Source organism: Streptomyces sp. WAC00040, assembly GCF_056835925.1.
The window spans coordinates 461373-519043 of record NZ_JAKQZE010000005.1 but is presented as its reverse complement, the minus strand read 5'-3'; the positions used below and the strand labels follow the sequence as shown (position 1 = coordinate 519043).

Genomic DNA, 57671 nt, shown 5'->3' with positions numbered 1-57671 from the left:
GTCGCTGGGCCGCGATCCGTGGATGTGTCAGAGACCGAGTTCCCGCATGTCCTGCCGGTCCGTAGCGCGCTCGCGGTGACGCTGGGCGAGTTCTTCAACGCCTTCCTGGCTGATGTGGGCCGGGTGGACCGGTACTTGGCGCCGGGCACGGAGCTGGCGGAGGTCGGGGGGTCCACGTACGAGTCGGTTCGGCTGGACGAGGTCGCTGCAGCTGCCGGGGTCGCTGACGGTGCGGTGCCTGCTGACGGCACGAGGGTGCGTGTCCAGGCGCGGGTGACTGCGCACGGACCGGATCAGGCGCGGATGCCGTTGCGGTACACCGTCGTGGTGGCCGCGCGGTCGGGCCGGTGGGAAGTGTCGTCCCTTGAGGCTGGTGCTCAGGCCGCGCCGATGCGCACGGCGCCGAGTGCGCAGGGGGGTGCGCAGTGATGCGCAGTGTCCAGTTGGCGGGAGCGCTGGAGGACTTCGGCGACGGTCTGATCGATACGGCGGGGTCATGGGGCGATCGGATCCTCCCGGTCGCGCTGATCATCCTTGTCGTCATCACGATCTTCCGCAGGATGTCGTTCAAGGCCGGCATCGGTGCGCTTATCGCCATGGTTCTGGCCCTGGGTATCTACAACTCGCGCGACAGCCTGTCGGAGATGGTCGAGGACGAGGTCAACAACCCGGCGGGTTCGACCGGTGTCGAGCAGGCCCCGGGCGGGGCGGGGAGTAAGCCGTGAGCGGGCAGCGGCCGAGGGTCGCTCGTGTATACACAGCGGCGCGGCGTCATCCGTGGGTCCTGGGCAAGCTTGGTGACTGGGTGATCTGGTTCGGTCCCTACACCCCGGCGCAGTTGGTGGTCATGGGTGGCGGTGCCCTCGTGCTCATCTACACCTTCTCCTGGTGGGCCTGGCTAGGACCGGTGCCGATTGCGGCGTGGGGGGTGGCGATCTGGGCTGTTCGAGGGGCGCAGATCGGTGGGCGCTCTCCCGCCCCTGCATTCCTCGGCTGGGTGACGTTGCTGGCGCAGCATCCAGCCGGCCGGATCGGCGGCCGCGTGGCCCGGGACCGTCGCGCTGTCAGCCTCACCGGTTCGGTCGTCATTGAGGAGGCACTGGCACCGATCTCTGGTGGAAAGGCGATACCGCCACGCCGCGGTCCGGTGGCGGCGACGTCGCCGGTGGGTCCGGCCAGTGGGCTGGCGCGGCTGCTCGCCGAGGCCGGCGAGCGCGTGACGGTGGGGAGGTCATGATGCGAGTTCCCTTCCGGCACATCGCCGGGAACCTGGTGTGGTCGACGAGCGGTGTCTGGGCGGTGTGGCGGGTGGATGCCACCGGCGGCCGCTACGTCCCCGCCCGGGTCCGGGATGAATTGCTGGATCGTGTGACGGGTCTGGTGCGGTCCCTGTCCGGTGCGCCAAGGCTGTATGGCCTGGCCGCTCGGGTTGATCCGGGTGAGAATGCCGAGCAGATGGTCGACGGAGTCGACTGGGAGAGTCGTCCGGCGTGGGCGGAGACCACGGCTGCGTGCCTGGACATGCTCACTGGGCAGGAGATGCATCAGCGCACGCTCTGGCTGGCTGTTCCGCTCGACGCCGATCAGGGTGGGCTCGGGGTCGCGGTGGGGGCCGCCCGCGCTGAGTTCGAGGATCTGTTGGGGCTCGATCCGAAGCCGGTGTCTGCGTCGGCCGTAGCGGACATGGCTGAGCGCGCCCGGCGCGTGGAGGCCGAGATCGGCGGCGGGATGGCCATGCGGGCCGCCCGTCCGGCGGAGATCGTTTGGATGGTTCAGCACTCGATTCACCGGGGGTTGGAGGAGCCCCTGCTGTCAGATGCCGAGGACTCATCCCTGTTCGAGAGCCGGGTGGCGGCCGGCACGCTACGGTCTCCGTCGTACGCGGAGCTCGGCCAGGTCCGGCTGCTGGAGGGTGGTCAGTCCCCTGCGCCGGGAGAGCTCGATGACCAGGACGCCGCGCGGGCGAAGCAGCGGGACCGGCCGAAGGCGCTGCGCTCTTGGTGGCGTGGGAGCGGGACGTCACCTCTGGGCAGGCGGTGGCTCCAGGTCGAGTGCGAGGCAGGAATCGGATACCAGGCGCACCTTCCTCTCGCCGAGATGCCAGCTGCGCGGACGGTGGAGTCCTCAGATCTGCTTGCCCAGTTGGAGGCTCTCGACTTTCCGGTCGACTTCACGGTCGATCTTCACCTGATTCCGGCGAGCCGGGCCAAGGAGCAGGTGCAGCGGAAGAAGAAGGATCTGCTCGACCAGGCCGACCAGTACGGGGCGCAGCCGACGGGCATGCCGCATTCGCTGCCCGAGGCCGCTGGCGCCCTGGCGGAGGAGGACGAGCGGCTGTCGCAGACGAGTGTCGAGGTCGAGGTGCAGTCGGTGACCGTCTTGTCGGTGTGGGGGCCGACCGCGGAAGTGTGCGATGCCCGGGCCCGGGCGTTGTCGTCGCTGCTGTCCGGTGGGGACTATCGGGCGGTGCGTCCGCACGGGATGCAGGAGCACCTGTTCGTGCTGGGGCTGCCGGGTGCTGCACGGCCTCCGGCGGTGCGGGAGTTCGTGCAACATCAGCTGTCGGAGGACTGGGCTGCGTCCGGAGCGTTCACAAACACGCGGGTGGGCGATCCGACCGGAATGATGGTGGGCACCGACCTGGACTGCGGCACCGCGCGGCCGGTGCTGCTGAACATCGCGGACGCGCCGCAGCGTAATGCTTCCGCTTCCGTGGGCATCGTCGGTGATCTCGGCGCGGGCAAGAGTGTGCTGGCCAAGCTGCTGACCGCTGCCGTCGTTGACCGAGGCGGGCGGGCCATCGTCATCGACCGCACGCCCATCCGGGAGTGGGCCTCGTTCGCGACGTCGGCCGCTGGAGATCGGTGCCAGGTGATCGACGCAGCGCAGGCAGCGTTGTCGATCGATCCGCTGCGGGTGTTCCGCGGGCCTGTCGGGGCGCACTACGCGCTGTCCTATCTCACGCTGCAGCTCGGCGTGGGGCCCATGTCGGCCTCAGGAGCCGTGCTTCACCATGCCGTGGAGGAGGCAGCGGCCGGGGCCACGCCGTCGATGGCGACGGTATTGGACATCCTTCGCGAGCTCGCCAATGCGGGCAGCGGGCCGGCGACACGTCGGGATGCGGCGGCGACCGTGGCCGACCTTCTCGAGATCGTTGCCTCCAACCCGCTCGCCGCCATGGTTTTCGACTCGGGGCTGCCGCCGGTGACGCTGGAAGGCGATCTCGGCGCGGACATGGTGGTGGTGACCACCGCCGGCCTGACGCTGCCGCCGCGCGAGGCCTTCGCGAACATCGAGGTCCTGCGGCAGCAGCCGCTGGAAGCCCTGATCGGCCGGGCAGTGCTGTATCTGATCGCGGCGATCGCCAGGCAGGCCGCCTTCAGCGACCCGTCCCGGTTCTGCACCGTGGCCATGGACGAGGTCTACTGGCTCACCTCCTCGGCGGAGGGCAGCGCGCTCGTGCACGAGATCTTGCACGACGGCCGCAAGCACGGTGCCGGGTGCCTTCTCAGTGCGCACGACACCAGCGAGTTGGGCAAGGACGCGGGGCTTCTCGCGTACAAGGTCCTCGCGCGGACCAGCGACACCGCGCGTGCCCGCAAGGGACTGGAGTTCCTCGGGCTGGACAGCTCGTCGGAGGACCTCGTCCGGCTGGTCACCACGGGCTTGTCGCCGGTCGGCCAGAAGGGACGCGTCGGCGAGATGCTGCTACGCGACCCGCGGATGCAGGTCGGCCGGATCCGGGTGCACGTACCGCCCGTCCCGCGCATTCAGCAGGCGATCTTCACCACTCCTGACGCGACGGGCCGGCGCGGAGCGAAGAACGCGGCGGGCGGGCGCCCGGTGAAGGCCCGCACCGCGGGAGACGTGCAGTGAGGGGCGGGCGGGGAGCGGCGCCCATCAGGTCCTGGTGGCTGTGGCTGACCGGACTGACGTTGCTCGGGTGCCTGAGCGCGTCGTGGTGGCTGCCCTGCCCGCCCGCGCAGTCGGGGAAGCAAGGGCCGGACGGGGCCGGTCAGCATGCGAAGCCGTGCGACGACTTGGCGGGCTGTGGCGGTGTGGGCCGTGTTGGCGGGGTCGTTGGTTCGCGGGAGCAGCGCCTGTGGCTGCTCGGCTTCTCCAGTGCCGCCCTGGCGTCGGGTGCAGGACTGATCGTCACAGCGAGGCGGGGGAAGCCATGATGCGTATCGACAGGGGGCGGGCACGGTCTGCCGCTTGGGTGGCGATGCTGACGGTCGTGTTCCTGACGGTCAACAGCAGCGTCGCGCATGCTGCGGCCGGCGGTGGCGAGACGGGTGACTTCCTCGCACCGCTGAACGTGACCACCAGCGAAGGTGCGCCGATCAACGAATATGAGCTCGCCGCCTCAGGCGGGTCGCTGCTCAACATTGAAGGACAGAGCCTGACGTTCGTCCTCGGTGGCCTCTTCACGATCGTGCAGTTGCTCGTCGGGCTCGCCTGCTGGGCGATCGAGTTCGCCTTCAGCTTCCCGCTGTTCGGCATGCTGGCCGGTCCGGCGCAGCAGGTCTCCGACGCCTACGAGCGCGTCGTCGTCGACAGTCTGGGGCTGAAGGGCCTGCTGCTGTCGTGGGCGTTCGTTTTCGGTCTCGTCACCATGGTGCGCGGCCGTGTTGGTCGCGGGGTCGGGGAGATCCTGCTCACGCTGGTGATCGCGGCGCTGTCGGCGTCGGTACTGGTCCGTCCCGACTACCTGCTTTCCGACCAGGGGCCGCTGGTGCGCACCCAGCAGGCTGCGGCGGAAGTCGCGACGACGACAGTCAATTCCTACGACTGGGGCGGCAAGATCGCGTCGGGCGGGCCGTGCGACAACACGAGCGGAGGCGCGGAGCGGGCCTGCTACCAGCGTGAAGCGAGCACGGTGACGGCGGAGCAGGTGACCCGGCCCCTGCAGGACTCGGTGACCAACTCCTTGGTGGTGAAGCCGTACATGCTGCTGCAGTACGGGCGGATCCTCGATCCGGGTAAGGAGTCCGACCGGGCCGCGTACCAGGTGCATCTGAAGTGGGTCAGTGGCCGCTACCTGCCCGCCAGCAGCGAGGCCGACGACAAAGAGGACCAGGAGCGTGGCTGCGGTCTCCTCAGGGGCCCGGCAAAGGAGTACTGCCTCGACGAGGACAGCGGGCCGGCGGGCGAAGTGCCGGAGCTGACCCCTGGCGGCGAACTTCTGGAGGCCAGGACCCCTCTGGTCTCTGACGAGGACCGGCAGTTCGCAGCCTTCCTGAAGGATCTGGAGGCCGCCGGGCCCGTCGGCAAAGAATGCGCCGCGTACGCCAAAACCCCGACCTGGTGGCGCGTGGGTGGCGCCGCCCTGCTCCTGGTCGCCGCTCTGCTGATCTGCGCCCTGCTGCTGTCATCGGCCATGGTGCTGTTGGGGACGCAGGCAGCGAACGTAGGCGCCGCCACGGTCGGAGTCGTCACATTCGTGTGGGGCATGCTGCCCGGCCCGAGCCGCCAGGTGGTGTGGAAGTGGCTGGGGCTGTTCTGCATCAGCGTCATGGCCCTGTTCGTCATCTCCATGGGCATCCCGGCCCTGGCCATCGCCATGGACGTGATTCTCACTGACGGGCCCGAGCTGATGGTCGAGCGGCTTCTGCTGCTGAACGCCCTGGCCATCGTCGGCCTCGTCTTCCATCGGCGCCTGCTCGCCGGTGTCTCCACGTTCGGCCAGCGCCTCACCATGCAGATGCGCTACGCCAAGGTCGGCGGCACGCACATGCTGGGCGACAGCTCGGAGATCGGCGCTGCGCTCGCGATGCACGGGTCCGGCGGTAGCCGGGGCGGTCTTCAGGTCGGCCCGTCCCGTGCGCTCAACGCGTTCGGATTCCGTCACCAGATGCTCGGCAGCCTCGCTGCGATGGCCGACGGCGGCGGCACCCCCGGCGATCCGAGCCGGCTGCTCGGCGACGCCCGGACAGAGGCCCGTCGCGGGCTGGCTCCACTCACTCTCGGCCTGCGCGGCGGCCGCCTGGCACTCCGCGGAGCGCACGCGGCGCTCATCGGACCCAAGCCCCCGCAGGAAGACCCGTCGCTGCAGTTGCTGCGCGCCATCGCCGAAGGCGACGGGAGCCGTCGGGGCCAGGGACACGGTGACGACCCGGGTGGCCTGACCGTCAACCACCGCACTGGCGAGGTTCTGCACGACCCTGAGACCGATCGTCCGCTGCTCGGCGGGCGCATCCATCAGCGCGCGTCACGGTTCCGGGGCTACCGAGTGGCCGCTCGAGCGGCGCAACTCGGGTACGGAGCAACGCTGGGGCTGCCACGGAACGTGCGCACCGCCCGGATCGGGGCAACGCAGTTCACGCAGGACGCGCGGACACAGTTGCGGGTGGCGGCCAATCAGGTCCGCAACGACGCCGACCGTTGGCAAGGCATCGCCAGGAACGCGGCGAGCCGAGTCGACTCTGTCTCCCAGCGGGCCGCAGTCGCCTGGCGCCTGTCCGACCCCGCGGGCCGCGCGCGGGACCTGGTCCGTGACGCGGCGGTCGGCGCCGCTCTGTACGCCTCGACACACGAGGGAACAGGCGGCGGAGCACAGACGACAGCAGCTGTGCGCCTGGAGGACCGTTCGGTCGATGCTCGCGACCGTGTGCTCGATGCCCTCAACCACACCCGGGGCGTCAGGCCCAGCAACCCGTCGGGGGGAGCCAGCCGTGACGAGGACGAGTTCGACTGGGATGCCTGGGAGGGCGGTGAGTCATGAGGGCCTGGCGGAAGGCCGGGTGCCTCGGTGTGCTGCTGATCATGTGCGCCGCCGGATGCGCTGTGCCGGTGCTGGGCGCCATGTCCGCGGTGCGCGGCGGGTCGCTGGCTCTCGGCGGGGAGGCGACTGCCGATCTGGGAGGCGGTGCTCCAGGAATACCCGAGCGGATGCTCAAGGCCTACAAGAACGCTGTGCCGCAGATCAGCTCCGCGGTAAAGGGCTGTAAGGGGATGCGGTGGCCTGTGTTGGCCGGCATCGCACGGATCGAGTCGAATCACGCCGCCGGCAGGGCGGTGACCGGCTCGGGGGACATCCGGCCGCCGATCCTCGGGCCCGTGCTCGACGGTTCGGGGGTCGGTGGAAACGTCACCGCGTTCCCGGACACCGACGGCGGGCGGTGGGACCAGGACGGGCGGTTCGAGAGGGCGGTCGGCCCATTCCAGTTCCTGCCCGAAACGTTCAAGGCGTTCGGGCGGGACGGAAACAAGGACGGCACGGTCGATCCGCACAACGCCGACGATGCTGCTGTGTCCGCCGGGGTGTACCTGTGCGGTGAGGGGCGAGACCTGGGCAAGCGCGATCAGCTGAGGAAGGCCTTGTTCGCGTACAACCATTCGGACGCCTACGTGGCTGACGTCCTTGGCTGGATCGACCAGTACACCGCTGCCGCCCAGTCCGTCCCGGGACTTGGCAGTGTGACGGGCACGGTGAAGACGGTGCTGGAGGCCGCGCTTGGGCAACAGGGGGTGCCCTATTCCTGGGGCGGCGGCAATGCCCAAGGTCCTTCCAGGGGAATCTGCTGCTCCCCGGGCGGACAGAACGGCGCGGCCGTCGTCGGGTTCGACTGCTCAGGACTGACCTTGTACGCCTTCGCGCGTGCGGGGGTGTCCCTGCCACGTACCGCCGCGGCGCAGGCGGGTGTCGGCGAGCGGATTCCCGCGTCCGCGGGATTCGGGTCGCTCAAGCCAGGTGACCTGGTGTTCTACGGCTACCTCCCCAACGACAACAGCACGATCCGCCACGTGGGCATCTACCTCGGCAACGGACAGATGGTGAACGCTCCCCGGCCGGGTGCCCCCGTGCGCGTCGACCCCGTAACCGCCATGCCCGACTACGCCGGAGGGGCCCGCCTGCTGTGATCTCATCATCACGACCGGTCCGAAGGCTGCTCCTTGCTGCTGGCGTACTCGCGAGCATCGGTTGCGCCTTGCTGGTGACTTCGCTCTCTCCCAGCGGACCCGATCCCCACGAGCTCGCATCCGGCGTTCAGCCGGTCGATCCTTCGTCCCCTCCTGCCGCCCCGTCTCCGACTCGATCTGATCACCGTTCGGGGACCCCTTCGGCCGACGGCTCGCTGACGCAGCTGCCGCCGCCGGGGTCCGGCCCCCAGGCTGATGCTGCGATGCAGCAGGCGCTGGACGCCGCGGTACCGCGAAACCTGCCCAAGTCCACCGAGCGCCGCCTGCGAAGCGTGGGCCGTCAGGTCTGGACGGCGGAGGTCACCGGAGTAGGCCGGGAGCGGTGGCCCGCGTACTTCACAAATTCCCGCCCTGCCCGTCGATACAGCCAGGTGCGGATCCAGGCCGTCATCGCCCGTCGTACGGACGGCGAGGCAGTTGTCCATCTGTTGTGGGCTGGCGCCGACCCGTTCGGCAACTACGCCGATGGCCGTCGCGCCACGGTCCGCTTCTCGCATTAAGGAGGAAGCTCGTGGACGCCGAGGCGATGACCCTGGCAGCCGACTCTGAAACAGGATCCTTGCTGATCGACCTGGTCAGCTGGATCTGCAGCGCCGGCCTGTGGTGCATGAACAACATGCTCTGGCTGGGCCTGGTGGGCATCGCCGTGGCCGGGGTGTGGCTCTTCGTGCAACGTCAGCTCGCTGCGCGCGCACTGATGCAGCGGTCGTGTGTCGAGCTTGTGCCGACGCGACAGTTCGAAACGACTCCGGAAGAGGTGCTGCGGTTCGGGACACAGCTGATCCGGGCGGCCAGCGCCGGCGAGTGGTGGACTCCTCGGTCGGCTCGATCGGTGCGTATCCGGCTGCGTTCGGACGGGGATACGCCGTTGCGGTATCAGGTGGAGGGTCCGTCCTCCGCTGAGCCTCTCCTGGTGCAGACGCCTTTCGGTCCTCGTGTGCGGACGCGGGTGACCCAGCCGGTGCGGGACAAGGTACGCACGCATACGGTTCGTGCGGTGTTCGCGTTGCACGGCCTGCCGGGGTCGGAGCTGCGGGAAGTTCCTCTGGAGCCCGACCCTCTGCAGCCCTTGATTGACGCGGTGGCGGATCTCCGTCCGGAACACGGGGACTTGGCGGAGGTATGTATCGATCTGTCGCCTGGCGTCCGATGGGGGTTGAAGGGACGACGCCGGCGCGTCCTGCAGACCGCCCGTGTGCGTGCTCGGCGTGAGGCACAGCGGGAAGCACGCTGGGCAACGGAGGACGCTTCCGCGATGGACGAGTCGCTCTTGTGGCAGCTGACGCAAATTCTCGCCCTGCGCAAGAGCCGTGACCGGCTGCTGATGTCCCCGCGGCCGCCGCGGATCGATCGGGACGCAGTGCTCGGCAAGCTGGCTGAGGACGTGGGCCTGGTGCGTGTGCAGATCATGGTGCGCTGCCAGTCGAACACCGTTGGGCGGGCGGAGCGGCGGCTGCGGCACCTCGAGGCGGCGCTCGACATCTTCGCCGCGCGTGTACGTATGTCGTCACTCGGCTGGGCGCTCGGCCCAATCCGTTTCGGCCCTGATCAGTGGCCGTGGCGAACCCGGTTCGACGCGCGGTGGGCCAGCGGACTGATACGGCCGGCCCGCGACTCGTGGGCGCGAGTGAGTGAGCTGGCCGGCCTGCTCAAGCCGCCAACCCGGCATGCCCGCCTGCCGCTGCTGCACAGCGACATCCCGAGCTACGTGCCCGGTGGGCAGCTGATCCCGCAGGGGTTCCACCGCGGCCCGGACGGCAGGAGGCGCCTGCTGGCCACCCGCGAAGACGACACCCTCTTCGAGGTCCAGGTCGGCAAGGCGGGCTGGGGAAAGACGATGCGGGCGCTGTGCCAAGCCACGGCTTCCGCCTACAACGGGCGGGGCGTGGCGTTCGTCGACCCGCACAAAGACTCGTGGGCGACCGTGGCACCGTACCTCGCTCGAGAAGACCTGATGCAGCAGGTCGACCTGTTCGACCTCACGATTCGGGGCGACCGCGAAGTGCTCGGTTGCTGGAACCCACTCGGAATGCATGGAGGTCAGGCCGGTCACGAGGTGGTGAACGCTCTCGTCGACGGCTTCGCAACGAGTCTGGGGTGGGGAGACGCCAACGCTCCGCGAGCCATCACAATCCTCACCAAGGCCGTGGAGGCGCTTGTCGCCTTCAACGCGCACGCTGTGGCCGCCAGGGAGCCGACGAGCCAGGCCACCGTGTTTCACATCAGGCCCCTGCTGACGGATCCCGAGTTCCGTATGAATGTCCTTGCTTGCCTGGGTGAGGGTTTCAAGGCGGAGGCTCGCTGGTGGAAGACGTCGTTCCCGGAGATCCCGAAGGACGCCTTGCCGACGGTGCTCAATCCTCTGGACCGCCTCGCGTCGTCGCCGGTCCTGAGGGCGTTCCTTGGTTCGCCGGTCGGCACGTACGACATTCGTCGGGCGATGGACGAGGCTCGCGTCGTGTGGATCTGCCCGCCCGGAAGCGGGCCGACGGACCGGCTGCTGCTGTCGCTGCTGGTACGGGACATGTTGCGGGCGGGCCTGTCGCGCCGCGACGTTCCAGAAAGCGCGCGCCGGCCGTTCCGCATCTACCTCGACGAACTCATCTCTCTCGACGGCGCCGCTTCTGTATCGCTCGCGCAGATCACGGAGCAGCTGAGGAAGTTCCGGGTGCGGCTCCATGCGATGTCTCAACTCCTGCACCGCATCAGCCCCGAGGTGCGAACCGCGCTGGTGCAGAACGCCTCCTGCTTGTCGACGACGGCTGGCTCGGTGGAAGCCATCAGGCACATCACGGATGAGTGGGGCGGCAGGGTGGAGGCAGCCGACGCGGCAGAGCTCGACCGTTTCGAGCACTGGGCTTCGTTCACCGTCCGGGGCAAGCGCATCGGGCCCGTACAGATTCGTGGGCCGCTCCTCGAAGAGGTATTCCCCGGACGGGCCGGCGACCAGAAGCAGATGGCGCGCCTCATGAGCGCGGCCCGCAGCAACACCGGAGCGGTGCCTCTCGCCGACCTGCTCGAGATCGCCGCCAACCAAGAGGGAGAGGTCCTAGCCTTCGCGGTCAGCCGTGTCGGCACTACGGCGGAGAACCACACCGATAGCGACGCAAACGAAGGGCAGTTCCAGTGACGATCGATGAGGAATTGGAGCAGACGCCTTCGGCTGCCCAGGAAACGGTCCCAGCCCAGAGCGGCTTGGAAGAAACTGCGCTCCGGCGGGCGCTGGTGCTGCTGGCCCAGCATCGCGTGCTGACCACTGCGCAGGTCCACGTCATGCTCAGCCCTGCCACCGGCCGCCGCCGGATCACCAGGCGCCTCGCCACCCTGGTGGAAGAGGGACTGGTCGGGCAGCACGGCGTGCGTCGAGGGCTCGAACAAATGTGGTTCCTCACCCCTCAAGGCGCCCGGTTGGTCAACGACTGGCCGGAGTTCCGCGGACGGACCGTGTTCGCTCCGGCCGACGGTTTCGACGCGTCGCTGCGGATCGCTCACACGCATGCGGTGGTGAGGGCTCATCTCGCCTTTCTGGCCGACGCACAGCGGCGAGGTGATGAGTACGGGCCGTTGGACTGGCTCCCGGAGACGGCCCACAAGCTCCCGGACTCGGGCGGTGAAGATCGGCTCGTGGCCGACGCGCTGCTGTACTACACGGCAACGGCTCCGCGGCGGGTGCAGTACCGCGCCTTTGTCGAGGTTGATCGCGCGACGATGAGTTCGGAGCGTCTGGCGCGGAAGTTGATCGCGTTCGCCCGGTTCTTCGATTATGCGCCTCAGCCGGTCGGTCGACGTGGCACCGTCGGTGACCAGGCTGCGGGACTTGCCTGGCAGCGCTTCTACCCGCGGTTTCCCAGGATCCTGTTTGTCTTGACGGGTGCCACGAGGCCAAGTCTCGAGCGCAGAATCGAGGATCTGCGGGCCATGGTCGCCGGGCATCCACTTGTTGCCGGCATGTCGTCGGAGGTCCCACTGGGCGCGGCCATCCTGGAGGACATCGAGACGCAGAGGCCGACATCGGCAGTGTGGACGCCTCTTGCCGGTACGGCGGAGCCGCGCTCGTGGATGGAGCTGTAGCACGCGTGCTGAACGGCGAGCCGTCAATTGCGGATGCTTCCGGGTGCCTCGCCGGTCGACGACTGTGGAGATCCTCGGTCAGACCGGTCGGGTGGACGACCCCCGCGGCCAGGACGGAACCCCAGGAGATATCGCCGGAGGTGTCACAGCGCCTGGTCCACTCCCACGGCCGTGTTCCTGCATGGCTTGAACAGTGCAGCCTTGGTGATGGTTAAACCTAATTTCACCCATTTGGCCTAATACTCCTGCCGACTGCGCATGCCGGAGGCAACCTGGCCGGGGCGCCAAGAGGGCGCTGGGAGCAAGGAGTTGAACGATGAAGCAACCTGTCACCAACCGCATCAGAGTCCATCCCAATCCGGATGGCCGCCTGGAAATCGTGGCGCGCGCTGGCGGGAAGGACGTTTATCACAGATGGCAAGTAGCGCCCAGCAACGGCCTGAACTCCGAAGGCTGGCAGCCTATGGGAGGGCTTGGCGACGGTGAGCCAGTCCTCGCGCAAAACGGAGACGGCCGGCTGGACATCTATCTGCGTGGCACCGACGGCAACCTTCACGTGAAGTGGCAGAAGGAACCTGGCGGGCCTTCCGGATGGGATCCTCCGGGCGGTGACTGGCGCAGCTTGGGACGGCCGGGCGTAGCGCTGGCCTCCGACCCCGTTGTGGCGGCGAACGCAGACGGTCGGCTTCACGTATTCGCCCGCTGCACCGACAACATCGTCTACCACACGTGGCAGAAGCCGGACAATACCGGCTATCTGGGCGTGTGGCATCCGCTGCCCGGGACTGTGTCGGGCGACCCCGTAGTCGCTCGGAACAACGACGGCCGACTGGAGGTCTTCGCGATCGACGCCGCTGGCGAGATGCGGCACATCTGGCAGTTTGGCGCCAACCAAGACCTCACGTGGAACGACAGCTGGGGTGCCCTGGAAGGAACAAAGGAGGGCAGTGCGGACATCCTGACGTTCGTCGGAAATCCGTCTGCTGGATTGAATCAGGACGGCAGGCTGGAGGCCTACGCCCTGGCGACCGACGGGCAGCTCTACCTAAGGTGGCAGTTCTTCGATGCCAGCGGCACGCACTGGAATCCGGAGGGCTGGAGGCTCCTTGGAAAGCCACCTACTGCGTCACTGGACAGCAACGTCGTAGTCGCCGAGAACCTTGACGGTCGACTGGAGATCTTCTGCCGCGGCTCAGACGGCGCCATTTGGCACATCTGGCAGCACGGTGTCAACGGCGATGGCGGCTGGTCCGGCCCGGCCCAGTGGGAATCGCTCGGCAACGGGAACCTGGTGAGCGCGCCCGCCGTGGCTCGTAACGCCGACGGGCGATTCGACGTCTACGCCCGTGCCACGGACTCAGCCATTTGGGTCCGATGGCAGGTTGCATCTGGCGGCGGATGGAACCCAGACGGCTGGCACTCGCTCGGTGGCGGGCTCATCGACTTCTGAACACGCCACTTGCACCACGAGGTCGGCCGCCTGGGCGGCCGACCTCAGCCACTCCCTCTATTTCCGGCCGGGCCGGTTCCAGCGTGAGGCGAACACCTCAGTGGCCCGCACGCCGGCGCTTCCGCTCGTACCCCTGCACTCGCTCGCCTTGCCACCTTGAACTGAGCCATAGGTGCTGCGATTTCAGCCGATGCCACGGCAAGTTGTGCACTTCCACACCCTGGACCAGCGCATTTGTGCAGTGGTGAGTGTCGGAACGCTTTCCGGCTCCCTACGGTGGCCTTGTACTGGCCTCATTCGCCACTGACCAGCGGCAACCGTCATCCAGTCGACCAGAGGGGGGTTCATGCGAGGCGCTCAGCGAGACAGGGACAGGCACAGGAGGGTGCATCTGACAGCCGTCAGTGCAGCCTGCGCAGCGCTGTTGCTTGCGGCGTGCAGCGGCGGAACTGAGGGAGCGGCCCGCGGGACGGCTTCATCCTCCCAACCCCCGTTCACGGCTGCTGCGGAGTCCCCGTCGCTGACCAGGCCGGCGGACCCGGATGCTGATGTGAAGGCTGCGGCGCTGAAGGCATACAGCGCGTATTGGCGAGAGAAGCAGGCGGCCTACGCACAGGCTGACGCTCAGGGCACGCGGTTGGCCGAGTACGCCGTGGCCGAGGCTTGGACTGCCGTTGCGCGTGAGATCGCCGGTCTCGCGAAGCAGGGGTTCGTGGCAACGGGCGCGCCGCAGCAGGCCCCGTCCGTCACTGAATTGAACACCGCGGGCGCGGTATGGGCCGCGTCGGTGCGGGACTGCCTGGACGTCTCTGGCTGGACGCTTGTCGAGGAAGAGTCGAATCTGCCGGTCGCACTGCCGAAGGAGCGACGCACCCGGTACGTCAGCTCGGTGTCCATGGAGCGCTGGGACGGACGGTGGGTCGTGGTCAAGGCGACGCAAGAGGACCGGGCATGTTGAGCGGGCGAGGCGTCGCGGCGGCCGCAGGCATGGTGGCGGCGCTCATATACAGCACAGGCGGAACAGCGGCGGCTGACGGCGGGCCGTCCGTTGACGCGGGCGGGTGCGGGTTGGAGTCGTTCTGTGTCGGTGCCCGGACCCCTGAATCGGCCGGGACTCGGCCGGCCGGCGGTACCGGTTCAAGCAACGGGACAGGGTCGTCAAAGCCTCCGGTGTGCACGGTGAAGAAGATGGAGCCGCAGCCGCCCGCCGGTAGCCAGTACTGGAAGGGCCACGACTCGAAGACGACCACGCTCTACGTCCGGTCGTGCCGTCACTTCACGGACAGTGGGGCGAGCTCAGTGTTCGACCAGCCCGTATGGGCGCCGAACGGCACAGAGCCCGAGGCCGTGGATCCGGCTGTTCTCGCGCAGCAGGCCGTGGACAAAATGCGGTTGTCCGGGCCCGATATCGGCATGGCTCCACGGCCCGGCTCGACCGGTCTGGTGGGGATGCCGGTGTGGATGTGGACAGAGACCGGCCCGACGACCTATGGGCCGAACACGGCATCCGCCTCCGCGGGCGGGATCACGGTCACGGCGACAGCGAAGGTCTCTCAGATCGTGTGGAGCATGGGCGACGGCAGCACGGTCACCTGTGGCGGACCGGGGACCGCGTACCACCCGCAGTACGGGAAGAAGCCCTCCCCTACATGTGGTCACACCTATACCCGCACGTCCGGCGGAGAGAAGGGCGGCCGGTACACCGTCACGGCGACCTCGACCTGGGTCATCGACTGGGAGGCCGACGGCGCGTCTGGTGGAGGCCAGTTGCTCGAGACGCGTACGTCCCAGGCCCCGGTCGTGATCGGTGAACTGCAGGCAGCCGGCCGATGACGACAACAGGAACGAAGGTGAGCACGACCACGGCGACTTCGCCGACAACCGCGCTGCCCGACAGTGCGGGAGCCGTGTCGTTTCGGGCCCGGCGTCGCAGGCCGGGCATGGCGGCGCTGGGGGCGGCTTTGATTGCTGCCGGAGGCCTAGGGGGCTTTCTGGCGTGGCAGGAGACGGGCGAGCGCACTGCGGTGCTGGCCGTCGCGCGAGAGGTTCCGGCCGGGGAAGTCGTCGACGACGGCGACCTGACAGTGGCAGCGGTATCGCTGGATCCGTCGCTCAGCGTCTTGAAGGCCACTGAGCGCAGCAAGGTCGTGGGGCAGCGGGCGGCGGTGGCGCTCCTCCCGGGCACGTTGCTGTCCGGTGGACAGCTCACGGATCGGCCACTCGTGAGGCCGGAGGAGCAGCTGGTCGGGGTGGGGCTGAAGCCGGCACAGCTGCCGGCGACACGGCTTGCGGCCGGCAATGTCGTGCTCGTGGTGTTCACCGCTCCCGAAGGAGCCCCCGACGTTGGCAGAGGTGGGGAACCCGGTCCGGGAACCGCGGCGCAGCAACCAGAGACCGTGAAGGCGCGCGTGGTTCGGGTCGGTGAGCGGCAGCAGGCCAGCGGTGACGTGGTCGTGGACGTGGCGGTGCCCGTGGCCGACGGTCCGCGGCTGGCGGCCCAAGTGGCGACGGGCCGGGTGGCTCTGGTCGTCGATGCCCGGAAGGGTGGTACGTGATGGCGGTGGTGGCGCTGGTCGGTCTGCCCGGGGCTCCCGGGGTGACGACAACGGGGCTGGCACTGCTGCGGGCGTGGCCGCTCCAGGACCGGCGCCTGCTGCTGGCCGAGTGCGACCCGGATGGGGGTGCCATCCTGCCTGGAGCGTTCCAGGGACGGGTGCCGGCTGACCGGGGTCTGGCGAACCTTGCGGTGTCGCGGACGCAGGAGCTGGTGACCTCGTTTTGGACGCAGCTGATGGCGGTCAACGCCGGGCGGGACGAGGAGGACCGCAGTCGTCTGCTGCTGCCCGGTCTGACGGAGCCGTCGCAGGCAGCGCAGCTGCGCGGGGTGTGGCGGCCCTTGGCCGATCTGTTCTCCGGCATCGACGCCCATCGGCACGACGTGCTGGTCGACCTTGGCCGTGGCGGTGCCTTCGGCGCCTCGCAGGTGCTGGCGGCCCGAGCGGATGCGGTTGTGCTGGTCGTGCGCGGCACGATGCGCAGCGTGCACGCCGCACGGTCGCGGGTTGCGATGCTCCGCCGCATTCTCGAGGCGGAGGACGGGCGTGGGTCGTCAGGCTTGTGCGTCTTGCTGGTCAAGCAGGGCCCCTACGGGCGGCAAGAGGTGCAGAAGGCACTGGGTGTTCCGGTGATCGCTGCGTTGCCGTTCCGTGCAGAGGAGGCGGCGGTGCTTTCCGATGGGGCGCCGGAGGACCGGCGTTTCGCGCATGGGGAGTTGATGCGGGCAGCGCGTCAGGTGGTGGCGGATCTGCAGCAGTTCGCGGCTGGGCGGGCTCGGGTGCAGTCCGGGATTCAGCGGCGCCTGAGCGATCCGCGGTGGGGAGTGGCTCGTCATGCAGGTTGAGCCGTTGCATCCGCAGCCTTCCCGGCCCGCCCCGGGGGTACTGCGGGCATCCGGTCCTGGTGGGCCGACCGGGGGCACCGCCGGTGCGGCCGCACCGGCGGCCATGAGGAGTGCGGCGCTGCCGCAGGTGCAGATCGACTACCGTGCGGCGCGCGAGATCAAGAAGCGGGTCAGTGAGCAGATGCTCGCCGAGTACAAGGCTGGGCGGGCCCTGTCCGGGACAGCGTCGGAGCAGCGGGCACGGGCGCTGATCAACGAGGCGGTGACGGTGTGGGCCGATGCCGCCCAGGCCGGCCGGCCGGTGTCCCGCCAGGGTGAGCAGGCGCTGGCGACGGTCGTGTTCGACATGCTGTTCCGTGCCGGCCGTCTGCAGCGCTATCTCGACGACACCGCGGTGGAGAACATCTTCATCAACGGCCACGACGAGGTGCACCTCGACTATGGGGACGGCCGTGTGGTGCGTGCTGATCCGGTCGCCGACTCTGACGAAGAGTTGCGGGAACTGGTGCGCGATCTGGCCCGGACAAGCGGGCAGGGTGAGCGGACCTTCTCCACGGGCAGCCCGCTGCTGGCGCTGCGGCTCGCGGACGGCTCCCGGCTGCAGGCGATGACGGAGGTTACCGGAGAGCGCACATACGTGACGATCCGTCGTCACCGGGTTCAGCACGCCGATCTGACCGAGATGGCTCGCCTGGGCGCCGTGTCCGCCGCCCTGAGGGACTTCCTGGCTGCGAGCGTGCGGGCCGAGCGGAACATGATGATCGTCGGCGAGCAGAACTCTGGTAAGACGTCGCTGCTGCGGGCGCTGTTGAAGGAGATCCCTGCTGAGGAGCGGTTCGGGACGCTGGAGACTGAGTTCGAGCTGTGGGCGCACAAGAATGGCTACCACCGGCAGGTGGTGCCGATGGAGGCGCGGGAGTCCAACGGGGAGCGGGTCGACGGCCGGGCAGCGGGTGAGATCACGCTGCTGGAGTTGATGCAGCGGGCTTTGCGCATGTCGCTCACTCGGATCGTGGTCGGCGAGGTCCGCGGGCCGGAGATCACCGCCATGATGCAGGCTCTGACGAACGGCCGGGGCGGGAACCTGTGCACGATGCACGCCTCGTCGCCGCATGTCGTGTTCGACCGGATCGCGGAGCTGTATCTGCTGGCGCAGGGAAACTTCAGCGAGCAGTTGGCCTACCGGCAGATCGCCAACGGCCTGCACCTGGTGGTGTTCCTGTCCGTCGACCGGTCCGCGGGCCGCACTCGACGGTATGTGTCGCATGTCTGGGAGATCACCGGCGTCGGCGAGGGCGGCCGCCCGGCCTACAACGAGCTCTTCGGTCCTGCCCGTGATGAAGCTCGTGCGGTTCCTCGTACGCCTCCGTCGCCGGCGCTGGCGCAGCGGCTCGAGGAGGGCGGGTTCGACATGTCGCTGTTCCGGCAGGTCGGCGCGTGGCGGTCGGCGGTGGGTGCATGAGCGGGGGCCTGTGGTGGGGCGGGTGCGGAGCTGTGGTGATGGCCGGGCTGCTGACGGTCCTGCTTGGGGTGAAGGGCACCACAGCGGCGAAGCCGCCGAGTCTGGCGAGCCGATGGCGGGCCCGGATGGCAGGCGGGCACCTTGCCCGGGTGCGGCTCCTGACAGGGGCGGGACTACTGGGGGCTGGGCTGGTGTGGGTGGTCACCGGCGTGTTCGTGGCCGGTGTGCTGCTGGGTGCGTCCGTGGTCGGTGTGCCGTGGCTGCTGTCGCCAGCGGCGTCCCCGGCGGCCCGGATCAGCAAGCTGGAGGGGTTGGCGGAGTGGACGCAGCGCCTGGCGGATGTCATGCGGCTCGGCTTCGCGCTGCAGCAGGCCCTGGTCTCGGCGCGGAAGAACCCGCCTGCCGCGATCGCAGGTGAGGTTGAGGACCTGGCGGACAAGCTGCGCGCCGGGTGGCATCCGCGTGAGGCGCTCGAGGAGTTCGCCGACCAGCTCGACGATGTCACTGCGGACAAGGTGTGCGCGGCCCTGGCGTTGTGTGCTGTCGATGCCGGGCCTGGTCTGGCGCAGGCGTTGGAAGACATGGCCGCGTCCGTGCGCGAGGAGGTGGCGAAGCGACGGCAGATCGAGGCCGACCGGGCCAAGTCCCGTACTGCTGTGCGGTGGATGACCCTGATCAGCCTTGGCGTAGTACTCGGCGGGTTCGCGGTACCTGCCTACACGGCCCCCTACGGAACCGTCTTGGGGCAGCTGGTGCTCGCCCTGCTGGCGGCGGCATTCACCGGCGTACTGGTGTGGATGCGTTCGCTGGCCGGGCACACACCGGTGCCCCGGTTCCTGGTTCCGGACCCTCGCAGCCGGGTCAGACAGAAGGAGCCGGTGGTGACGCCGTGAGCCCGACGACCGTGCTGGTGATGTGCGGCGCCGTGGCTGGAACAGGCCTGGCGCTGGTGATCAGCGAGATTGTCCCGGCCGCGCCGAAACTCGGGCCCGCGCTGCGCCGCCTGAGCCCACCGGTTGGCCCCTCCCCCGTCGTGCAGGCGCCGGTCAACGGGGGCCGGGGGGCGGCCGCACAAGCTGTGTGGGGGCGGTGGCTCGTCGACCGCGTTCCCGGCCGTCTTCCCCATGCCGATCTGCGTCTGCTGGGGCAGAGCGCCGAGCAGTTCCTTCTCACGAAGGTGGCGTTCGCTCTCGCCGGGCTGCTGCTGCCCGTGATCGTGACCGCCGGATGGACGCTGATGGGCCTGGGTGTGCCGGTGCTGGTCCCGGGCGTCGTCGGAGTTGTCGCTGCTGCGGGGTTGTGGTTCGTACCGGACTGGCAGGTGCGCGATCAGGCGGGCAAGGCGAGGGCGGAGTTCGCCCACGCCGCTGCGGCCTATCTCGAGCTCGTCGCTTTGCGCATGGCGTCGAACGTCGGCGCCGCGCAGGCCCTCGAGGAGGCCGCATGGATCGGCCGCGGGTGGGCGCTCACTCGGGTCCAGGACGCGCTGCTGCGGGCAAGGGCGGACAAGTCGTCACCGTGGGACGCGCTGGACGAGCTCGGCGAGCAGCTGCGGCTTCCGATCCTCGGCGACGTCGCCGACATCATGCGGCTGTCGTCGGCCGATGGTGCCGCCGTGTACGACACCCTCCGGGCGCGGGCGGCGAGCCTGCGCACCGAACTCCTTACGGCGCAGGCCGCCGAGGCGAATGCGGACAGCGAGAAGATGAGCGCACCGGGTGCTCTCCTGGCCGCGATCGTCATGATCGGCATCGCCTTCCCCGCCGTCTTGAACGTGCTGTTCCTCTGATCTGCCTGCGAAGAGCAGGGCAGGTCGACGATCCAGGAGAACGACGATGCCAAAGAGTCCTGACAACGAGCAGTCCCTGAAAAGCAGCGCTCTGCGCACCACGGTCAAAGCACAAACGCTGGCGCAGGCCGCGCGTACGCGGCTTCAGGCCGTACGGGATGAGGTCGCGGAACGCGGAGACCGCGGAGACGGTCCCATCCCGACCGTCATCATCATCCTCGCCACCATCGCTGGCGCGCTGCTGATCGCAGGAGCGCTGGCCACGCTGTACGGGAAGTACAGCGCGAAAATCGGCGGCGAATGAAGCAGACCATAAGGGCCGGACGAGGCGCCCTGCCGTGTGCGCCGATTCGGAGGGGTGGCAGGTCCGCTCTGAGGAGCAGGCGATGGAACGACGAGGGCAATGCGGCCATCCAGGCCGCCATCATCTACCCGCTGGTGCTGGCCGTCGTCATCGTCGGGGTGCAGGCAGCGCTGTGGGGCTATGCCCGCAACGTCGCTCAGACCGCGGCCCGGGAGGGCGTGGCGGCCGGTCGGATGTACGGGGCAGGCCCAGAGGCGGGGGCCGCGCAGGCGCAGAGTGCGCTGGACAGGCTCGCCGGCAGCAACTTCACCGGCCACCACGTGTCCACGGTGGGCAGCACGCCCGAGCGAGTACGGATCAGGGTCACCGGGTCGGCGCTCTCGCTGATTCCCGGCATCCCGAACTGGCCGGTGTCCGTGGATGCTTCCGGCGCCGTGGAGCGATGGACGACACCTGAGGGGGATGAGTCGTATGCGCAGGTGGCTCACGCGCCGTGGCTCAGCGGATCGTGGCAGCGCCCCGATCGAGGCAGTGATCGTGGTGCCACTGCTCATCGCGCTGGGACTGCTGTTCCTTGCCGGAGCCCGCATCGCCGCCGCCGGCCAGTTCGCGGACACGGCCGCCGAGCATGCGGCCCGTGCCGCGTCCCTGGCACGCACCCCTGGTGAGGCGCAGCGTGCCGCGCAGGTGGCGGCCGAGGATTCTCTCGCCAGCCAGGGTCAGCCCTGCACCAGCACGCGGGTCACGGCGGGGACGGACGGGCTCGCCGTGCCTGTGGGAGAGGTGTCCTCGGTGACCGTCACGGTCTCATGCACCGTGCCGCTGGCGGACCTGTTCTTCCTCGGCAGTGCCGGCCCGGGCACGCGCACCGTCACGTCCAGCTTCACCAGCGTGGTTGACGCGTATCGGGAAAGGGGCTGATCGCCGTGCAGGTCTCCAGAGCGTGGCACCGGTACCGGGGGTGGGTGACGCGGGACCGGGGCGGAGTCTCGGTGTTCGCCGCGATCGTCACGGTGCCGCTCCTCGTCCTCGGTGGGCTCCTGGTCGTCGACGGCACCGGCAAACTCCGCGCGGCGCAGCGTGCGGACGCGTTGGCCATGGAAGCCGCCCGAGCCGGCGCTCAGGCCATCGACCCGGCCCAGGCTGTGGAGGGAGCCGCGGTGGTCGCCGACCCTGCAGCCGCAGCAGCCGCAGCGCGCGCCTATCTGCAGCGGGCCGGCACGGGAGGCTCCGTCAGGGTCACGGCTGGCGGCACGCAGGTGCAGGTGACCGTCCATGACACCTACCAGACCCGGTTCCTGACCCTGGTCGGTGTCACCCACATGCAGGCGACCGGACACGGTCGGGCCGCCCTTCTCCATGGCGTCACCGACCCCGAGGAAGGCTCCTGATGAACGCACGCTCCCCGCGCCCTTCCTCAGGCCCCCTGGCCCGCATCGCTCGAGGACTACGCGCGCTGATGGCACTGCTGATACTCCTCGCGCTGCTGGCGGGACTTCCGTGGCTGTTGTGGCAAGCCACAGCGGCCGCCGCCGACAGCGGTATCGAGGACCTGCAACATCTCTTCAGCCGCTCCGACACCAGCGGCGCCTTCTTCCTCGCCCTGGCCGCCGTGGGCTGGATCGGCTGGGCAGGCTTCGCCCTGTCCGTCCTGGTCGAGATCCCCGCACAGCTACGCGGCCGGGCCACGCCGCGCCTGCCAGGCCTGCGTCTGGGGCAGCGCACCGCCGCCACCCTGATCGGCGCCATCGTGGTGCTGCTCCCCGCGGGAACCGCGATGGCTTCCCCCACGGCGCTTTCCGTGTCTGTCAGCACCGGCCAGGTGCCGCAGGCCGGAGCCGAGCGGTCGAGCGCAGAGACCGCTGAGGGCCGGGAGAGCGCCACCGTGTCGAACCCCGCGGCGCAGACTCAGCAGCGCGAGTACACCGTCCGGGACGTACGGCCCGCCGAGAGCCTGTGGCAGATCGCCGAGAAGGAACTGGGCAGCGGGGAGGAGTTCGCTGCCATCATCGACCTCAACGAGGGCCGCATGATGCCTGACGGCAGAGTCTTCAGCGCCGACGCCGTGCTGCAACCCGGCTGGACGCTTCTACTGCCCGCCTCGAGCACCCCGCAGGGAAACCATCCAGAGCCCCAAGCAGTCGGCAGGTCCGTCCTCGACAGTGACGGGGCAACTACCGCTGCCGAGTCGTACACGGTGCGGCCCGGCGACTACCTGTCGAAGATCGCACGCGACGAACTCGGCAACGGTGACCGCTGGCCTGAGCTCTACGACGCGAACCGGGACCGGATCGCCGACCCCGATCTCATCCGGCCGGGGCAGAGGCTTGACCTGCCACAGGTCTCACCCGGCAACGCGGCGAGGGACGACGACGAGCGACGTGACGAACCTGAGCGGGACTCCAATGCCGAGTCGCCCGCGGAACCCGGGCCTTCCAACGCCACTCCCCCGCCCGCAGACCGCCCAGCGACGGAGGACGACAGCAAGTCCCCCACGCCGCGACACGAGGAGTCTCTCCCCTCTCGCGACCCCGCAGCATCCGCACCAGGCCCTGCGGCGTCCCCAAGCCATCAGCCGAGCACGGCAGCCCCCGACGTCCCGGTGTCGAAGCACCAGGACGCATCCCTGCTGCGGCAAGCCGCACTCGCCGGAGGGATCGGCGCGCTGCTGGCCGCCTCGCTCACCGGCGCTCTCGCGGTGAAGCGGGTCCTTCAACAGCGCCGTCGGCGGGCCGGAGAGACGATCGCCATGGAGGAACCCACCGCCGCGGAGCAGATTGCGCATGCCTCAGGAACACCGTCTGGCGTAACGCTCCTGGACACCGCGCTGAGGGCGCTCATCTCCCACGCCGAGGAAGCCGGGAACGGCCTGCCCGCCATCCGCGGCGCCCGAGTCACCGAGTCATCTGTCGTCCTCCTTCCTGACGACCCCACAGCGCCGGCCCCCAAGCCCTTCGTGTCCGGCGAGACCCGAGGCACCTGGGTGCTTGGGCCGAGCGCACCCCTCGAATCCGTCGAACCGACCTCCGCACAGCCGTATCCGTCGCTCGTCACACTCGGAGCCACGCAGAACGGCGACCTGCTGCTCGCTGACCTTCTGCATGCCCAGGCACTGCTGCTCGACGGCGCAGCGGACGATGTCCTGGCCGTGTGCCGCGCTCTGGCCCTCGAGGCAGGCACGAATCAGTGGAGCAGGCACAGCGAAATCCTGACCGTCGGCCTCGGGCAGAGCCTGGCCGCGCTGCTGCCCAAGGGTCGGATCCGGGCGATGCCTCATCTGCCCGCGGTAACGGCAGACATCGGTGAACTGCTGCTGGAACTGCACCAGCACCAAGACGACCCCGATGCCATGGCCCACCCACTGCCGTGGATTCTGATCAGCGCCGCCGACATCGATGCCGAGGAGGCGTGGCAGCTCGCGGACGCCATCTCGGCAGCTCGCGGTCTTCAGATCTGCGTCGTGCTTCCCGCAACCGACGACACCCGGCGCGCCTTTCCCGAGGCGCTGGAGATCAGCGCTGCTCCCGATGCGTCCGTCGCCCTGCCACAGCTCGCCGCCGAGCCGATCCGGCTCCAGCGGCTCACGGATGCGCAGTACCAGCAGTACGTGCACGCTCTGGAAATCTCTGAAGCGCCGGCCGAGCCCGCGACGGGTGCCTGGCAAGGCGTCCACGACCACGCGAGCACAGCTGCTGGGCCCAGCTTGGCGGCAGGCCGGGGCAGCCAGGATCCCAGCGACCCGTTCCCCGCGCTGTTGGCCTCCGTGCGAGCCCCGGCACCACGGGCGGAGTCGGTGGGGCCGGGCGACGCTGTCCCCCCAGCCGAGAACGACTGCCCGCCGCAGGAGGCGGCCTCAGCGGCAACCCCGGAACTGTCCGAAGGAGCACCGCAGGGGCCCTACATCGAGGTGATGGGGCCGCTGCGCATCAGGGAACTCGACTCCTCGGGCCAGGCCTTGAAGGTCGCGGTCCTGGCCGCATTGATCCACCTGCGGCCCGGCCGGACGGCGGCATGGCTGTGTGAGGCGATGGACCCGGTGAGCCCATGGTCCCTGCACACGCTTCAGAACCGGCTGACCGAGATCCGCAACCGCTTGGGCAGCACAGCCGATGGCCGTCCGTACCTGCCCCGGCCGAAGAACGGATACGCGTTCCGCCCGGAGGTCTCGTCCGACTGGCAACGGTTCCAACTGCTCGCGGAGCAGGGACTGACTGCGGGCTCCCCCACCGGCATCCCGTACCTCGAGGCAGCCCTCGGCCTCGTCCGGGGCCGCCCATTCGACGACGGCACGTACCCGTGGGCGGCGCCGATCCAGCAGGAGATGCTGTCCCGCATCGTCGACATCGCGCACACACTCGCGTCCTGGCACAGCAACTCTGACCGGCCCGACCTGGACGCAGCGAGGCGGGCAGTTCTGCGCGGCCTGGACGTCGACGAGTCGGCCGAAGTCCTGCACCGGGATCGGATCAGTATCGAGCAGGCCGCCGGGAACAGCCGTGGACTGCGCAAGGCCGTTGACCGGGTGCGCACGGTCGCGCACACCTACGACATCGCATTGGACCCGCTCACCGAGCAGTGCATCGCTCAGGCTCTGACAGCCGAGGACGCCCCAGCGCTTGTGAGCCCTACGGACAGGTAGCGCGCATCCTTTCGGACCCGGCCATGCCCCTGACCTGGGATGCGCAGTGTGCGCATCGCAGGAAGGACGACGATGGACGTGCCGCAGCGGCCGGAGGACGAGCTGAGGGCGTGCCCTACGCACAGGCTGCGCAGCTGGGGCGCCCTTCCGTGTGGAGGCGTTCGCTGGCAAGCCTGCCCAGCCGGGGGCTACGTGCTCAGTGTGTACCTGGCCGCGGCGAGGAGTTCGGCGCGTGCTGCCCACTCCCCCGCCGGTGGGCGGGTTCGCCACTCGATGAGCACTTCCTTCACGGCCGCCGCGACGCTGCGCACCCCGGTCTGGAGCTCAGGTTCGAGAGGGGCGAGTAAGCCATCTCCAGGGCCGGTGACGACGGCCGTGCCGTAGAGGCCGTAGCCGATGTCCATGCCTCGCCACGTGCACGCCAGGGCCCAGGCCGCTGGGTTGAACGGAAGATGCTCCGCGCTGTAGCCGCCGCCATGAACGTGCAGGAGGGCACGGCGGTGGTAGACGCTGGCGTCCACGGTTCCATTGAGGATGGATCTCAGCGCCTTGCGCTGATCGTCGCTCCTCGCCGGCAGGGTCAGCGTCTCGGTGGAGCCGTCGGGCTCAAGGCGTATCGCGGCGATGGTCATCGGCTTGGTCGCATCCCTCGTGAGCTGCAACTGCGCAGGCGCCGGACTCTGCAGGGCTGTGGTTCGGTACGCGAGTCAGGCGGAGTTGTATGCCGGTGTGCCGTTGAATGCCGTGTAGCGGCGCTCGAAGTCCGGCACCAACTTCTTGACTGTGTCTTCGGCTATGGGCTGGCTGTACTGCCCGGTGATTCCTCGCTTGGCCAGGTCCTGGGCCACGGCTGCGGCTGTGGGAGGGGTGCCGTCCTGAGCGCAGCGGCGGGCCCATTGTCCGTAGATTCGGAACTCGAGGAAGTACCGTCGCAGTGTGCTGGGGCTGATCCGGCCACCGCTTCGGTTGGTGATGCTCCGGCGAGCGAGGAACTCCGAAAGTTCACTGTCTTTCGGCTCCCTCCCCTGCTGTTGGCGGAACTCGTCCCACGCCAGGTAGTAGCGGTCGACGACGGTCAGGTCCTTGTGCTCTTCGGGGTTGCCCTGCCGCGGCTCGGGCAGTGGCACCGGCTCTGGATCCGCTGAGGAGTCCTCGTCCAGCGGATGATCGACCGGCAGGGGCTCTGCCTCTGGAGCGCTCCCCTTGTCATGGTCGTTCGGCGGAGGAACCGAGGAGACCGAGGGCTCGGGCTCGCGGCTTCCTGAGGCCTTCGTAAGTTCGTCTTCTGCGGAAGGCTCGTCCTGCTGTGCCTCGGACGCGGGCTCAAGGGGGCGGGTGCGGCCGGGGCCCGCGGGCACCGGCACCGGGTGGGGCTCCAGGCCTTCCACGTACGTCGGGTTGTACGCGCGCTCGTACGCGTCCTGCGGAACCTGCGGGGCCGCGAACCACGGGCTCTCGTGGGAGCCCGGACCCTCGTACGCCTCCTCGCCGGGAACTTCGGAAGCCGGCTCGTCACGCCGGGAGGCGACCGCTCGCTCCGGCTCACGCGGCGGCTCCGTCTCGCCGCCCACCGGCAGCTCCGGCTGCGCCGCGGCCTGCGCCACCGGCGCAGGCGGCAGCAGCACCGGCTCGATGCCCGCGGCCGCCATGCCCGCCGGGGCGGTCTGCGCCAGCGGCACGCCGAACTTCGCCAGCCGCAGCGGCATCAGCGCCTCGATCGGGGCCTTGCGCCGCCACGCCCGGCCGAAACGCGCCTGAAGACGGGCCTGGTAGATCAGCCGGTCCTGCTCGAGCTTGATCACCTGCTCATAGCTGCGCAGCTCCCACAGCTTCATCCGCCGCCACAGCTTGAACGTCGGGACGGGCGAGAGCAGCCAGCGGGTCAGCCGCACGCCCTCCATGTGCTTGTCGGCCGTGATGTCCGCGATCCGGCCCACCGCGTGCCTGGCCGCCTCGACGGCCACGACGAACAGGATCGGGATGACGGCGTGCATGCCGACACCGAGCGGATCCGGCCACGCGGCCGCGCCGTTGAACGCGATCGTCGCGAAGGTCAGCAGCCAGGCCGTCTGGCGCAGCAGCGGGAAAGGTATCCGCATCCACGTCAGCAGCAGGTCGAGCGCCAGCAGCACACAGATGCCGGCGTCGATGCCGATGGGGAAGACCAGGGAGAAGTCGCCGAAGCCCTTCTGCTCCGCGAGCTCGCGCACGGCGGCGTACGACCCGGCGAAGCCGATCGCGGCGATGATCAACGCGCCCGCGACGACGACCCCGATGAGTATTCGGTGCGTGCGAGAGATGGTCAGAACTCCCTTTTGGACTCTGCTCACTTGCCCGCTGTACTGAGCGCCGTCGTCCCGTCAGATCATGGTGTACCGCACACGTCAGGACACACGTGTCTCTCCCGCAGCCGCAGGCCCCTCAGCCTAGGAAGAACTCCACGGTGGTGACACTTCGCGGATGCACAACGGCGTGCACGAACAGCCTCACAAGTGCACGGTCGGGATGGGTGTCTGAGGCAGGTTCGGGTGACAGGTGCGGTTAGGCGGCCCTGGAGGACTGGCGTGGTCATGACGGCCTCGAATTGGATGGGGGTCAGCCGGCCGAGTGAGGCTTGCCTGCGGCGTCGGTGGTAGGTCCGCTCGATCCGGGTCACGATCGCGATCCGGGTTCTTCGAGGGTCGCCCAGACACGTCCGCGCGACGCATCCACTTCCACAACGTCATGGGATGGACTCCGAAGTCGGTGGCCACCTACTCGACCGTCACACCCGGCCCGCGGTTCCTCGCGACCCGCACGACGTCCTGGCGGAACTCCTCCGGATAAGGCTTGGGCACAGCGACATCCGTCCCACCCGCCCCACAGGGCAATCCAGTTCAGATGTCACCCGATCGTGCGGCAGACCCCCTCAGGTTGTTTCAGGTGCGGTCGTAGTTGCTGGCTTGAAGGTGCCACATGGCTGCGTACTCGGAGCCTTCGGCGCCGAGCAGGGTCTCGTGGGTGCCTTCTTCAAGAATGCGTCCTTTGCCCAGGACGATGATGTGGTCGGCTTTACGGGTGGAGCCGAGGCGGTGGGTGATGAGGACGACGGTTCGGCCTTGGCTGAGGGTGCGGATGCGTTCGTACATGGCCTCTTCGGCGCGGGGGTCGAGAGCGCTGGTGGGTTCGTCGCAGATGAGGATGCCGGCGTTGGTGCGGTAGAAGGCGCGGGCTGCGGCAAGGCGTTGCCACTGGCCGGGTGAGAGGTCGCGTCCTCCCCATTGGGAGGGGGAGAGGTAGGTGTCGAGTCCCTCTGGGAGCTCGTCGATGACCGTGTCGGCTCCTGCCGCCCGGATTGCGGCGCCGATGGTGGCGGTGTCGCCGGGGCCTTGGCCGAGGGTGATGTTGTGGCGGGCGGTGGTCTGCCAGCGGGAAATGTCCTGGGGCAGCACGGCGAGGTGCTGCCACACGGTTTCAGGGTCGACGGTGGCGAGGTCGGTGTCTTCCCAGGAGACGGTGCCGCTGGTGGGTTGGTAGAGGCCGGCGAGGAGTTTTGCGAGGGTGGACTTCCCGGCGCCGTTGTGGCCGACGATCGCGAGGACCTGGCCGCGGTGCAGCGTGAGATTGATGTCCTTGAGGACGGGTTCGCTCGAGCCCGGGTAGTGGAAGCTCAGATTCTCGGCGCGGATGGTGGTGGGGTGCGCGGGTACGGCGGCCGGTGAGGACGGCGTGATCTTCGCACTGGTTCGACGGCTGGTCATGGTGAAGGTGTTCCAGTCGTCGAGGTAGAGGCCGACCTTGTAGGTGGTGTGCAAGCCGGTGACGAGGCCGGTCAGGAGGTTGCGGCCGGTGAGGACGGCGATGAGTGCGGCGCCGGCAGAGGCCAGGGGAACTTGGCCGGTTGCGACGAGGCTGAGGAGGGCGGCGTAGACAAGGAGCATGCCGGTGCCGGAGAGGGCGTCGCCGAGCAGCTGGTAGCGGGCGGTGCTGCGGCCGATGCGGGCGGCGTGGGTCTCCAGTCGGCGGGTGACGTCGGCGAACTCGGTCAGGAGCCAGGTACGCATCGTGTTGGCGCGGATGTCGAGGGCGCTCGGGCGGCCGGAGGCGTAGTACATGAGGGTGTGGCGCAGTCGCCGGTCGGCGAGGCTGTGGCGTTCGGCGCGGTGGGCCGCGCGGGCGGCATGGATCGCGGCAATGCCACGGGGTACGACGGCCAGGAGCAGCAGGGGGACAAGGGCGGGGTGGAGGGCGGCGAGTACGCCGGTCGCGGCGAGGATGCCGATGGTGGCGGCGGCGACGGCGGCGATGGAGTCGATCATGAGGTGGGCGTCTTTCGAGGCGCGGTTGGCGGCCTCGCTGTGGTCGCACCAGGCGGGATCGTCGTAGGCGGCGAGCGGCGCACGGGTTGCTGCCTCGAGGTACTGGAGTTCGGCGCGGCCGTCGACCTTGGGTCCGAGGCGCGTGGTGATGGTGAGGGTTTTCGCGGTGGCTGCGGAGCGGGCCACGGCAGACGCGGTGATGACGGCGAGTGCTGGTAGGGCGGCGTTGAGGCGGTCGGAGATCTGTCCCGTGGCGAAGAGGTGGTGGAAGGCGCCGCGTGTCGCATAGAGGCCGGTGGCGGTGAGGAGGCCCCAGGCGAGCTGGAGGGCGGCCATCCAGAAGACGGCGCGGCGGTCCGCCTGCCAGGCGAGCCGTAGGACGAGGGTGGTCAGGGCGGGCAGGCGGCGGGCCATGGCCCAGGGCGGGTCGGTGAGGGCGTCCTCGTGGCGTTCGGCGCTGACGGTGTACTGCGGCAGGACGACGGAGTCTGCCTGAGTGCGGGCGGTGCGGCGGCGCATGATCATGCGCACGGGTCGGGTGGCTCCGGATGTGAGCTTGGAGTGCAGTGTGTCGGTCACGTCCGATGCAACGGGTCACCCGTATGGGTGGTTGCGGTGGCGAGGGGTGGCGAATTTCCGTTCGAGCGTTAGACCTTGAGGACGGTCTCGTAGGGCCAGGCTTCATCTTCGAGGGCCTGGCCGATGATGTGGCCGTCGGCTTCGATCCAGGCGTGCGCGCCGTGGGGCAGGAACGTCGCGCCGAGGACGAAGTGCATCCGCTGCCCAGTCAGGGCCCCGGCGAGGAGGGTGGCGAGCGATTCCTCCAGGCAGGCGGCGCGCCCGGGCCAGCCGCGGGCGGCCTGCCGAATGGCCGTGTGCAGGGCTTCTGCTCGGGTCAGGGAGGCGGGTCGTCCGGGCAGACGGCGAGCTTCGCGGGCAAGGACGAGGGCGTAGCGCAGGGGTAGGCATCGCAGCAGGGTCAGAGCGAGTGCGAGGCCTGTGTGGGCGGCGAGCCGGTCAGGGAGGGTCGACAGTGCATCGTGTGCGATGCGGACGCGCGCGGGACGGGTCTCGGGAGTGGGAGAGGGGACGGGGGTCAGCAGGCCGCTGTCGGCGAGGTCTTCTGCGACGCGGGTCATGTCGGCTCGCACGGTGTCGGCGGCGGCCCCGCGGGCGGTCCAGTGCCGGGTAAGGGCGTCGATCGCGTTGGCGGCCGGGGTGCCGGCGGCGATGCGCTGCCACAGGTCGGTGCTGATCGGGTCGAGGAAGCGCCATCTGCCTCGGCCGTGGCGGGTGTCGAGCAGTGCCGTGCCGTGCGCGGTGACGGCGTAATGCAGTCCGGTGGTCTGCCTCATGTGTGTGCCGCCGGGGCCGGGGTGGTGTTCTGCCACCAGTGCTCGCGGCTGGTCGTGAGGGTGGTGAGCCACAGTTCGGCGGCGATGAGGTAGTGCAGGGATCCGAGCGGTGCCATCTCTCCGCGGGCGGCCGCGGCGAGGGCCGCGAGGGCGGGGGCGGTGTCGATGAGTCCGGCGGCGGCGACCCGCGAGCCGGAGATGGTGGCGTGAAGGGTGGCGTAGTTGGCTCGTACGCCGAGGTGGAGGCTGGCGGTCATTGCGGTCTTGGTGCGGCGGCCGAGGAGGTGGTCGGGCACGGCGCCGGTGAGCGCGGCGCGGGCGAGGGGCTTGAAATCGCCCGGCGCCCAGCGCCGCCAGCCGGGAGCGGTCCAGCAGGCGTCGACCACCGCGGGGTCGAGGTAGGGGGCGTGCATGGGCAGCTGCCACAGGTGGCGGGTGATCTGGTCGTAGGTGGCGTGCTCTTCGGCCATCCGCTCCAGTGCGAGCTGCTCGTGCGTCGCACCGGGGAGGGCGTGCGGGTCGGCCGATGCGGCGCGGGCGCCGGCGAGGTCGGCCATCAGGTGGCGGCCGGCCTGTGTGAGCCAGGCGGCAGCGGGCAGCGGGCCGCACCAGGCGAGCAGTTGCGCCGGTTGGACAAATGCCGGGCCGCCCGTCTGCGGGCCGGGGCGGCGTAGGTGGGCTGCGAGCCGTTCGAGTGCTCGGGTCTGCGGGGTACGGGCGGCGGCCGCAGCTTGGGCGAGGCACGCGTGGAGCGGCGCGCGGCGGGCGCGGGCAAACGCGGCGAGCTGCCGGGCCGCCCGCACGGTGTCACCTGCGCACGCGCGGTCGACGGCAGTGAGGGGGATGGAGTCGAGGACGTTGTCGCCGCCGCGGCCGGTGAGGTGCAGCCGGGAGTCGTAGGCGCGGGCAGGGGCGAGCTGGGCCTGTTTGATGGCCAGCAGTCCGAGGCTGAGGGACGGGCTGTCGGTGAGCGGTAGGGCCGCCGGGTCTGCGAGGCCGTCGAAGTGCCGGACGTGTTCCCTGCTGCCGTTGATCTCGAGGTGGTCGATCGAGGGGTGAGCGGCGGCGATTGCGCGGGCGTAGCGGAGGTCGTCCTGGTCGGCCATCTGGGCGTCGGTGTAGGTGACGGCTAGGAGCGGGTGGCGGAAGGCGGCGAGGCTGGTGAGGCAGCTGCTATCGATGCCGCCGGACAGGTCGGCTGACACCGCCCCGGGGGCGCTGGTGCAGCGGCGCTCCACAGCTGTGGTGAGGGCCGGGGCGAGGAGTTCCGCGGCCTCGGTAAGCGTCGCTGTCGGCGTCTTGGCGGCGGTGGGGATGGGTTCGGTGCGCGGGGCGCGGCCGGGTTCCAGAACGAGCGCGCGGCCAGGTGGGACGCGGTGAACGCCGGGAAAGAAGCTTGCCTCGTGGAGCGGGTCGACGCCCGTCAGGCTCAAGGAGGCAAGCAGCGGGACCAGGTCCGGCTGGGCGTCGAGGTAGGCGGCGAGGGCGAGTTGCGAGGTGGACCACCACACGGTGTCGCCATCGGCAAGCCAGTACACGACCTGGACTCCAGCCCGATCGCCGACGACATACACGGTGTGGTGGGTGCGCACGACGGCAACGTAGGAGCCGGGAAGCCGCGCCGCGTGCGCCCACCTGCCGCGCTCTGCCGCGTCCCGCGCCTCACGCAACTCTGATGCGGCGGCCAGACAGGTGCCGGCAGTGACCACTTCGGCGCTCCCGCCCAGTGCCGGACTGTGGGCGATCTCGCCCGGCCGGTATCCCGCCGCCCACAGGGGCGGTCCGTCGAACGGGACCGGCACGGCGCCGCGCGGCCACACACCGCGCGACTGTCCGGCCGTGGAAGGGGTCGGGTCGGTCGACGAAGACGCTCCGATCACGTGGCGCATCGATCCTCCTTGTCTGTTGGAAGTGCCAGAACGGGCCGTGGGCACGACCCCCTGGACAGGAGCCGTGCCCGCGGCCAACGCCGATTACCAGTTGCTGTAGTACTGGGTGTCGTCCGCGTTGTTGGCACCTGCGTGACCGAGGGTGACCTCCGTGACCGAACCGAAGTCGCTCACGCCCGGCGTGACGTACGGCTCCGGCGCGGTCGGCAGCTGCTCGTCCGGAGCGGTGGTGTTGACGGTGTTCTGCATGCTGTTCTGCCTCTCATGGAGAAGGGGTGGGATGTCGTCTGAACGAAGGCGCCGGGCTCGGCGGCTCCTCAGACGAAGTACTCGGTGTCGTCCGCGCGGTCGAAGCCCGCAGTGCCCAAGGTGACCTTGGTGACGGGACCCAGGTCGTTCACTGCCGGTGTCACGTACGAGCCGGATTCGGTGTCGGTTTCGGCCGCAGGGGCGCAGCCGCAACCGTGCTGGTGATGCATAACAGCCTTCCGAACTCGACAACCGCGATTCCCATAGGGAAGCGGCTGCCGTCAGCGACGGCGTCGCACGCCCGGCCCGTGAAGGTGGCTGGCGGCCACCTTCAGGTCCGGCCGGCTCGGCCGTAACGGCCTCCCTGCCATCCGTATCGGTCGGGGAGGTGGTGCTGTCCCTACTTCACCGGATTCGAAGGCCCGTTCCCAGAGACGGAGTTGGCGACTTCCTGGGTGAGGGACTGGGAGGAATCTAGGATGTTCCTAGACGGCCCAACGTCCCCTCCGCTCGGCCCTCGACGACGCGGAACGCATGCTGAGTAGGGGCGAGTGAACTCAGGTGCGCAACCAGAGCCGGACGAGGCTTCGGTGACCGTCGCGTGAAAGACGTGGCCCCCTTGTCGCAGGGCGTCGTGACCGCACCGAAAATCCATGGCCGGTTGATCGTCCGCTCCCCTTCGTTGCGGCGCTGGTTGCCGGACGAGACTTGCTCGGCGTGGACTGGCTGTAATGCGTCCCTCAGCTCGGAGTACGGGCGGTCAGTCCTGCTGGAGCAGATCCAGTACGGCGTGCCGGTAGGCGGCGTAGACGGCAGGGAGGTCGCTGAGGCAGGCGCGCTCGTCGATGCCGTGCAGCCCTTCGTAGCGCACGCCGAAGCCAGCGGTTGCCGCGATGCCTTCGCAGGCAAGCAGGTTGCCGATGTTCGACGGGCCAGCCACCTTGGCCCGGGGCGTCAGGCCGACGGCCCGGGCCGCATCAAGGAGGGCGGCGGCAGGTTGCTCGTCCTCGGCCAGGCAGAACGGCGGCCACACGGCGACCGGTGTCACCTCGGTCGGTGCCGGGGCGAGGAGGTGGGCGTCGAGTTCGGCGACCGCCTTGCGAACCAGGGTTTCGGCGTCGTGCGCGTCGAACGACGGCACTGTGCGTACGTCCACGTTGAGGTCGCAGCGGTCGGGTGTGACGGAGAATCCCTCGCCGCCATGGAAGGAAGTGACCGACAGCTTGGGCGGTAGCGGGAACGTGGTGGCCGGGTCGGGGCCGGGGAGTTCGGCGGCATCGAGGAGGCGCACGAGGTGCGCTGCGCGGCTGACGGCGCTGGTGACGGTGCGGCTGGATCCGGAGTGGCCGGAGGGTGCGTGGACGGTGAGGGTGGCGCGCCACAGGCCTCGGCCGCCGACGACGACCTCGTCACGTCCGGGGTAGCCGATCATGACTCCTGCCGGGCGGTTGGCGTCGATGTCGGTGAGGTAGGCCCGGGCGCCGCCGAAGCCGCCGGTGTGTTCGTCGACGTCGAGGAGCACGGCGAGTCCGCCGCGCAAGGTGTGGGCTGTGGGCATGAGGTCGGCGGCGATGTGACAGAACATGGCGGCGGCCAGCTTGGAGTCGGCCGCGCCGCGGCCGAGGAGCCAGTGGTCGCGCACGTCGCCTGATGCCGGCGGGAACGACCATGCGTCTTCGTCACCGTAGGGTGCGGTGTCCAGGCAAGCGTCCAGGGCCCACCACTTCCCGGGCCGGCCGCCGGGGATCTCCACCAGCAGGCCCACCAGTTCCCCTGCCTCGTCGTGCAGACGCCGGTGCGGAAGGGCATGAGCGGTGAGCCAGTCCTCCAGCACGGCAAGGACCGGACCGTAGGCGTCGATCCCGCCTCTGCTCGGGCGCCTGATCAGCTCTTGGGCAAGCCTGACGACGGATCCGGTGCGCTCGTGCGCCTGGTGAAGGTTGTGGCTCACGCTTCTCCCTCTCGTGGTCGGTTGGGCGGCAGGGCGCGCACAGCGTTGATCGTCTCGACCGGGCGGGCGGAGGCGCACGCTTCGCGGCCGTGGTGGACCAGTCCGATCGCGGCTTCTCTGCTAAGCAGGGCTCCGCAGTCGAACCCGTCGGCCCCGTGGAAGGAGGGCAGCGGCACTACGGCGGCGGCCTCGGAGGCGACGAAGAACCGTTCGGGCGCGGATGCCGAGTCGACCATTCCGATGTGCAGCGTCTTGACTCCGTTGCGGCGCTCGGACGGATCGCGCAGCTCCAGCAGGCGCAGCAGGTGCTCGGTGAGGGCCTGGTGGCGGGGCGGCCCGTAGAGGACCCGGTAGTGGATCAGATCGGGATGCTGGGCCATTGCAGTCTCGATGGCCGCAAGGTAGGGCCTCTCGCGGCTGCGGGAGCCGGTGACGACGAGCTGCTCGCGTGCGCCGCCGACGACATCGACCATGGCGCCGATTAGGTCGGTCCAGTGGGTCAGCACCTTGACGATAGCCTCGCCCGAGGCGGTCTCCACCAGACGGGCCGCGCCGCCGTCTTGGTGGGCGAACAGAATCTCACCGCGCTCCCGGTAGAGCCGGCACAGGCCGGCACGGTTACGCATCCCGGTCCGGCGCCGACCGGACTCCCACGCGCTGAGCACGCTCGCGTCGGCAGCTCCCCCGGTGATGGCGTTGAGCGCCTCCGCAGCCTCCTCCAGTGTCATGTTCCTCGCTAACCGGGCCCGCTTGAGCGCCGATTCATCCCCGCCACGCATGCCCACCGCCCCCTCCTTCTTCACCGTACGACCCGCTTCGTCCGGCACACCCGCGCTGACAGGAATTGTTCGGTCGGGCCATGTGCCACCGGCTACTGCGTGTCGCGTTCACTGCGCGACTCCCCGAGCATGGCATCCCGGATGTCTCCTATAAGCTACCCAGCATGTCGCCTATAGGCAACATCTCTGGGGTTGGATACAGTGCGGTCATGCCGCACATGCACGTCGACCCGGGCCACGCCGCCGTCCTGGCACGGCGCCAGACATTCGGTCGCCGCCTGCGGACCTTGCGCACGGCTGCCGGCCTCTCTCAGGCCCAACTCGCCGAGGCAGCGGGCCTGAACCGCGTGTTCTACGTAGGAGTCGAGGGCGGCAAGCGCAACGTTTCCTTGGATAAGGTCTTTGCCCTCGCCGAGGCACTCCACATTGACGTCACCGAACTCTTCCGCTCCCCTGACGAGCAGGCCGACCATCCAACGCCCTGACGCAGGCCACCGCGAGAGTGGCCGGATTCTGGGTGAGGCATGACTGACTGAAGGCGGATCGGCCGGCCTGCAGCCTCGTTCTGCGGCATAACGACGCTGAACACGCCGTCGCCACCGCACCATGAACAGGACGGCAGTTGGTCGGAGACGTTCGACGTGGTCCACCGCGACCTTCTCGGATCGTCCGATCACCCAAGCCCTAGCGAGCTGCAGCGTCAATGCCTCGAACCAATTGGGCGCCAGCCTAGCCCGGCCGACTTCCGTGGCCCGCGGTGCCTCGGCGGTGAGAGATCGAGGTCCGGCGACCGCCAGCTGGTAGCCGCTCCGGTGCCCACGTTGCAGTACGAGGCCGGGGCGCAGTCGCAGCGGTTGGGGCCGGTTTCAGCGGCTAGGAGCGTGTCCCAGTAATCAACGCCGGGCCTATCACTGTCATTGGATGATCGCTCCACTCGTCCGGAACGCGATGTCGTATCTCCGCCAGCGTCCGCGTCTCACTCACGAGAGAGTCAGCGACGGTTCGTGTTCCTGATCGCGGACCTGTCCGTCTGGCACTCCGCGAAAGGCACAGCGCATGCACGTCGTCCCCGGGCTCAAGGTCCTGTACTTCGGAACTCCGGTGGTGCTGGTCAGCTCACTCAACGAGGACGGCACGGCGAACCTCGCGCCGATGTCCTCGGCGTGGTGGCTGGACCAGTCCTGCATGCTCGGTCTCGGCAACAACGCCCAAACCACCGCGAACCTACTGCGTGAGGGCGAGTGCGTGCTCAACCTGCCCTCGTCGGCGATGGTCGATGCAGTCGACCGGATCGCGCTCACCACCGGAAAGTTGGCCATGCCGGACTACAAGGCAAAGCAGGGCTACCGGCACGAGCCGGACAAGTTCTCGGTCGCACGGCTGACCGAGCAGGCATCGGATCTGGTCCGGGCCCCCAGGGTTGCGGAATGTCCGGTCCAGCTGGAATGCCGGGTCGTCTCGGCCCATCCCTTCGGCGGTCCCGAACCGCATGCTACTGCCTTCGAGGTCGAGGTCCTTCGCGCTCATGTCGAGGAAGACCTGGTCATCCCGGGGACGCACTATGTGGACCCGCTCGGCTGGGATCCTCTGATCATGAAGTTCTGCGAGTTCTTCGGCGGGGGACGCAACGTTCACCCGTCGAGACTCGCCGAGGGCTGGAACATGCCGCACCAGCTCCAGTCGACGACCGTCTGAGCAGGCAACCGGCGGCCCTCGCCTGCATCCCGTGGCCATTCATACGAGATGATCACGGGATGCGTGATGGGGAGGGCCTGTTCGAGGTCGAGCCGATCGAGAAGAGTCGGCCGCAGACGCGTACGGCGGCAGCGGACAAGCGGTTCAGGGCGTTCGACCCGCATCAGGCCCTGCTGCTGCCGCCGTCTCTGGACGACTGGTTGCCCGAGGGACACCTGGCCCGGTTCGTCGCGGACCTGGTCGACGAGGTACTCGACCTGGGACCGGTCCTGGCCGACCACACCGAGAAGCGGGGCTACCCGCCCTACGACCCCAGACTGATGGTACGTCTGCTGATCTACGGCTACACCACCGGCGTCCGCTCCTCCCGGGCGATCCAGCGCAAGTGCGCCGACGACGTCGCGTTCCGGTTCCTGGCCGCCGACCAGGCACCGGACTTCCGCTCGATCGCCCGGTTCCGCCGCCGCCACCTGGAAGCTCTCGCAGACCTGTTCACCCAGTCCCTGCACCTCGCGCAGAAGCTGGGCATGGTCAAGATGGGCCGCGTAGCCCTGGACGGCACCAAACTCGAAGCGAACGCCTCCAAGCACAAGGCGATGAGCTACGGCCGCCTCATCGACAAGGAAGAGCACATCGAGGCCGAGATCGCCGCGCTGGAGGCGAAGGCCGCCGCCCTGCTCGCCGACGCCGAGGCCACCGACGAGGCCCGCCGCCACGCCGAGGACAAGGAGCGACGCCGCCAGACACGTGCGGGCAGCAGCGACGAGCAGGCCGTCACCGCCGCCGGCGAGGCCGCCGCCGCCAAGGCCCGGCCAAAGCCCAAGGCCCAGGCCAACTTCACCGACCCCGACTCGCGGATCATGAAGAACAGCGACGGCGCCTACATCCAGGCCTACAACGCTCAGGCCGTCGTGGACGAGGCCCACCAGGTCATCACTGCCGCCGACGTGAAACCAATGCCTCCGACGCGCTGAACTACACCACGATGCTCGACCAGTCCGCCGCCAACACCGCAACCCATCCCAAGCAGGCCCTCGTCGACGCCGGCTACTGCTCCGAGACGAACCTTGAGGCCGCGCAAGATCGCCAACTCGCCTGCAGCACCGACACGTTAATGGCTACCGGCCGACTCGGACACGACGAACAGGTCCCGCCCACGCCACGCGGACGTATCCCCAAGGACGCGACCCTGAAGGAGCGCATGGCCCGCAAGCTGCGGACCAAGCCCGGCAAGGCCGCCTACGCCCGCCGGAAAGCCATCGTCGAACCCGTCTTCGGACAGATCATGACCTGCCAGAACGGCCGCCAACTCCTCCTGCGCGGTGAGGAAGGCGCCCGAGGAGAGTGGCACCTGCTCGCCGCCTGCCACAACCACCGCAAGATCTTCCGTCACGCCGGGACAGCAGGGATCGCCGCCCTGGCCGACTGACCAGCCGGGCCTCCCCGGCCACGTCGCGAGCCCTGCCGACCGAACACCCAGCGGGCAGACCCCACCGGAGCCCCAACAGGCCCCGAGAGGGCCGCCGCGACCGATCCGCCGGCCACAGGAAGCCGAGCCGCCTGCTCGTTACTGACCCACGCTCCTAGCATGCGCGACTCAGCTGAGAGGTTGTCGTATGTCTTCTCGCAGGCGGGCGGTGAGGTCGGCGTAGGGGCGAGGGCGACTTGTTCAGGTTTCTGCGCGTCGAGCGCGGTGCTGGTGAACAGTGCAACGGCGGTGGTGTTCGGGTCCGCCCACGCACAAGCGGCCTGGGTGACCGGCTTGTTCTCGGCCATGTCCCGGATCGCGCAGCGCACGGTCACGTCCTGTCCGGCCGGGTGGAAGTCGTTCGGCGGAAAGTAGAAGGTGTCGCCCTTCGACGCTTCCTCCAGTGAAGTGAGGACCTCGACGCGTACCGAATCGGGCTCTTTGATCTTGCCGTACAGCCCGTTGAGCTGCAGCGCGTTCTCGCCGTCCTTGGTGATGTAAGAGGCAACCGTCATGCCTCTGGCGCGGACGCGCTGGTCGTTGATGCCCCTGCGGATCTGCTGCCCTCGGTGTCCGAGGCGTCCTGGGCAAGGGCGTAGGAACCCTCGAGAACGGTGATGTGGGATGGGATCACCCGAACTGAGTGCGTGGGGGAGCGCGGGGCCCCGCTCAGGGGAAGTGCGAAGCCCCGCGCGGTCGTGCGCCGTCCGGCGGTCCGGGGCGGGGCCTTCGGGCCGCCGGACGACTGTCTAGGACGCGGCTTTGGCCGCGAGTTCTTCGAGGTCGACGGTCGTGCAGCCGTGCAGCGAGATGAGCGAGCGGGCCGCGAGCGTCCAACGCAGTCGGGGGTCGCTGTACGAGATGAACGTGAGATCGCCCAGCTCCCCAGGGAGCGGCTGAAGTGTGCGGTGGTCGTACACGATGCCGGCTACGCCCCAGGAGGGAGAGAACTCCACCAGCGAGGCGGTGTAACCCTGGCGGAGGTGCGGGCAGTCCCGGACGGCCTCCGCCGCGCAGGCTTCGTGCACCGGCGGGCTGTAGGTCTTATCGCCCTCGCCAAGAGAGTTCCCCCACACGGAGCGGACCAGGAACAGGTGGCGCCCGTCGGGCCGGCCGAAGGTGGACTCGCCGCAGATTTGGCAAAGCATGTGGGCGATGGCTTGGCGCTGGCGCAGAGCATGCACTCCGGCAAGCAGCGGCCTACCGACGCCGCGGGTAGCGGGCACCCTGACCCACAGGGAGCTGTCCCGGCGGTCCGCGCGGGGAAACTCGTCCGCGTAGCCGATGCCTTCCCCACCCGCTCCATGCCGTCGCACGATGGTGCCGGGGAGGGGCTTCTCCGACGACCACGGTGCGATGAACGGCACCCGGACACCGTTCGAGTAGAACTGGCGGGTCACTTTTCCTCCTTCAGCGACTCGGGCGCCTTCACGCATCCGGTCGCGACCAACAGATCCAGTAGTTCGTTGACGGCCCAGCCCATGCGCCGGAGGTGGCCGGCCGCCTGCTGGTAGTCGCCGAGAACGTCTTCCTCGCGCGTCTGGCGGGCCCTTGCGACAAGCTGCGCGGCCCGCTTGTCGCGTTCCTCAGCCCTCGCTGTGGCGGCGACGCTCGTGAGGTGCGTCAGGTGGGCGCGCAGGCGTGACGAGAGCTGTTCCACCTCCGCCTCGGGCGGCAGGACTGTGTCGAGCGCGTCGGCGACGTCGTCCAGGAGGGCGTCGCCGTCGAACGGCGTCCACGTGCGGAATCTTGCGAGCATCGTTTCCAGGGCGCTCCACTCTAGGGGCGGAGTCCAGGAGGCGACCGGATGCGGCCAGTGGCTGGGGGGAGCTTGGGCGGTCACTGCGATGCGCCCCCGACCGGCAGCAGGCACCAGACGGTCGCACCGGCGTCGCTGGTTCCCCAGGTGCCGCTGTAGGTGACGGTGCACCACTCCACGAGCTTGAGGCCGCGGCCGTGCTCCGCATCGTCGTCGGCGTTCTGCACGACGGGCTTTCCCGGCGCGTCGCTGCTCACCGCTATGTACAGGTATCCGTCCTGGAGCCGCATCGCCAGGGTGACTTGGACGCCGCCGCTGTGCTGGATGGCGTTGGTGACGAGCTCCGAGACGATCAGCGTTACCGAGTCGGTCATGTGGGGGAGGCGGCAGTAGTCCAGGCGGGCCGTGGTCAGGCGGCGCATGGCGGCGACGCGGCGGGCATCTTCGGGGGGCAGTTCCTCCCCTCGATCGCGACGGGCAATCTGGAAGGTTGCCGTCATCGTGTCGCGTTCGCGGGGGCCGGCTTCGCTGGCTGGCCGTAAGGCAGTCGTCGTCATCACTTCCTCTTGGGCAGCGCAGTTCCGACCCAGCAGCCGGTGTTGCTGAAGGGCGGCGGGCGGCGAGAGTAGAAGCCGCTCGCCTCGAACAGTCAACGACCGGCTACGCCGCGTGCACAGGAAAAAGCGACGCGCTCCTTCGGCGCCGAACCGGAAATTTTTGCCTTCGCGAGCACCGGGCCCCACCGGCTGAGGGCTACCGTGGTGCCGTGACGGCCAACGTGTACCTCGCAGCTGCAATGGAGCGCGCTGGCCTGACACAGGGCGAGTTAGCCGACCGGCTGAACCAGCGGATTGAGGACCTGACCGGGAGGCCCGGAGCCTTGTCCGATCGACACATCCGACACTGGCTAACCGGAAAAACCCGCTGGCCGCAGAAGAGACAACGGATCGTCCTCGAAGAAGAATTCGGGGTAAGCGCCGAGGAACTGGGGTTCATAGCCCCGTCTCGCCGTACCCCTGCACCATCGGAGGATGACGACGTGCGCCGACGCACCTTCACCACGGCGACCGCTTCCCTCACGGCCGCCGCGTTCCTGCCCACATCCTCAGCCAACGGTGCCACCCGTGTAGGGATGACGGACGCGCACCGGTTGGAAGAGAACTTCGCTCACCTCGTGACTGCGGACAACGCCGCCGGCCTATCCGTGGACCTGGAGACACGAGCAGTCGCCCACGCCCAACACGCCCTGGACCTCATGGCCATCGGCCAGGCCAGCGAACGCGTCCGGCGGCGCTTGTACTTCCTCGCCGCCGCCTTCACCGGCACTGCCCTGTGGGCAGCCCTCGATCGGCTGGAGACCTCCCGCGCCGGACGGCACCTGGACCGCGGCCTGCGCCTCGCACGCCTCTCGGGTGACGCAGGCATGGAGATGCGGATGTGGGGCCACGCGGCGCTGTTCCATCTCCAACAGCGCCAGCTCCCCGACGCGGTCGCAGCAGCCCAGATGAGCCGCGAAACGCACGTCTGCCGCCTGGACCCGCTCTTCCGCTCGCTGGCCACGGCACGCCTGGCCGCAGTGCAAGCAGGCGTCGGAGAGCACACGGCCGCCATCCGTGCCCTCGGGCAAGCGGAGACCGCCTACAGCCGCGCCGACAAGAGCCAGCCGCGGCCGGCCTACGTCGACTTCTACGATGAAGCCGAGTTCGAAGGCCTGAGCGGCATCGTGATGATGAGACTCGGCAGAAACGAGGAATCCGAAGCTCATCTGCACCGAGCCATGGCGGGACTGCGGCCCCACTTCCACCGCAACCGCGTCTACTACTCGGCGCTCCTGGCCACCACACAGCTGCGGCAGGGAGCCGCGGACGCGGCATGCGCCACAGCTCTGAAGGCTCTTGCCGACGCTCCCGACGACCTTCCGGGGAGAACGCAATCTCTGTTCGGGCGCTTCGGCCAAGAACTCACCACGAAGGCGGCCGGAACCCCGTTCGCCGCCCAGTGGGCTGACCGCTACCCCCGAGGAGGACCTGCGTGACCATCGAGGTGAGCCACTACACGGCTGCCGCCCTGGAGGAGATCCGCGAGACGATACTCGACATCCATATCGAGGTCCGGCACCGCGACTTCGGCTTGACCGGCCCGTTCTACGACCGCGACCGCTTCAACGAACGCCTGTCCGCCTACGCGTCACGGCCCGGCTGGACAGCGGTCTTGGGCCACGAGGACGGCGAGCCGGTCGGCTTCTGCTTCGGGACCACGCTGGCGGCCGACAGCAAGTGGTGGGACTCGATGACTGAGCCGCTGCCGGCGAAGACCACCCACGAGACCGGCCAGAGAACCGTAGCCCTCAACGAGATAGTCGTGCGTAAGCCGTGGCGCGGCCGCTCCGTCGCCTGGCAGCTCCACAAGGCATGGCTCCACCACCGCACCGAGGAACGCGTGACCCTGCTGGTCAATCCCGCCAACGGCAACGGCGCCGTGCAAGCTCGCTACGAGGCCTGGGGCTACCGGTCGATCGGGCTGCAACAGCCATTCCCCGACTCTCCCGTTTTCGCGACGATGCTCCGTCCAGTGAAGTTGCCCTGAGTCACTTGAGGGCGCCGCACGCGGCGCCCTCCCCATCTCGATCGCCGTCCTGCGGAACGGGAACCGCCGTTCCTGGATCGTGGTAGAACCGCGCCATGGAACTACTCTCGTCCGCCACTGCTGCCGCCGGCATACGGGCCGGGGGGCAGGTAACTGCCGCTCTGATAGGCCGGTACCGGCCCGTCGGTGTCCCTCGGCTCGGCAGCAAAGAGGACCGGGCGGTGGCGTCGCTGAAGCGGAAGTGGTACGCCGAGGACGCCTTCGCCCGCCGCCAGAGGCTCTACCCCGAACTTGACGTGCCGCCGACCGGCTTCGAGGGTCACCTGCGCAACCCGCTCGGACTTCAGGTGACGGCCATGCCGCCCTTCCGGCGCGTCAGATACGACGTGTAGTGCGAGTCCATGACCACGGGCCATATCTACGGCATCTTCCTCGACCGCTGCTCACTACTGGATGCACCGGACGTGGTGCTGTCGCAGTGCGAGCTGGAGTACCGGCGCTCACGCACTCTCCTGGAGCACGACCAGGACGAGGTGCTCGCAGGGATGGAACGCATCAGCCATGGCTCGAGACCTATCTCAACGCACGGGGCCTGGCCACGGAGCTCACCTACTATTCCAAGCGCACCTTCCTGCGGAACAAACTGATGGAGCGGCCGACCTCGCATCGGTCCGACGATGCCTTCCACGGCTCCCAGTGAGGCGGAACCCCTGCCAGTCCGAATCACGTCACTGGGCCGGGATGGCGGGACGGTGAGTGGAGAGGGCTGTTCGTCCGCACGCACACAGCAATGAAAAGGTCTCTCAGGCCGCTCGTGCTGCCCAGGTCCCTTGCGGTGGCCTGCGCCACCGTCTTCAAGTGACTGCGGACGGTGACGTCGGCCATGCCCAGCTCTCGAGCCGTCCTGTCGACGTGCCCCTGCTGATCCAGCCACGCCATCAACGTGGTCTCCAGGCCACGCCGGTCGGAACGAAGGGGCTGCAGAAGCTCTTCGGCCCAGGCCCGGATGCGAGGGCCTCGGAGCAGATCCTCCAACGTCACCGCAGCCGACGTCTGCTCGTACGTAGCGCCCTGATTCGCGGGCGGTTGCGCCGCAAGCTCGAGTGCGAGTCCGACGAGCACCCGCTGTTCGATGCGGTCGAAGTCCATGCGCAGGAGTTCCGCTGCCCGATGAAGTCGGTAGGCCACCGTATTGCGATGTACGTCGAGCAGCCGCGCTGCCATGGTCCTCGGGTGGCTCAGCGCCACGGAAAGGGTCCGTTCCATCTCGCTTCTTTGGCCTGGGGGTAGGGCACGCAGGGGCGCCAGGAGGTGGCGTGCCCAGGCATGGGCGGGGATCGGATCCATGAGGTCCACGACGCTCGAACCGCCCAGAGTCAGATCTGCGCATCGGTGCGTTTGCTCACCGGACTGGAGTGCTGTCCGGGCCTCCTCATGAGCTGCCCGGAGGGCAGCGAGGGGGCGCCGGCGGCTGCCGCCCAGGCGGTGCGAGTCAGCGCGGGCGACTAGTCGCTGAAGCTGCCGTAAGAGATCCTCATCGCCCCCATCAACGCTCAGCGATGATTCCACAATGACGATGTGACGCGCCTCGTCCGGGCAGGGGACGACGAGTGAGCGGCCCGTGGCCGCAAGAGCTCTGTGGCGCAAGGTCTCCTCACGCTGCTCCTGAGAACCGCAATCGATCACAAACACGCGTGCTTCCTTCGCAGCGGCAAGGGCCGGCGCAATGGTCTTCAGGAGGTTCCTGGCTTTGTCCGGTTCACCGTGGGTCAGTAACTGATAGATGATCGCCTTGGCCTCGTGCACCGAATGATGCACAGTGCCGAATTCCCGCTGCGCCTGGTCCACCAACCCCAGCAGGTGGGCGGCGTGTTGAATGAGCCGAGAATCGGCTGCGTCAAAGGGACGTGCAGACGCCACTTCGAGTACCGCCTCGCCCTCCCGGGTGGGAACCAGGGAAACCTTGCGTCGGTGAAGGCCGACTGGTGACCCCGTCAGATTCGTAGGATGGGGCGTGGAGTCACCAGGTTGAGCCCCCCTTGGCGCCGAAGCCAGCACACCACGCTGCGGTTCGCTGACTACGACATGTGCGTCGAGTGAGGCTGCAAGCCACTTGGTGATCCCGACCAAAGCTGTCGGGTCCGCCCATCGCATGGGAAGGCGGCGCATGAGGCCGGCAAGCCGCTCGAGTTGTCGCTCGGCGTACTCGACACGGCTTCGTGCGAGGTAGTCGTTCACGTGCTCCCAGTCCGACGGCCTGGCAGTGGTGGTCAGTAGCGGAGTCCGCAGACGTGCGGCGGCCGCGAGTGTGGCCGCCGGGAAGGCCGGCGGGGGGCCGTGCTCCGGTACAGCGACGACGAGGCCTGACGCACGGCGTTCGGCCAGAGTGATGACGAGGCGCCCAACGGCACTTGCCGTCCCGCCGACGTCACTGCCGCCGAGATCAATGAGGAACAGGGTTCCCGGGGGATGCGACTGATGACGACTGCGCTTCGCCGGATCTTGGTCCTCCAGCACGACCAGCCCGCACACCTCGATGTATGCGAGTTCCGTCCTGCCTCCGGCCGCGACCTTGAGTTGCAGCTCGCGACGATCGTTGATCAGGTGTTCGAGAGTCGGCACGCTGCTCCCCCTCACCCCCGCTCGGGATGCCCCTGCGGGGTTCAGCCGGCGTCCCACCACGCGATTACGCGGCTTTGCGCTCGGAATTGATGATCCTGAGCAGCCTTTCGCAAGCTGTCAACAATTCTTTACCGCATGGCCCCATCTCTGGCGCGAACCCAACGCCCGGGCCGGATCCGTGCGCGGCGGCGAAAAGTCGCCTCCCGGGGACACGTGGACGTCAACTTTCCTTGACCAGTGGGGCGTTATGCGTGAGCATCGGGCGCGGGCGGAGTCGGCGTCCGTTAGGAGAGCTTGCGAGCATGACAGACGGGCCTCGCGCGCCCACCCTCCCGGTCAGGGTGGCAGAGCGGCTGAACCTGCTGTTCGAAGTGATTCGCCCTCGTGCCCTCGGGCGCTCATGGACGAGTCAGGAGGTGGCGGACCGCTGCGGTGTCAACGCCGACTACGTGGAGGCGCTGCGCGTGGGGTCCCTCGCACCCGATGAGGTGGACCCCCATGTCGACGCCAACCTCCTGTTCGCCCAGCGCCTGGATCACCTCTTTCGCACGCGGGTCTCCCCGGCCACGGGCAGGTTGATGACCCAGAGCGAGGTCGCTGCCGCCCTCGGAGGAACGTCGAAACAGCATGTAGGCAATCTGCGATCAGGGAGGAACAACCCGTCCATCGTTCTGGCCCAGCAGGTCGCCGAGGTGTTCGCGGTGGAGATCAGCTATTTCAGCGCTCCGCCGCTCGCGGCCGTGGCCGCGTGTTTCGGTCATTCCAAGGACTTCCTCGTCGGTCCTGACGACGATCCGTCCGTCGTCCAAGCACTCGCCAATCTGCGTCTGCTGCGCGCGATGGCCGACAAGCGTCTCCGCCATGTCGTGGGCCGGCTTGTGGACGAGTACGAGGCTTCTCGGAGAGACCCGTCATGAAGCATCGAGCAGCCGACGAGGTGCGGCCTCTGCTGTACCGCTGGCTCCTACCCGAAGGTGAACGCATGCCCGCCCCCTTGGCCTGGTCGGTGTGGCGGATGCGGCGGAAGTGGGCCCGTCGCATCCGCAAGGACCTGGCACTGTCCGCCTCTCCGACGCTGCAGGAGGCCATCGATGCCGTGTCCGCTCGACGGGGCCGGCCGGTGAAACTGATCGTGGAGCCGCTTCCGATCCGCGTATCGGGGTACTGCGCGCAGGGCGAGGTCGCCGACTATATCCACGTGGATGCCCACGCCAGCGCCCTGTTGCAGTACCAGGTCGTGTGTCACGAACTGATCCACCTGTTCCGGGGACATACGCCGGAGGCGCACGGGGCGCTGGACGACGAGACAGCGGAAGCCCTCTTCGGCACCATCAGTGCGGACGTGGTGCGCCTGGTGCTGGGCAGGGACAGGTACGACGAGGACGCAGAACTCGAGGCCGAGATCATCGGCACCGTGCTGCTCCAGTGTCTCGATCTGTCCCAGTCGGGCAACGAGGCTCTCACGGCATCACTGGAGGCGGGGCGAACCGGTGTCTGAGGTGCCTTACAACATCGTCTATCTCACCGTCAGCATCTCTGCCTACCTGATCTTCGGGATCCGCGCCGCACGGCTGCGAAGCCGCACCTCGCCGCCGGCACTCGTCTCAACCGCCAGCCTGTTCTTCGGCGGTACAGCCTTCCTGTTCGGGGCACCGGTCGTCTACCGGTGGATCGGCGACATCAGCGGCATGAACAACCTGGCCACGCTGCTGGTCTACAGCAGCGTCCTTCTCTACGGCGGCACTGCTCAGACCATGGCATTGATGTGGGCTTCCGCGTCGTCCTCCCCGGCCCGAGCCGTAACACGGCCCGCCGGTAGGCAACTCGTCATCGCCGGCGTGCTCGTCGCCGTCCTCACTCTCCTGTTCGTGTGGGGCGACCCGCAAGGAGAGCCGACGCCGCTGACCTTCGACGTGGACCAGGCCGCTCACCCTGTGCTGCTGGTGTTCCTGATCGTCTACCAGGTCGGCTGGCTCTACGCCTGCCTCTTCGTCTATCGGATCTGCCGAGTCCATCTGTCCGAACTGAGTTCCGAGCATGCAGTGCTGCAGCGGGGGCTGCGCTGGGTGATGACCGGCCTGCTGACGTGCAGCACGTACGGGATCTGCAAGCTTCTCGCCATCACTGCTGTCGCGCTGGGCTCGCACAGCCTGGACGCTCTCAGCAATATCGTCGGCCCGATGGCCTCAGCGGCCGGTGCCTGCCTCATCGTCTACGGGTTCTACTACCCCGTCGTCTCCCAGTGGCTTGCCGACCGCCGGGACTATCGGCGACTGGCTCCGCTGTGGGAGGCGACCGTGCCACGGCATGTTCCCCATCGCGCGCTGGCTTCCTCGAGTCCGCTGTCCGGGCGCCTCGCCGTCGGCAGCGCAGGCTTCCTCCTCGCCCGTCGCATCATCGAGATCACCGACGCGCAGCGCGCCCTCCTGCCGTACGCGCCTGCCGGCCCGGCACAAATCGTGCGCGCGCATGCAGCGCGGCACCAACTTTCCGGCGACCTTCTTCGGGCCGCCGAGGAGGCAGCAAGCCTACTCGCTGCGGTCAAGCACCCCGCCGATGCTCCGCAGCCCTTGCGGGCCGGACACAACACGGGCGGTCAGCTGGCGAGCGACACCGACGCGCAACGCGAGCGGGAACACCTTCTGCACATTGCTGCCAGCCTGAAGCATCCAATCGTGCTCACCGCCGTCCAGCCAGAGAACTGAGCCGGAGCGGGGACCGTCAGGCGCATTCGCTCGGTGCCCACCCTCGCCGAGCGCCCGACCGCCGACATGAACGTAAGCGTCAAAGGATCGGCGGCAGCGCGACTTGCGTTGGCCGCCACTCCTACAAGTTCCGGGATGAGTTGGTGAACGCCCCTCTCCGCACCTGCCGATGCCGGCAGGTGCGGTGCGCGCGGGAGGGTCACACCCACTCCACCCCGAGCTCGGCGAGCGAGGCACGCTGGTGGTCGGTCAGCTTGTCCCGTCGCGATTTGGTGTTCGAGATCCACACGCCGAGCTTGACGTGATGCTCGTCGCCGTCGATGACCACTGTCTCGGTGTGGGCGCGTTTCACTGTCTGGGTGCCGTGGGTCTCGATGTACTGGGCGAGTGCGGCAAGTCCGCGGCGGAACGCGGCGGGCAGCGGGCCTGCGGCGGCCGCCGGTGCGGGGATGGGGGTGGGGCGTTCGGCGGGTCGGATGCCGAGGGTGGTGAGGCGCTGCTGCTGTTCGGTGTTGAGGCTGTGCCAGTCCTGGGCCTGTTGGCGGATCCACCGGCCGAGGTCTTCGCCGTCGACTGTGACGCCGGGTGTGATGTCCGGCAGCCTGCCGCCTGGTTCGTCGGCGGCGAGGTCGCGCAGGATCGCCCACTGCCGCTGCCAGTCCAGCGGCCAGGGCGCGTTCCAATCCGGGTCGATCTCCTTCAGCTGCGCGGCCCGCTGCTCGGCCCGTTCCGGGTTCTTGCCGAGCCCTTGGGGGCGGCGGAGGTTGACCAGGTGCTGGCCGATGGGCTGCTCGGTGCCGTTCTCGTCCTGCCACAGTGCCTCGTGTTTGGGGGCGAGGTGATCGTGGGCGCGGTGGTAGGAGCGGAACAGCGCGATCTTCGCTTCCCAGGCTTCGTCGCCCGGCTCCCAGACCATGCCCTGCTCGTCCAGGCGCTCGCGCCGGTGCTCGTCGAGCGTGCCCTGCCGATACGCGCGCCGCTGCTCGTGCACCCACCGGCCCACTGGAAACTCCCGCCCTTCCGCCGCGCCTTCGCCTTCGGTGGTGTCGCCGGGGGCGGCGGTGCGGGCGTGGGGGACGGTGGTGTCGTAGGGGACGGCGTAGCGGCCGGTGATCTCGTTCTCGGCGCGCCAGCGGCGCAGGGCCTGCCAGCCCTCGAGCCAGATGGTGGAGTCGGGGCGGATGACCCGGCTGCGGACGAAGGCCGCGATGGTGGACGGGTCGCGGGGGGAGGCGAAGTTCATCATCACGCTCGGCTCCGCCGGCTCCGCAAGTTCCTCGTCCCCTTCACCGGACGTGACGTGGCGCTTCTTCTCCCAGCGGCGTTCACGGGTCAGCGCGGTGGAGGCCAGTTGTTCGACGATCGATTCGTCGTGCGAGCGCAGGCCTTGGAGGACGTCGACGAGGGGCTGGTAGCTTGCGCTGGCGACCATGTCGGTGGGGTCCTCGCCGGGGGCGAGGAAGATCGGCACGATGATGCGGCAGACCTTCGCGCTGCCGTCCGGGTTGGGGCGCAGGCCGCGGCCGATGTTCTGCACGATCTGCACCATCGAGCCCCGCGCGCCGACGATGCAGACCGCTTCCGCGCCTCGTTCGCCGACGATGTCGACGCCCTCACCGAGGATTCGAACGCTGGCGAGGAACGCGCGGTGCACCCGCCGGGCCCGGGCATCCATGCCGTTGGCGAACTGGCGCAGCACGTCGCGGCGGTGGGCGATGGGGTGGTCGCCACACAGCCAGTTGGCCCAGACCCGGTCCGGCGGGACGTGCCGGTAGGGCTCCAGGTCGTCCAGGTCGGACGGTTCGGCGCCGATGGGGGAGGCCGGACGGGCGTCGGCCTCGGCGATGGCGTGCTCGGACACCTCCGTGTCGTAGAGGTCGGCGGCGGTGTCGGCCATGTTCTCGGCGAACGCCTTCGCCTCCTCCACCTGCTGGTGGAAGGTGAGCGTGGTGCGGATGTTGTACTTCGCCGCGTGCTCGAGCAGCGCGGCCTGCAGCAGCGCGAGACGGCGGCCGCGCATCGCGTCCTCCGACAGGCCGACGTAGTAGTCGGGGTCCTCGATTTCCAGCACGTCGATGACGAACGGCGCGAGGATGCCTCGTTCCACGGCCTCCCCGAGCCCGAGCTCGTAGATCCGCTCTCCGTAGACGCCGTCCGGGTCGGAGGCCATCGTCGCGATCGCTAGCTCCGTCCCGTCCCGGCCGCGCAGCGGCCGCGGCGGCGCCAGGATCCTCGGCGTCGCGGTCAGGTACAGCCGGAAGCCGGCCGGGATCCGCTGCTGGTCGTGGATCGCCGCCCACGGTTTCCCAAGATCACCGGCGGTGCCGTGCGCCTCGTCGATCACCGCGAGGTCGAACGGGTCGAGCTTCTGGCTGTACATGAGGTTCCCGCCGGCGAGCGCCGTCTCGAGCGGCCCGCGTACCTTCCGCACCCCGGTCGGATCCGCCGGGTCGTCCCGGTCGACCAGGGATGCGTACGTCGCCAGCACCACCACGGGGCCGGACCCCGCCCACAGCCCCAGCTGGATCGGGTTCGTCGTCGTCCGCACGCCCAGCTCTTCGAGGACCTCGTCCTTCTCGATCGAGCACACCGCGACCATCGGCCCGTGGTGTCCGACCCTCCGCCACGACTGGGCCGTCTGCACCAGAAGCTCGAGCGTCGGCACCATCACCAGCACCCGGCCATGCCGGTACAGATCGAGCGCGGCCGCCGCCGCGGTGTACGTCTTGCCCGACCCCGTTGCGGAGACGACCGTTGCCCGCACACCACGCGACAGAGCCTCGATGCGTGCCGACCATGCGGCCGCCCTGACAATCGCCCGCTTCGCCTCCACCTGGTGCTCACGAAGCTGAATCACGACTCTCTGCCTCCCCTCATGCGATTCCACGCCGGCGGTGGCGCCGGGCAGACGCCGATCACGGGCATCCATGTCCAGGATGCAGGACCGGCGTATCCGCACCCCTAACGCGTCCGGTAAGACCCTCGCCACAACATTCTCGCCCCTCATCCGGCTCGACGCCGCCACACTCCGCCCCTATGGCCGCGTCTCCCCGCACCTGACGCCTGCTGCCGGTGAGCTGTCTGCACCCGGTCACAGTGCCGGGTGCTGGTGCATGTGAGCCGGACACTGCGGTCGCCATCGGGTGGCACATGCGGCACAGGGCTCGCCTGGACCGGGCGCACCGGTTGACACTCCGACGGCCACGCCGCCGACGCCCCGCCGCCGGACCCGACGGTGCGCTGAAGCCGAATTCCAATGCCTCGCTCTCACGGATGTGCAAAGCGATATGAGCCGCTGCCGAAATTGTGCACGCGAACAGTGGGCCAGCTTCCGTCCTGGATCTACCGTGGGCACCACATAGTGGCGGCAGCTCGAAACACCGCCGCCCATTCCAGGAGTTCACCGGCACGTGGAAAGGCGCAGCCCTTCAACAGAACCTACTCACAAAGCGGTGCCGGCCCGTCGAAGCGCCGGCACCACTGACTCGTGCGGAGTCACCACCAACAGATCCAACAGATCCGTAGGGCCCGCCAGCGTGCTGGAACACGTCGGCGGCGCTCAGACTAGACGACGATCCTCAGCAGGAAAAGCACGCCGACGCGATGCTGAGCCAAGTCGAACTGAGCCGACGCCCTCTGAATACCGAAACAGAGGAGCACCATGACATTTGCCACGGCCGCCTGACCGCGGCCTCGGCGCATAGGTGCAGCCCCGGGCCGATTCATCGCGTTCAGCGCGGTGCGCAGCCCCTCAAGCCTTCACAGCCGCCGCCGGAGGCCAGCAACCACCGGCCGGCTTGCCGTCGGCACCGGCACGGCCGGGTCGCCGACCACCGAGGGAACTACACCTCCCTCGTGCGGGCGGTGCTGACAGGAGCTGGAAACGCTCCCCAGCAGCAGCGCCTGTCAGCACCGCACCCGCACGCCTCTCACACATCACGCACCGAATGGCGCGCCCTTTCTGTGCCCACCTCCCCCTGCAGGGCGGCCCAGACGGCACGTCCGACTTCTCGTTCTGCCGCTGCCTCGCGTCCGCCTGGCCTCTCGCATGCCCGGACGCCCGAGCAGGCGGCACTCGTCTCAGAAGGATGCCCACTCATGTCCGCACCTCGTACCACCGTGACCGCGCTCGTGGCGGCCGCCGTCACGGGCACCCTGCTGTCGACCGCAGCTCCTGCGCAGGCCGCTCCGGCGAAGCAGTGCTCCACCACCAGCAAGTCCTTCCGTCTCCCCAGCAAGCCGGACGTCAGGGTGTCGGCCACCCTGTGCATCCAGCGGACCAGCGTCTCCGGCGGCTACCGCTACTACAAGGCATGGCTGAGCAAGGTGAGCTGGGACGGCACCAGCAGCTTCATCGGAGGCACCCGCTTCAACCACATCGACGTCCTCGCCCGCGCCGAACACGGCAGAACACACGTCAAGAACTGCTCCTACGGCATCTGCGAGTACAACCACCTGACCACCCTGATCAACAACAAGGAGAAGGGATCCAAGACCTTCTCCTCGGGCGGCAGCGGCTACGGAATCGCCTTCGTCAAGACACGCACAACCAACTGGACAGCCGACGCAACGGCCACCCTCGACATCGCCAACGACGGCATCCCGACCAAGAAATGGGAACTCAGCGGCACCCGCGCCGTTTGCTAATCAACCCGTCACAGCCGAAACCGTTCCACGACCGGCCGGGACGCTGCTTCCCCGTTCAGCGCCCCGGCCACCCGCAAATGCCCCACGAGCGAGGCCTCCGCTCCAATTGGCAGGTCGATGCGTCGCCCTGCAACAGACGACCCAACCACCGAGCGCCCCTGCACCACTCGCCGCCCCACCGGGGGCACCACTCCCCCAAACCCCGGCACGCGTGCCGTCCCGGGCCCGCCCGTGGTCACCGGTCGTCCGAGCCCTTCTGGTCAGACACTCCTCGTACCGCTCCGGAAGGCTATCCCTGCTGGCGATGGTTATCTTCACCCGATCACGTTGAGCGGGGCGAGGGTGAGCAGGCGGCAGCCGTAGACCTTGGCTTTGCCGATCCCCTGTGTGAGGGTGCGGCGCAGGAGTGTGGGGTCGGTGACTTCGAGCCGGCCGTCGAAGGTGACGGTGACCAGGCTGACGGGCGCTTGCGGCTGCCACGGCCGGCGCTGCGGGACTTGTCGAAGGCGAGGGTTCGCTTGTCGCGGACGGCCAGTTCGTACCGGTCGCCGTGGTGCGGCTGCCGGGTGTGGGTGGTGCCGGCGGGCAGCAGGCGCTTGTCGTCCGGTTTCTCCAGGACGCGGAAGCCGCACGGCTCCTGCCTCTGGAAGAGCCAGCCCATTTAGGCGATGTTTCTCGGATCTCCTGACTTGAGTGGGGTGTTGAGGTCAGGCTGTCTGTATGGGCCGTGGGGATCTGACGAACGCGGAGTGGGACCGGCTGGAGTCGTACTTACCTCGTGGTGGTGCGCGTGGGGGGCGGTGGAGTGATCACCGCCGGGTGATCAACGGGGTACTCTACCGGGTCCGGACGGGCGTGCAGTGGCGGGACCTCCCGGAACGGTTCGGGCCGTGGGAGACGGTCTACAAACGCCATCGTCGCTGGTCAGCAGACGGAACGTGGGCGATGCTGCTGTCTCGGATCCAAGCCGCCGAGGACGCCGCGGGCCAGATCGACTGGGACGTATCCGTGGACTCGACCGCGGTGCGGGCCCACCAGCACGCCGCCGGCGCGAGGAAAGCGCCGACGGCGGCGGTCCCTCAACAGGGGGCCGGCCAGGGGACGAACCAGGTCGATCCGGTGCTGCGGAAACTGGCCGTCCGGCTGGAGGAAGTGGTCAGATCGGCGAATGCCTGGGCCGCTCCCGCGGAGGATTCACCACCAAGATCCACCTCGCCGCTGACGGGCGATGCCGGCCTCTCGCCCTCGTCCTGACACCCGGACACTACGGTGACGGCCCCCAGCTCGAGCACGTGCTGGAGCAGGTCTCCGTGCCCCGTATCGGAGTCGGACGGCCCCGCACCCGGCCCGACCATGTCCTGGCGGACAAGGCCTACACCTCCCGGAAGAACCGCCACTACCTGCGACGACGCGGAATCCGGCACACCATTCCCGAACGTCTCGACCAGCAAAGACACCGCAAGAACCGCGGTTCCCGAGGCGGTCGGCCCACCGGCTTCGACAGCGAGCAATACAAGAAACGCAACACAGTCGAGCGCGCCATCAACCGGCTGAAGGGTTTCCGCGCCGTCGCCACACGCTACGAGAAACGCGCCTACATCTACCTCGGAACCGTCACCCTCGCAGCCCTCACGATCTGGCTCCGCACATGATCCGAGAAACAGTGCCTAGTGCACGGGTGTGAGGTGCGCCCTGCGCTTGGTCGGTTCGCCGTCCTTGCGGCGGGCGTGGTGGACCGGGTTGGCGGTGAGGCGGAACGCCCACCGGTCTCCGGAGGCCAGCCGGTTGAGGAACGGGCCGTAGGGGCGGCTCTGCCAGCCGGGCTGGTCCGGGTCCGCGGCAGCTGCTGCGCGCCAGCTGGCCTGCTCGACGAGGTGGGTCAGGTCGGGCCGGTCGGAGCTGACCACGTACAGCCTCGGGTGTGGGCGTGTCTGTGGGCAGCAGCGCAGGGAAGGACGACATGACGGCGGCGTGCATGGCCTGCGGCAAGGAGAGGAGTTGGCGGGCGCCGGGGCGCGCGGTGTTCACGCGGAAGCGGGTGAGGAACATCAGGCGCTCTCTTCGTCCAGGGCGTCGAACGGGTCGTGCCGCGGCAGCTGCCGGACGGACGGGGTGGGGATGCGTACACGGTCGCTGACAACGGTGCGCAGGGCGTGGCGGCGGTGTTCGACGGCAAAGCTGAGGGGCGGGTCGCAATCACCGGCCTGGACTCATGATCTCTGACCCCAGCCGCAAACTGACCACCAGGTAGGTCCGGAGCGCCGCAGGCGTAACCCCCGCTACCGAAGACGCCGCCGCGTACCCCGCTGTCCGCCGGCATCACCACCGAAACCGACCACCCGAGAGGACCCAACACCTGATGTCCATATGGCCTTCGATCGTTGCCGTACTCGGTACCCTCGCCGGTGCCCTGACCGCCGGACTCCTCCAGCACCGTTCGGCACGCACGGCACGCGCCGAGGAGCGCGCCGACAGCCACCGCCAGGACCAGCTCGGCGCCGTCACCGACTTCGCGGCCGCCCTGGACGCGCACCGCTCGGCAATGTTCCATCGGGAGCGTCTGGCCCTGACCGAGGCAGGCACCGAGCACCAGCTGGAGGCCCAGACGAGGTCCCACGACACCCGGGCGGCAATCACCGCGCCCCATATTCGCCTTCAGGTCCTGGTCCCCGAGCTGGCCGGCCCCGCCCAGCAGGCCGCAGACGCCACGTACGCGCTGCGCAAGGCCATCGACCGGGCCGAGCTGGACGCCCGGCGGCACGCGGCCAAGGAAGCATCCGTCGCCTTCATCGCCGCGGCCGCCACGCTGCTGAGCCCCGACAACCGCTGACTGAGGGCGACCACTGCCAGCGTCCTGGCCATCCGGTCGCGCCGGTCCCGTACGCCCTACAACACTCGTGCGCTCCCGTGGCGGTGTTCCTATTTCTCGCCGACATTCCGGACGTCGGTGATCGTGAAGCGTTCCTGGGAGCCGCAAACAACCGTTCTCGGAGATGACCTACGCACCACTGCACCACGCCAGTGGCAGAGAGCCCGATGGGCGCTGTGCCTGTGCCGGGCAGTGAACCGGATGCCCGGGGCAGAGAAGGGCCGCCACAGGCTCTGAACCGGTCAGCCGGGGACGTCATCATCGAGGCGTCGGCGCAGCCGCAGTAGCACCGGAACATCGGCAACCCAGGCGAGCCGGGCCAGTAGGCCCCGGATCGCTGGATCTCACCTGTCCGGGCCGCCGCCAAGATCCTGTCGATGAGCAATCCACCTGCCTCCGCAACGGCTGGCGGCCGAGATGAGGCCCAACCATGGTCGTCTCGACCGCCCAGCCGTTCCGGATCCATCCGCTCAGAAGGCATCCGTATATGCGACATATTCAACGACCCCAGCGGCCAGGGGTCATCTCCCCGGAGCGGCCGGAGGGGGGAAGGCCGAGGACGCCGCCTGCGCCGAGATGTCGGTGTGCCGGAGCTCGGCGAGGAGTTCATTCTGTCCGGCCAGGAGTTCGGTGAGGATGCGCCGTGCGGCGCGCAGGAGTTCCGCCACGTCGCCGCCGGCGAGCGCGTAGCTAACGGTGGAACCGTCACGAATGGAGATCACGATGCCGGACCGTCTCAGAACCGCGAGTTGCTGGGAGAGGTTCGATGGTTCGATCTCGAGCTCGTTCAGGAGTTCGCGTACGGGTACAGGACCGTGTTGGAGTAGCTCCAGTACACGGATCCGGACGGGATGCCCGAGCATGCGGAAAAACTCCGCCTTTGCCTGATACAGCGGCACCTGCATGCCACAACACTCCCCACCCACAGTTCGACCATTCAGGCAGCTGGACCATCTGGATCTTCGGTGCCCAACTCCGACTATCTTCCCGGCTCCCGGCCCGGCCTGCCCCGGCCTGATCACATTCAGATGTGCCGAGTTGAAGACTCTTTCAACTCATGGGCAGACGGAGCCGGGAAACATGGGAACGGCTACAGCTCCAGTTCCGCCTCGATGCGCCGGAGCTGGTGCCGGGCCATGGCCAGGTTCGCCCTGCCCTTGTCCAGGACGAGGTACAGGAACAGGCCGTTGCCCCCACGACCTCTGATCAGCCGCATGAGGTGGTACTGGCTCCCCAGGGTGATCAGCACATCCTCGATGTCGTCCTTGAGCCCCAACATCTCCATCGTGCGGACCTTCGCCCGAATCACATCGGTGTTCCCCGCCGCGGCCACCGTCAGATCGAGGTCCTTGCCCCCGCCCAGTGTTCCCAGCGCCATGCCGCTCGTGTAGTCGACCAGTGCAGCCGCCACGCTCCCCTCGATCGAGGTCATCGCCTCCTTCAGAGACGTCTCCACACTCAACATCCTTACCCGCTCCCTCTGTTCTGGACGACGCCGGCCGGCTGACACCCCGGCCGAGTGACGACCGCAGACACTACCCACGCGCCGCCAGGTATTACGGGAACACCGGGAATCTGGCAGGAATCAGCCCTCCGTGCCCTACCATCCGCCCCGACCACGGCATTCGGGAGGCCAGGCCGAGCGAGCCGAGTTGTCCCATTCCAGAGCCACCTCGACCTGGGGACACGGCAGTTCCTACTCGGACCCCCACCACGACGGTCCAGCGCCCTCTGGGCCAGGTCAGCGACCGCTGTGTTCCG

The 57671-nt window shown here is 68.8% G+C and carries 50 protein-coding genes and 3 pseudogenes (1 of these 53 only partly in view); 34 read left to right on the top strand and 19 right to left on the bottom strand.

The features are described 5' to 3' along the window. The 22 genes from MDN94_RS37310 to MDN94_RS37205 form a co-directional block, all read left to right on the top strand. Positions 1 to 429 carry the final stretch of a conjugal transfer protein gene (locus MDN94_RS37310; RefSeq protein ID WP_482730191.1) on the top strand. The gene continues 567 nt to the left of window position 1, outside the view, so the window shows 429 of its 996 coding nt (coding positions 568-996); the start codon falls outside the window, past its left edge; it ends in the stop codon at positions 427 to 429. Beyond that, a complete protein-coding gene (locus MDN94_RS37305) occupies positions 429 to 725 on the top strand; it encodes a hypothetical protein (RefSeq protein WP_467233476.1) in 297 nt (98 codons plus the stop codon). Before MDN94_RS37310 ends, MDN94_RS37305 begins: the two co-directional genes overlap by 1 nt. An 80-nt stretch (positions 726 to 805) precedes the next feature. Next, entirely contained in the window at positions 806 to 1237 is a 432-nt protein-coding gene (locus MDN94_RS37300; RefSeq protein ID WP_482730190.1) for a hypothetical protein, read from the top strand. After that, complete coding sequence (locus MDN94_RS37295) at positions 1237 to 3876, top strand: ATP-binding protein (RefSeq protein ID WP_482730239.1); 2640 nt, start codon at positions 1237 to 1239, stop codon at positions 3874 to 3876. The genes MDN94_RS37300 and MDN94_RS37295 overlap by 1 nt, the downstream gene beginning before the upstream one ends. A 304-nt stretch (positions 3877 to 4180) precedes the next feature. Continuing rightward, a complete protein-coding gene (locus tag MDN94_RS37290; protein ID WP_482730189.1) occupies positions 4181 to 6724 on the top strand; it encodes a hypothetical protein in 2544 nt (847 codons plus the stop codon). Continuing rightward, a complete protein-coding gene (locus tag MDN94_RS37285; RefSeq protein WP_482730188.1) occupies positions 6721 to 7863 on the top strand; it encodes a C40 family peptidase in 1143 nt (380 codons plus the stop codon). The genes MDN94_RS37290 and MDN94_RS37285 overlap by 4 nt, the downstream gene beginning before the upstream one ends. Before the next feature lie 263 nt (positions 7864 to 8126). Continuing rightward, a complete protein-coding gene (locus tag MDN94_RS37280; protein ID WP_482730187.1) occupies positions 8127 to 8423 on the top strand; it encodes a hypothetical protein in 297 nt (98 codons plus the stop codon). 11 nt (positions 8424 to 8434) lie between these two features. Beyond that, complete coding sequence (locus MDN94_RS37275; protein ID WP_482730186.1) at positions 8435 to 11053, top strand: ATP/GTP-binding protein; 2619 nt, start codon at positions 8435 to 8437, stop codon at positions 11051 to 11053. Then, positions 11050 to 11994 (top strand): replication-relaxation family protein, encoded by a 945-nt coding sequence (locus MDN94_RS37270; RefSeq protein ID WP_482730185.1) that lies wholly within the window; start codon positions 11050 to 11052, stop codon positions 11992 to 11994. The genes MDN94_RS37275 and MDN94_RS37270 overlap by 4 nt, the downstream gene beginning before the upstream one ends. Before the next feature lie 316 nt (positions 11995 to 12310). Continuing rightward, positions 12311 to 13444, top strand: coding sequence for a PLL family lectin (locus tag MDN94_RS37265; protein ID WP_482730184.1), 1134 nt, complete (start codon positions 12311 to 12313; stop codon positions 13442 to 13444). Between the two features lie 550 nt (positions 13445 to 13994). Beyond that, a complete protein-coding gene (locus MDN94_RS37260; protein WP_482730183.1) occupies positions 13995 to 14402 on the top strand; it encodes a hypothetical protein in 408 nt (135 codons plus the stop codon). Positions 14403 to 14632: 230 nt separating this feature from the next. Next, on the top strand, positions 14633 to 15277 hold the full coding sequence (locus MDN94_RS37255; RefSeq protein WP_482730238.1) for an ATP/GTP-binding protein: 645 nt from the start codon (positions 14633 to 14635) through the stop codon (positions 15275 to 15277). Between the two features lie 17 nt (positions 15278 to 15294). Beyond that, positions 15295 to 15999: an SAF domain-containing protein gene (locus MDN94_RS37250; protein WP_482730182.1), complete on the top strand. Its 705-nt coding sequence runs from the start codon at positions 15295 to 15297 to the stop codon at positions 15997 to 15999. Then, positions 15999 to 16844, top strand: coding sequence for a CpaE/TadZ family protein (locus MDN94_RS37245; protein ID WP_482730181.1), 846 nt, complete (start codon positions 15999 to 16001; stop codon positions 16842 to 16844). The genes MDN94_RS37250 and MDN94_RS37245 overlap by 1 nt, the downstream gene beginning before the upstream one ends. Before the next feature lie 103 nt (positions 16845 to 16947). Beyond that, positions 16948 to 18306, top strand: coding sequence for a TadA family conjugal transfer-associated ATPase (locus MDN94_RS37240; protein ID WP_482730180.1), 1359 nt, complete (start codon positions 16948 to 16950; stop codon positions 18304 to 18306). Next, complete coding sequence (locus tag MDN94_RS37235) at positions 18303 to 19199, top strand: type II secretion system F family protein (protein WP_482730179.1); 897 nt, start codon at positions 18303 to 18305, stop codon at positions 19197 to 19199. The genes MDN94_RS37240 and MDN94_RS37235 overlap by 4 nt, the downstream gene beginning before the upstream one ends. Beyond that, positions 19196 to 20095, top strand: coding sequence for a hypothetical protein (locus MDN94_RS37230; protein WP_482730178.1), 900 nt, complete (start codon positions 19196 to 19198; stop codon positions 20093 to 20095). Before MDN94_RS37235 ends, MDN94_RS37230 begins: the two co-directional genes overlap by 4 nt. A 46-nt stretch (positions 20096 to 20141) precedes the next feature. After that, entirely contained in the window at positions 20142 to 20399 is a 258-nt protein-coding gene (locus tag MDN94_RS37225; RefSeq protein WP_482730177.1) for a hypothetical protein, read from the top strand. After that, positions 20396 to 21067, top strand: a complete 672-nt coding sequence (locus tag MDN94_RS37220) for a TadE/TadG family type IV pilus assembly protein (protein ID WP_482730176.1) — start codon at positions 20396 to 20398, stop codon at positions 21065 to 21067. Before MDN94_RS37225 ends, MDN94_RS37220 begins: the two co-directional genes overlap by 4 nt. Next, entirely contained in the window at positions 20952 to 21320 is a 369-nt protein-coding gene (locus MDN94_RS37215) for a pilus assembly protein (RefSeq protein WP_482730237.1), read from the top strand. Before MDN94_RS37220 ends, MDN94_RS37215 begins: the two co-directional genes overlap by 116 nt. Before the next feature lie 5 nt (positions 21321 to 21325). Further along, a complete protein-coding gene (locus MDN94_RS37210) occupies positions 21326 to 21790 on the top strand; it encodes a hypothetical protein (RefSeq protein WP_482730175.1) in 465 nt (154 codons plus the stop codon). 68 nt (positions 21791 to 21858) lie between these two features. After that, positions 21859 to 25038, top strand: a complete 3180-nt coding sequence (locus MDN94_RS37205; protein ID WP_482730174.1) for an AfsR/SARP family transcriptional regulator — start codon at positions 21859 to 21861, stop codon at positions 25036 to 25038. 188 nt (positions 25039 to 25226) lie between these two features. Here the strand turns inward: MDN94_RS37205 and MDN94_RS37200 are convergent, their stop codons facing one another. The 9 genes from MDN94_RS37200 to MDN94_RS37160 form a co-directional block, all read right to left on the bottom strand. Beyond that, positions 25227 to 25670, bottom strand: a complete 444-nt coding sequence (locus MDN94_RS37200; RefSeq protein WP_482730173.1) for a hypothetical protein — start codon at positions 25668 to 25670, stop codon at positions 25227 to 25229. A 75-nt stretch (positions 25671 to 25745) separates the two neighbouring features. Further along, the gene (locus tag MDN94_RS37195) at positions 25746 to 27344 is read right to left on the bottom strand and encodes a DUF2637 domain-containing protein (RefSeq protein WP_482730236.1); all 1599 of its coding nucleotides are present in this window, start codon (positions 27342 to 27344) and stop codon (positions 25746 to 25748) included. 612 nt (positions 27345 to 27956) lie between these two features. Beyond that, positions 27957 to 29915 carry an ABC transporter ATP-binding protein gene (locus tag MDN94_RS37190; protein ID WP_482730172.1) on the bottom strand — a complete coding sequence of 653 codons (1959 nt, stop codon included), beginning with the start codon at positions 29913 to 29915 and terminating at the stop codon, positions 27957 to 27959. Between the two features lie 68 nt (positions 29916 to 29983). Further along, a complete protein-coding gene (locus MDN94_RS37185; protein ID WP_482730171.1) occupies positions 29984 to 30691 on the bottom strand; it encodes a lasso peptide biosynthesis B2 protein in 708 nt (235 codons plus the stop codon). After that, positions 30688 to 32580 carry an asparagine synthase-related protein gene (locus MDN94_RS37180; protein WP_482730170.1) on the bottom strand — a complete coding sequence of 631 codons (1893 nt, stop codon included), beginning with the start codon at positions 32578 to 32580 and terminating at the stop codon, positions 30688 to 30690. Before MDN94_RS37180 ends, MDN94_RS37185 begins: the two co-directional genes overlap by 4 nt. Positions 32581 to 32664: 84 nt before the next feature. After that, the gene (locus MDN94_RS37175) at positions 32665 to 32829 is read right to left on the bottom strand and encodes a hypothetical protein (protein WP_482730169.1); all 165 of its coding nucleotides are present in this window, start codon (positions 32827 to 32829) and stop codon (positions 32665 to 32667) included. A gap of 68 nt (positions 32830 to 32897) precedes the next feature. Further along, on the bottom strand, positions 32898 to 33059 hold the full coding sequence (locus tag MDN94_RS37170) for a hypothetical protein (RefSeq protein WP_467233726.1): 162 nt from the start codon (positions 33057 to 33059) through the stop codon (positions 32898 to 32900). Positions 33060 to 33589: 530 nt separating this feature from the next. Further along, positions 33590 to 34780: a M20 family metallopeptidase gene (locus MDN94_RS37165; protein ID WP_482730168.1), complete on the bottom strand. Its 1191-nt coding sequence runs from the start codon at positions 34778 to 34780 to the stop codon at positions 33590 to 33592. Then, positions 34777 to 35508 carry an XRE family transcriptional regulator gene (locus MDN94_RS37160; RefSeq protein ID WP_482730167.1) on the bottom strand — a complete coding sequence of 244 codons (732 nt, stop codon included), beginning with the start codon at positions 35506 to 35508 and terminating at the stop codon, positions 34777 to 34779. The genes MDN94_RS37165 and MDN94_RS37160 overlap by 4 nt, the downstream gene beginning before the upstream one ends. Before the next feature lie 260 nt (positions 35509 to 35768). Between MDN94_RS37160 and MDN94_RS37155 the strand changes: the two genes are divergently transcribed. The 3 genes and pseudogenes from MDN94_RS37155 (at position 35769) to MDN94_RS37145 (ending at position 38683) form a co-directional block, all read left to right on the top strand. Next, the gene (locus tag MDN94_RS37155; RefSeq protein ID WP_482730166.1) at positions 35769 to 36044 is read left to right on the top strand and encodes a helix-turn-helix domain-containing protein; all 276 of its coding nucleotides are present in this window, start codon (positions 35769 to 35771) and stop codon (positions 36042 to 36044) included. Between the two features lie 571 nt (positions 36045 to 36615). Next, positions 36616 to 37254, top strand: a complete 639-nt coding sequence (locus tag MDN94_RS37150; RefSeq protein WP_266459919.1) for a flavin reductase family protein — start codon at positions 36616 to 36618, stop codon at positions 37252 to 37254. A 95-nt stretch (positions 37255 to 37349) separates the two neighbouring features. Next, positions 37350 to 38683 (top strand): annotated as a pseudogene (locus MDN94_RS37145) (IS1182 family transposase). On the opposite strand, the gene MDN94_RS37140 reads toward MDN94_RS37145, so the two are convergent. The 4 genes from MDN94_RS37140 to MDN94_RS37125 form a co-directional block, all read right to left on the bottom strand. Next, positions 38644 to 39237, bottom strand: a complete 594-nt coding sequence (locus MDN94_RS37140) for a hypothetical protein (RefSeq protein ID WP_482730165.1) — start codon at positions 39235 to 39237, stop codon at positions 38644 to 38646. The pseudogene MDN94_RS37145 and the gene MDN94_RS37140 sit on opposite strands and share 40 nt — an antisense overlap. A gap of 234 nt (positions 39238 to 39471) precedes the next feature. Next, positions 39472 to 40122: a hypothetical protein gene (locus MDN94_RS37135; protein WP_482730164.1), complete on the bottom strand. Its 651-nt coding sequence runs from the start codon at positions 40120 to 40122 to the stop codon at positions 39472 to 39474. Next, on the bottom strand, positions 40119 to 40481 hold the full coding sequence (locus tag MDN94_RS37130) for a DUF6415 family natural product biosynthesis protein (protein ID WP_482730163.1): 363 nt from the start codon (positions 40479 to 40481) through the stop codon (positions 40119 to 40121). The genes MDN94_RS37135 and MDN94_RS37130 overlap by 4 nt, the downstream gene beginning before the upstream one ends. 80 nt (positions 40482 to 40561) lie before the next feature. Then, positions 40562 to 40981: an ATP-binding protein gene (locus tag MDN94_RS37125; RefSeq protein ID WP_482730162.1), complete on the bottom strand. Its 420-nt coding sequence runs from the start codon at positions 40979 to 40981 to the stop codon at positions 40562 to 40564. Positions 40982 to 41247: 266 nt separating this feature from the next. On the opposite strand from MDN94_RS37125, the gene MDN94_RS37120 reads away from it, so the two are divergent. From MDN94_RS37120 to MDN94_RS37110, 3 genes are all read left to right on the top strand, one after another. Then, positions 41248 to 42516, top strand: coding sequence for a helix-turn-helix domain-containing protein (locus MDN94_RS37120; protein ID WP_482730161.1), 1269 nt, complete (start codon positions 41248 to 41250; stop codon positions 42514 to 42516). Then, the gene (locus MDN94_RS37115; protein WP_482730160.1) at positions 42513 to 43067 is read left to right on the top strand and encodes an N-acetyltransferase; all 555 of its coding nucleotides are present in this window, start codon (positions 42513 to 42515) and stop codon (positions 43065 to 43067) included. Before MDN94_RS37120 ends, MDN94_RS37115 begins: the two co-directional genes overlap by 4 nt. Positions 43068 to 43162: 95 nt before the next feature. After that, a complete protein-coding gene (locus tag MDN94_RS37110) occupies positions 43163 to 43459 on the top strand; it encodes a hypothetical protein (protein WP_482730159.1) in 297 nt (98 codons plus the stop codon). Positions 43460 to 43790: 331 nt separating this feature from the next. Here the strand turns inward: MDN94_RS37110 and MDN94_RS37105 are convergent, their stop codons facing one another. Then, entirely contained in the window at positions 43791 to 45689 is a 1899-nt protein-coding gene (locus MDN94_RS37105; protein ID WP_482730158.1) for a helix-turn-helix domain-containing protein, read from the bottom strand. A gap of 302 nt (positions 45690 to 45991) precedes the next feature. Here MDN94_RS37105 and MDN94_RS37100 point away from each other — a divergent pair, with 302 nt between their 5' ends. From MDN94_RS37100 to MDN94_RS37090, 3 genes are read left to right on the top strand one after another with little or no spacing between them, the layout of a single operon-like run. Then, entirely contained in the window at positions 45992 to 46606 is a 615-nt protein-coding gene (locus MDN94_RS37100) for a helix-turn-helix transcriptional regulator (protein WP_482730157.1), read from the top strand. Then, positions 46603 to 47187 (top strand): signal recognition particle subunit SRP19/SEC65 family protein, encoded by a 585-nt coding sequence (locus MDN94_RS37095; protein ID WP_482730156.1) that lies wholly within the window; start codon positions 46603 to 46605, stop codon positions 47185 to 47187. The genes MDN94_RS37100 and MDN94_RS37095 overlap by 4 nt, the downstream gene beginning before the upstream one ends. 1 nt (position 47188) lies before the next feature. Next, positions 47189 to 48394: an MAB_1171c family putative transporter gene (locus MDN94_RS37090; protein ID WP_482730155.1), complete on the top strand. Its 1206-nt coding sequence runs from the start codon at positions 47189 to 47191 to the stop codon at positions 48392 to 48394. 199 nt (positions 48395 to 48593) lie between these two features. On the opposite strand, the gene MDN94_RS37085 is transcribed toward MDN94_RS37090, so the two are convergent. Next, positions 48594 to 51251, bottom strand: coding sequence for a helicase associated domain-containing protein (locus MDN94_RS37085; RefSeq protein ID WP_482730154.1), 2658 nt, complete (start codon positions 51249 to 51251; stop codon positions 48594 to 48596). A 1241-nt stretch (positions 51252 to 52492) separates the two neighbouring features. Between MDN94_RS37085 and MDN94_RS37080 the strand changes: the two genes are divergently transcribed. Then, on the top strand, positions 52493 to 53041 hold the full coding sequence (locus MDN94_RS37080; protein ID WP_482730153.1) for a hypothetical protein: 549 nt from the start codon (positions 52493 to 52495) through the stop codon (positions 53039 to 53041). A 314-nt stretch (positions 53042 to 53355) separates the two neighbouring features. On the opposite strand, the pseudogene MDN94_RS37075 reads toward MDN94_RS37080, so the two are convergent. Next, positions 53356 to 53702: pseudogene (locus tag MDN94_RS37075) on the bottom strand (type I-E CRISPR-associated protein Cas6/Cse3/CasE); the annotation flags it as partial. Between the two features lie 59 nt (positions 53703 to 53761). On the opposite strand from MDN94_RS37075, the gene MDN94_RS37070 reads away from it, so the two are divergent. Beyond that, positions 53762 to 54693 (top strand): IS5 family transposase gene (locus tag MDN94_RS37070; protein WP_482730152.1). Its coding sequence is split into 2 segments (ribosomal slippage): positions 53762 to 54127 and positions 54130 to 54693, totalling 930 coding nucleotides; the frame shifts between segments, so codons are not numbered across the junction. Positions 54694 to 54711: 18 nt separating this feature from the next. Here the strand turns inward: MDN94_RS37070 and MDN94_RS37065 are convergent. Then, a pseudogene (locus MDN94_RS37065) lies at positions 54712 to 55090 on the bottom strand (type I-E CRISPR-associated protein Cas6/Cse3/CasE); the annotation flags it as partial. Positions 55091 to 55400: 310 nt separating this feature from the next. Between MDN94_RS37065 and MDN94_RS37060 the strand changes: the two are divergent. Further along, complete coding sequence (locus MDN94_RS37060) at positions 55401 to 55871, top strand: hypothetical protein (protein WP_482730151.1); 471 nt, start codon at positions 55401 to 55403, stop codon at positions 55869 to 55871. 560 nt (positions 55872 to 56431) lie between these two features. Here the strand turns inward: MDN94_RS37060 and MDN94_RS37055 are convergent. Beyond that, positions 56432 to 56815, bottom strand: coding sequence for an ArsR/SmtB family transcription factor (locus MDN94_RS37055; protein ID WP_482729454.1), 384 nt, complete (start codon positions 56813 to 56815; stop codon positions 56432 to 56434). Between the two features lie 185 nt (positions 56816 to 57000). Beyond that, positions 57001 to 57375, bottom strand: a complete 375-nt coding sequence (locus tag MDN94_RS37050) for a hypothetical protein (protein WP_482729455.1) — start codon at positions 57373 to 57375, stop codon at positions 57001 to 57003. Positions 57376 to 57671 lie beyond the last annotated feature (296 nt).

Bases quoted from the DNA above. Each gene is read 5' to 3' on its own strand.
- MDN94_RS37255 (WP_482730238.1), top strand. From the start codon at position 14,633: ATGGAGCCGCAGCCGCCCGCCGGTAGCCAGTACTGGAAGGGCCACGAC.
- MDN94_RS37240 (WP_482730180.1), top strand. From the start codon at position 16,948: ATGAGGAGTGCGGCGCTGCCGCAGGTGCAGATCGACTACCGTGCGGCG.
- MDN94_RS37200 (WP_482730173.1), bottom strand. From the start codon at position 25,670: ATGACCATCGCCGCGATACGCCTTGAGCCCGACGGCTCCACCGAGACG.
- MDN94_RS37170 (WP_467233726.1), bottom strand. From the start codon at position 33,059: ATGCATCACCAGCACGGTTGCGGCTGCGCCCCTGCGGCCGAAACCGAC.
- MDN94_RS37205 (WP_482730174.1), top strand. From the start codon at position 21,859: ATGGCACTGCTGATACTCCTCGCGCTGCTGGCGGGACTTCCGTGGCTG.
- MDN94_RS37080 (WP_482730153.1), top strand. From the start codon at position 52,493: ATGTCCGCACCTCGTACCACCGTGACCGCGCTCGTGGCGGCCGCCGTC.
- MDN94_RS37055 (WP_482729454.1), bottom strand. From the start codon at position 56,815: ATGCAGGTGCCGCTGTATCAGGCAAAGGCGGAGTTTTTCCGCATGCTC.
- MDN94_RS37155 (WP_482730166.1), top strand. From the start codon at position 35,769: ATGCCGCACATGCACGTCGACCCGGGCCACGCCGCCGTCCTGGCACGG.
- MDN94_RS37125 (WP_482730162.1), bottom strand. From the start codon at position 40,981: ATGACGGCAACCTTCCAGATTGCCCGTCGCGATCGAGGGGAGGAACTG.
- MDN94_RS37180 (WP_482730170.1), bottom strand. From the start codon at position 32,580: ATGCGCCACGTGATCGGAGCGTCTTCGTCGACCGACCCGACCCCTTCC.
- MDN94_RS37220 (WP_482730176.1), top strand. From the start codon at position 20,396: ATGAAGCAGACCATAAGGGCCGGACGAGGCGCCCTGCCGTGTGCGCCG.
- MDN94_RS37235 (WP_482730179.1), top strand. From the start codon at position 18,303: ATGAGCGGGGGCCTGTGGTGGGGCGGGTGCGGAGCTGTGGTGATGGCC.
- MDN94_RS37185 (WP_482730171.1), bottom strand. From the start codon at position 30,691: ATGAGGCAGACCACCGGACTGCATTACGCCGTCACCGCGCACGGCACG.
- MDN94_RS37290 (WP_482730189.1), top strand. From the start codon at position 4,181: ATGCGTATCGACAGGGGGCGGGCACGGTCTGCCGCTTGGGTGGCGATG.
- MDN94_RS37285 (WP_482730188.1), top strand. From the start codon at position 6,721: ATGAGGGCCTGGCGGAAGGCCGGGTGCCTCGGTGTGCTGCTGATCATG.
- MDN94_RS37060 (WP_482730151.1), top strand. From the start codon at position 55,401: ATGTCCATATGGCCTTCGATCGTTGCCGTACTCGGTACCCTCGCCGGT.
- MDN94_RS37130 (WP_482730163.1), bottom strand. From the start codon at position 40,481: ATGCTCGCAAGATTCCGCACGTGGACGCCGTTCGACGGCGACGCCCTC.
- MDN94_RS37095 (WP_482730156.1), top strand. From the start codon at position 46,603: ATGAAGCATCGAGCAGCCGACGAGGTGCGGCCTCTGCTGTACCGCTGG.
- MDN94_RS37305 (WP_467233476.1), top strand. From the start codon at position 429: ATGCGCAGTGTCCAGTTGGCGGGAGCGCTGGAGGACTTCGGCGACGGT.
- MDN94_RS37100 (WP_482730157.1), top strand. From the start codon at position 45,992: ATGACAGACGGGCCTCGCGCGCCCACCCTCCCGGTCAGGGTGGCAGAG.
- MDN94_RS37150 (WP_266459919.1), top strand. From the start codon at position 36,616: ATGCACGTCGTCCCCGGGCTCAAGGTCCTGTACTTCGGAACTCCGGTG.
- MDN94_RS37245 (WP_482730181.1), top strand. From the start codon at position 15,999: ATGGCGGTGGTGGCGCTGGTCGGTCTGCCCGGGGCTCCCGGGGTGACG.
- MDN94_RS37295 (WP_482730239.1), top strand. From the start codon at position 1,237: ATGCGAGTTCCCTTCCGGCACATCGCCGGGAACCTGGTGTGGTCGACG.
- MDN94_RS37265 (WP_482730184.1), top strand. From the start codon at position 12,311: ATGAAGCAACCTGTCACCAACCGCATCAGAGTCCATCCCAATCCGGAT.
- MDN94_RS37110 (WP_482730159.1), top strand. From the start codon at position 43,163: ATGGAACTACTCTCGTCCGCCACTGCTGCCGCCGGCATACGGGCCGGG.
- MDN94_RS37050 (WP_482729455.1), bottom strand. From the start codon at position 57,375: ATGTTGAGTGTGGAGACGTCTCTGAAGGAGGCGATGACCTCGATCGAG.
- MDN94_RS37160 (WP_482730167.1), bottom strand. From the start codon at position 35,508: ATGACACTGGAGGAGGCTGCGGAGGCGCTCAACGCCATCACCGGGGGA.
- MDN94_RS37280 (WP_482730187.1), top strand. From the start codon at position 8,127: ATGCAGCAGGCGCTGGACGCCGCGGTACCGCGAAACCTGCCCAAGTCC.
- MDN94_RS37175 (WP_482730169.1), bottom strand. From the start codon at position 32,829: ATGCAGAACACCGTCAACACCACCGCTCCGGACGAGCAGCTGCCGACC.
- MDN94_RS37140 (WP_482730165.1), bottom strand. From the start codon at position 39,237: ATGACGGTTGCCTCTTACATCACCAAGGACGGCGAGAACGCGCTGCAG.
- MDN94_RS37225 (WP_482730177.1), top strand. From the start codon at position 20,142: ATGCCAAAGAGTCCTGACAACGAGCAGTCCCTGAAAAGCAGCGCTCTG.